Below are 51,001 nucleotides of genomic sequence, written 5' to 3' on the forward strand. Positions count from 1 at the left end.
AAAAGGCAAAAGAAAGTGCGGTAGGAAAATAAAGTGTTTTATACCGCTCTTTTTTGTCTTATTTATTTCTTTTTAAAAGATAATTAAACAGCGGATATTGGTATATAATATTCATTATTTATCAAGATTAATTATCAAATATGAAAAATTTAAAGTACTTCGCACAAAAATATGTAGATTGGGTTATTAGGCTCGGGCGCATTAGATTTTCTTTGCTTGGAGTCTGTATTTTGGCTGTCTTTGCTTTATTTATGCAGATAGTTGTTAGCTTAATTTTTATTGGCACAATTTATTGGCAAGATGTGGCTCGTTCTATTATTTTTGGCTTATTTTCTGCCCCATTTGTACTGTATTTTTTTACTTTACTGGTTGAGAAATTAGAAAAGTCACGTCTTGATTTAGCTAAGTTAGTCGATAATTTACGCAATGAAGTGTCAGATCGTATTCTTGCAGAAAGAAAATTATCTGTTGCTTTGAATGAAATTGAAAAAACTAGTCGAGATAAGACCGCACTTATGGCAACGATTAGCCATGAATTGCGAACACCTTTAAATGGCATTATCGGTTTAAGTCGTATTTTACTTGATGATCAGCTAACAGAACAGCAACGTAATTATCTTAAAACTATTAATGTGAGTGCGATTTCTCTTGGGCATATCTTTAGTGACATTATCGATCTTGAAAAAATTGATGCTCATCGTATAGAACTACATTATCAAGAAACTGATTTTCATAGTTTTTTAAATGATATTACCAATTTTGCGACATTAATGGCTGAACAGCGTAAATTAAAATTTGAATTAGAATGTGATAAAGATTTACCTGATTGGTTGATGTTAGATAGTGCGAGATTGAGCCAAATATTATGGAATTTAATTAATAATGCAGTGAAATTTACTCCTACTGGGAAGTTAAAACTAAAAGTTTCTCGTTTGACAGAGGACGCATTTTCCTTTGCTTTATCTGATACAGGGGTTGGCATTGCAGAACAAGAGCTAGATAAAATTTTTACGATGTACTATCAAGTTCAGGAAACAGATTATAAGCCAGCTGGTAGTGGTATCGGCTTAGCCGTGTCAAAAACGATAGCAGGCTTAATGGGCGGCGATCTAACTGTGGAGAGTCAATTACATCAAGGATCAACTTTTACACTGACCTTGCAAGCTAAAGCTGTAGAAAAACCTATAGAAAGCCAATCTAATGTGCCAAACACTTTAAATATTCTATTAGTTGAAGATATTGAAGTGAATATTATTGTTGCTAAATCAGTCTTGGAAAAATTAGGTTACAACGTTGATGTCGCAATGACGGGTAAAGAAGGGATTCAGAAGTTTGAACAAAATTATTATGATCTTGTACTCTTGGATATTCAATTACCCGATATGTCAGGTTTTGATATTTCCCAATATTTTCGCAAAAAATATGAGCAAGGTGTGTATGATTTTCTTCCTCCTTTAATTGCATTAACCGCTAATGTAATGCAGAGTAAAATTGAATATCAAAAGCAAGGTATGGATGATGTTTTACGTAAACCTTTATCTTTAGAAGCATTAGTAAATTGTTTATCTGATTATTTTGGCGATGAGTTAAATACTACTGTGCTCAAAAAATCTTATTCTAGCGATGTTTCAACTTTTTCTGATGTGCTTAATCTTGAAATGCTAACTGAGCTGCATGAGATTTTAGGCAAAGAGTTTATTATTAAAAACTTGTCATTATTTAAGCAGACTATGCCTGGTTATATGATTGAATTATCAGAAAGTTATGCAAAATATAAGCTAGATAACATAGCAAAAGATGATCTTCTTTCTAATGCACATAAAATAAAAGGTGCATTAGCATCTGTGGGATTAATTCGTTTGCAGCATCTTGCAGCTTTAGCTCAAGATCCTAATACAGAGAATTGGGAAGTATATATTGATGAATGGATCAATACATTGATTACTGATTGGTTAGTTGATACCCAAAAATTAGAGGATTGGCTGGATGAGCTGCAATTTATTGAGGAATAATTGTTGCAAAACAAGGAGTACAACTTTAAACTTGAGCCTTTGTCAACGATATAGTCGCAACTAAAAGAATTATGACCATTTTAAATGAAAAAGTAGCACAAACTGTAAATAATGATGAGTTATCACTAGGTGAATATTTTCGTGTGACTCGAGAAAAATTACAGTTATCTTTAGATGATGTATCTAAGCAGCTTAATTTAAGGCCTGCGATTTTACAGCTTTTAGAAAATAATGAACTGACACACAAAAGTATTCCAGCAACTTTCATGAAAGGTTATGTGCGTAGTTATGCGAAATTTCTGCGTATTCCAGAAGAAATATGGACAGTTGCTATTACATCCTTAGAAGAAAATACTCAACATGATTTAGGGAAAAATGCGCGTTCAACAAAAGCCGTGAACCAATATTCTTCTCATGGGCGTTGGATTGGTTATGTCACTATATTGGTATTGTTGATTGCAGCAGGAATGACGGCTTTATGGTGGTGGGAAAATTACCAAAAATCAACTCAAGAACGAGATACTTTCGTACAAAATTATGTAGAAAATACGCCAACTAATGTAGTTGATACTCAAGCGGAAACAGCTGTTGAAAATACACTGGTTGCTCCAGTAGACAATTCCCCTATAACTTCTTCCAGTGAAAGTAATTTCGTTGAAACTCAGCAAAATATAGTGAATGAAGAAGCTGTGGTTGAAAAAACAACTACACCATCTGCCGTGGTAAAAGAACAAAGTGCGGTGCAAAATTCACAAGATATAGTAGTGACAAAAAATGCAGAAACTGAGAGCTTGGCTACAAATTCAGAAGCAGTGGTTGCTGGTGATTTACAAATAGAAATTATTGGACCAAATTGCTGGATTAGTGTGAAAGATGCTAAACGTAAAGTACTTGCACAAAAAGAATATAAACAAGGTGAGATTTTAACCTTTAATGAAGGAGCTCCTTATTCTTTAATTATTGGTGCACCAAGCAACGTTAAAATTACTTATAAAGGTGAACATTATCCGTTAAAAGTCGACGGACGTGTAGCGAAATTCAAATTACAATAAATTATTATGTCATCATTTAAACCAACTATTAACCGTCGTCAATCGACTAAAATCTATGTAGGAAATGTACCAGTGGGTGGTGATGCACCTATTGCGGTACAATCTATGACCAACACCAGAACCACCGATGTTGAAGCAACAGTTGCACAGATTAAAGCCTTAGAGCGTGTCGGTGCTGATATTGTGCGTGTTTCTGTACCTACGATGGATGCAGCTGAAGCATTCAAATTAATCAAACAACAGGTCAAGGTTCCTTTAGTGGCGGATATTCATTTTGACTATCGCATAGCCCTTAAAGTCGCGGAATATGGCGTAGATTGTTTGCGTATTAACCCAGGTAATATTGGGCGTGAAGATCGTATTCGTGCAGTTGTGGATTGTGCAAGGGATAAAAATATTCCTATTCGTATCGGGGTAAATGCAGGATCCTTAGAAAAAGACCTCCAAGAAAAATATGGCGAACCGACACCAGAAGCTTTGCTTGAAAGTGCATTACGTCATGTGGAAATTTTAGACCGTTTGAACTTTGATCAATTCAAAGTCAGTGTAAAAGCCTCAGATGTATTTCTTGCCGTAGAAAGCTATCGTTTATTGGCAAAAGCAATTAAGCAACCTTTGCATTTAGGTATTACTGAAGCGGGCGGTGCTCGTGCTGGTGCGGTCAAAAGTGCGGTTGGTTTAGGGATGCTTTTGGCTGAAGGTATTGGCGATACGTTGCGTGTTTCTTTAGCCGCTGATCCTGTTGAAGAAATCAAAGTCGGTTTTGATATTTTAAAATCCCTGCGTATCCGTTCTCGTGGCATTAATTTTATTGCTTGCCCAACTTGTTCTCGCCAAGAGTTTGATGTAATTGGTACAGTCAACGCCCTTGAACAACGTTTAGAAGATATTATTACGCCAATGGATGTCTCTATTATCGGCTGTGTGGTAAATGGCCCTGGTGAAGCATTAGTTTCTGATTTGGGCGTAACAGGTGGTAATAAAAAGAGCGGTTACTATTTGGACGGCGAACGTCAAAAAGAACGCTTTGACAATGATGATTTAATTAATCAATTAGAAGCAAAAATTCGTGCGAAAGTCGCACAACAAGATCCAAAAAATAGAATTATCTAAAGGAAAAATATTGTGGCAAAAACAATTCAAGCAATTCGTGGTATGAATGATTGTTCTCCGACTGAAAGTCCATTATGGCAGTGGGTCGAAGAAAAAGTGCGGTCAGTTTTACAAACTTATGGATATTCCGAAGTGCGTATGCCTATTGTCGAAAGCACGCCTTTATTTGCTCGTGCCATTGGTGAAGTAACAGATGTTGTTTCAAAAGAAATGTACACATTCTGGGATAATGATGAGCAATTAACCTTACGTCCAGAAGGTACAGCAGGCTGTGTGCGTGCAGCCATTGAGCATGGTTGGATTTATAATAATGAGCAACGTTTGTGGTACATGGGACCGATGTTCCGCCATGAACGCCCGCAAAAAGGACGTTATCGCCAATTCCATCAAGCTGGTGTAGAGGTTTTTGGGATTGCGAACCCAGAAATTGATGCAGAATTAATTTTATTGACTGCACGTTTATGGAAACAACTTGGGATTTTTGAGCATGTGACCTTACAGCTTAATTCCATTGGCTCTCTCGAGGCACGTCAAAATTATCGTTCGGCTTTAGTTGAGTTTTTACAACAACATATTGATTTATTAAGTGATGAAGAAAAAGAACGTTTGGTTAAAAACCCATTGCGTATTTTGGATACTAAAAATCAAGCGTTACAAGAAGTGCTAAATGATGCACCGAAATTATTAGATTACTTAGATCAAGAAAGCCGTGAACATTTTAGCCAACTTTGTGATTTATTGGATGCCGCTGGTATTCAATATGAAGTGAACCCCAAATTAGTGCGTGGTTTGGATTATTACAACAAAACCGTATTTGAATGGGTAACTTCTGCTTTAGGTGCACAAGGCACAGTTTGTGGCGGTGGGCGTTATGATGGTTTAGTGGAACAGCTTGGCGGGCATGCGGCTTGTGGTGTGGGTTTTGCCATGGGCTTAGAGCGTTTAGTGCTACTTGTACAAGAAGTGAATAAGCAAATTGCTTTACCAAGTGCGGTGGATATTTATGTGGTTTATTCAGGTGAAGGAACCACATTGCCAGCCTTCCAATTAGCTGAAAAACTTCGCACAGAATTACCGCACTTACGCACAATGACTCACTGCAGTGGAGGCAACTTCAAAAAGCAATTTAAACGTGCGGATAAGGTTGGTGCAAAATTTGCGTTAGTAATTGGCGAGATGGAAGCACAAACTCAACAAGTCGTAGTAAAAGATTTATTAGGCGGAGCTGAGCAACAGAGTTTAGCATTAACAGATGTCGTAGCTTATTTAAAACAAGCAACTCAATAAGGATACTAAAATGGCTTATACAATTGAAGAAGAACAAGAACTGAATGAATTAAAGGCTTGGTGGCAAGAGAACTATAAATCTATTATTGTCATTGCGATCTTAACTTTTTCAGGGGTATTTGGTTGGCGTTATTGGCAAGATTATCAAGTAACTAAAAGCCAGACACTTTCGGCACAATATGATCAACTGATTGATAATGCAAGTAATCCAAATGTTTACAGCGCACAGTTAAATCAATTTGTACAAGAAAATGGCAAAACAAGTTATGCAGTATTAGCTTTATTAGATAAAGCAAAAGTTGAAGTTGGTCAACAAAACTTTACTGATGCAGAATCTACATTAAAACAAGCGCTTTCTAATGCAAATGATGATATTTTAATGTCAATCAGTGCAATTCGTTTAGCCACTGTTCAATACCAGTTACAAAAATTTGATGATGCGTTAGCTAGCCTCAATCAAGTAAAAGGTAAAACTTGGGATGTGCGTAAGCTATTGTTAGCTGGTGATATTCAGCTAGCAAAAGGTAATAAAGAAGCGGCCAAAAGTAATTTTGAGCAAGCATTAAAAACAACCAATTCTTTTGAGCAATCATTAATCCAAATTAGATTAAATAATTTGTAACTGTTTAATTATTAAGGCCTTGATATATCAAGGCTTTTTTTATGGGGAATTCTTATGCCTATTCAGCACTTATTGAAAACACAAGCTTATATTAATGGTGAGTTTATTTCTGCAAAAAATCACCGCACTTTTCCTGTAATAAATCCAGCTAACCAACAAGTCATTTGTGAAGTAACTTGTTGTGGAGAAGAAGAAGCTGAGTTAGCTATTAAAAGTGCTAAACAGGCACAGCATGAATGGAAAAAATATGCGGCAAAAGAGCGGTCAAAATTTTTGCAAAAATGGTTTGAGTTGATTATGCAAAATCAAGAAAACCTAGCCTACTTATTAAGCATGGAACAAGGTAAGCCCTTGAATGAAAGTCGAGGCGAGATTGCTTATGGAGCGAGTTTTATCGAATGGTTTGCAGAAGAGGCTAAGCGTGCTTACGGGGAAATTATCCCACAAGATAGATCTGATCATCGCTTGCTCGTGATTAAACAGCCCGTAGGTGTCGTTGCCGCGATAACGCCTTGGAATTTTCCCAATGTGATGATTACACGTAAAGCCGCACCTGCACTTGCTGCTGGTTGTTCGATCATTATTAAGCCAGCACCAGAAACCCCTTTGTCTGCTTTAGCATTGGCTGAATTAGCTGATCAAGCTGGCATACCGAAAGGTGTTTTTAATGTGCTACCAACAGCACTGGCAGAAGAAGTTGGTAGTGTTTTAACTCGTAGTGCTGATGTACGTAAACTCACTTTCACTGGCTCCACTAAAGTGGGCAAAATTTTAATGGCGCAATGTGCTGATACAGTGAAAAAATTGAGCCTAGAACTAGGCGGAAATGCGCCTTCTTTGATTTTTAATGATGCTGATTTAGAGAAAACTGTTGATGCGGTTATTGCCTCAAAATTCCGCAATTCAGGGCAGACTTGCATCTGTACCAACAGAATTTATGTACAATCAGGCATTTATCGTGCTTTTGCCGATAAACTCAAAGAAAAAGTGCGGTCATTTATTGTGGGTGATTTTCAACAACAAGGGGTAAATATTGGCCCATTAATTAATGAAAATGCAGTACAAAAAATTCAACGACATATTGGAGATGCTGTAAATAAAGGGGCAATTTTAGCACTGGGTGGGCAGCGTCACGCTCTAGGTAGCACATTCTTTGAGCCAACCATTTTAGAAAATGTGTCACAAGATATGTTGGTATGCCATGAAGAAACCTTTGCGCCTCTTGCCGCATTAATCCCTTTTGATACAGAAGAGCAAGCAATTAGTATGGCAAATGATAGTGAGTTTGGTCTAGCAGCCTATCTTTATACTCAAGATTTTAGTCGTATTTGGCGGGTTTCAGAGGAGTTGGAAACTGGTCTAGTTGGTATCAATGAGGGAATTATTTCCAATGAAGTTTCTCCTTTTGGTGGCATTAAACAATCTGGCTTAGGTAGAGAAGGCTCTCGTCATGGATTAGAAGAGTTTTTAGAAATGAAGTATTTGTGTATGGGAGTTTGATACTTTTATAACATCGAATATGACAGATCTGATCTGTTAGGAGATTGTATTCAAGTAGAATGAGCAAATTTTTAACGAAAAGGATAACTTATGAAAAAAATCGCTTTAATTTTTACTTTATCTATGGGGTTATTTTCTCATTCTACATTTGCTCATAATCTTCAACTGAATTCAGCCTTACCAGCGGTATCTGTAGCCAATGATGGCGAATTAGTATTGTCAAATAATGAAATTAAATATCAGCCTTGGAGCGCCGCCCAATTAAAAGGAAAGGTTAGAATTGTTAATCATTTTGCTGGTAGAACAGAAGCTAAAGAAAAGAATCTGGCTTTAATTGAAGCTATTAAATCGGCTAAATTTGATACTAATAAATACCAAACTACTACTATTGTAAATGCAGATGATGCTGTTATTGCAACGGGAATGTTTGTTAAAAGTAGTGCAGAAAAAGGTAAGAAAGCTAATGCACATAGCCAAGTTGTTTTAGATCAGAAAAGTGCAGTTAAAAATGCTTGGCAATTAAAAGAAAAAGACAATGCGGTTATTGTGTTGGACAAAAATGGTAAGGTGCAGTGGGTTTCAGAAGGAAAACTTTCTTCACAATCTATTCAAGAAATACTTGCATTAGTTAGACAATTAATTTCCAAATAAAATAAACCCCGCTTAATTGCGGGGTTATTTTTAGCTAAATTTTATAAGATTAAAGTTGGTCAGCATTTTGTTTTAAATATTTTGCAACACCTTCAGGGCTACCAGTCATGCCTTCTTTGCCTTTTTCCCATTGTGCTGGGCAAACTTCACCATGAGTTTCATGGAATTGTAATGCATCAACCATACGTAACATTTCATCGATATTACGACCTAGCGGAAGGTCATTTACGACTTGATGACGAACAATACCTTCTTTATCAATTAAGAATGATGCACGTAATGCAACACCATCTGGGTGCTCGATACCATAGTCTTTCGCAATATCATGTTTTATATCAGCTACTAAGGCATATTGCACTTGACCAATACCACCGTTTTCAACTGGTGTATTACGCCATGCATTGTGTGTAAATTCAGAGTCGATTGAAATACCAACAACTTCAACACCACGATCTTGGAATTCTTTATAGCGGTGATCAAATGCAATTAATTCTGAAGGACATACAAAAGTAAAATCTAAAGGATAGAAGAAAATAACAGCAGTTTTTCCTGCGATATGTTGTTTTAAATTAAATTTTTCAACAATTTCACCATTGCCTAAAACAGCAGCAGCGGTAAAATCTGGTGCTTGACGGGTAACTAATACCATAGTAGAAATCTCCTATAAAAGTTATTAAGAATTTTGCCTCCCAAAGCAAAATTTCTCCCATATTCTATGAAAACAGACAGTACTTTTATATTAGGTTTTGGCTATTGAACCAATCATTATAATCTTTAATTTATTTAAATATGGATATTCCTATGAGCAATGAAATTTCTTTCACTACGTCAACAATTCATACTGGACGTAATAAACGAGTGTGTAAAAATGCAGTAAATCCTGTTATTCAGCGTGCATCTTCATTAGTATTTGATACTTTAGCCGATAAGAAAGAGGCTACGATCAATCGTGCTAAAGGAGGATTATTTTATGGACGCCGTGGAACCTTGACGCATTTTGCATTACAAGAATTAATGTGCGAACTTGAAGGTGGAGAGGGATGTTATTTTTATCCTTGTGGTGCAGCGGCAGTAAGTAATGCGATTTTATCCTTTGTTAAAACAGGTGATCATGTCTTAATAACAGGTGCAGCTTATGAGCCAACACAGGAATTATGTAATACGCTTTTAAAAAAAATGGGGATTGCAACCACATTTTATGCTCCTCTAATAACTGGAGAAAAGATTGCTGATTTGGTTCAGCCTAACACCACAGTTTTATTCTTAGAGGCGCCGAGTTCGCTCACAATGGAAGTGCCTGATATTCCAGCAATTGTGCAAGCTGTCCGTAAAGTAAACCCAGAAATAGTAATAATGATTGATAATACTTGGAGTGCTGGCGTGTTCTTTAAGGCTCTCGATTTTGGTATTGATATTTCCATCCAAGCTGGAACTAAATACTTAGTGGGGCATTCGGATACAATGATTGGTACCGCAGTTGCTAATGCTCGTTGTTGGGAGCAATTGCGTGAAAACTCTTACTTAATGGGACAAATGGTTGATGCGGATACGGCTTATATGACAGCTCGTGGTATTCGTACTTTATTAGTTCGTTTAAAACAGCATCAAGAAAGTAGTATTAAAGTCGCTAAATGGTTATTGGAGCAACCAGAAGTAAAAACTGTTTATCATCCAGCCTTGCCAAGTTGTCCAGGACATCAATATTTTCAACGAGATTTTACTGGTTCCAGTGGACTATTTTCTTTTGAGTTAAACAAAAAACTTTCTCAGCAAGAATTAGAAAACTTTATGGATCATTTTAAGATTTTTACCATGGCATATTCTTGGGGCGGATTTGAATCCTTGATCTTACATAATCAACCAGAAGAAATTGCTAGAATTAGACCTAATATTGAACGTAAATTAACAGGTACATTAATTCGTGTGCATATTGGGTTAGAAGATGTTAATGATCTTATTGCTGATCTTAAAGCTGGATTTGAACGTTTAAAATAATAAAATAAGGCAAATAAGCACCGCACTTATTTGCCTTTTTATTTCTTCTAGGTCAATGTTTATTTTGAGCCTAAAATATCTAAACTTTCCCAAATATCATCAATTCGTTTAACCACATTTGGATCTTTTTTAATTGGCGTTCCCCATTCACGTTGGGTTTCGCCAGCCCATTTATTGGTTGCATCTATTCCCATTTTTGAGCCAAGACCAGCTACTGGAGATGCAAAATCAAGATAATCAATCGGTGTATTTTCTACAATCGTACAGTCTCGAGCAGGATCGCTACGAGTTGTAATCGCCCAAATTACATCTTTCCAATCACGTGCATTGACATCATCATCACAAACAATCACAAATTTTGTGTACATAAATTGACGTAAGAATGACCATACTCCCATCATGACCCTTTTCGCATGACCTGCATATTGTTTTTTCATCGTTACAACCGCAAGACGATAAGAGCAGCCTTCAGGGGGAAGATAAAAATCTACGATCTCTGGGAATTGTTTTTGCAAGATAGGAATAAATACTTCATTGAGTGCTTCCCCTAAAACCGCTGGTTCATCAGGTGGGCGACCCGTATAAGTAGAATGGTAAATAGGATCTTTACGCATTGTTATATGAGTAACAGTAAATACAGGGAAGTATTCTTGCTCATTATAATAGCCAGTATGATCCCCGTAAGGTCCTTCAAGTGCGGTCTCTTTTGGATCAATATACCCCTCCAAAATAATCTCTGCACTTGCAGGAACTTCAAGATCGTTACTAATGGAGTTTACTACTTCCGTTTTGTTGCCTCGCAATAATCCAGCAAAGGCATATTCAGATAAGGTATCAGGCACTGGCGTTACAGCGCCTAAAATAGTGGCTGGATCAGCACCTAAAGCAACTGACACAGGAAATGGTTGATCTGGATATGTTTCTTTCCAATCTTGAAAATCTAAAGCGCCGCCACGATGAGATAACCAACGCATAATCAATTTATTTTTGCCAATTAATTGCTGGCGATAAATACCTAAATTTTGCCGTTTTTTGTTTGGACCTTTGGTAATAGTCAGTCCCCATGTTACTAGAGGTGCAATATCACCTTTCCAACAATGCATAATAGGTAATTTGTATAAATCAACATCATCGCCCGAAAGTACGATTTGTTGACATTCAGCCTTCCCTAATACCTTTGTTGGCATATTTAGCACTTGTTTAAATCGTGGCAGGCTTGACCATAGGTCTTTGAAACTCTTTGGGGGTTCAGGCTCTTTAAGAAAAGCCAATAGTTTTCCTACATCACGTAATGCACTAACTTCTTCCTGTCCCATACCGAGAGCAACACGTTTTGGTGTGCCAAATAAATTGCACAGTACAGGAATGTCATAGCCTTTTGGATTTTCAAATAGCAAGGCTGGACCGCCAGCGCGTAAAGTGCGGTCAGAAATTTCAGTCATTTCTAAATAAGGATCGATTTCTTGCGTGATCCTTTTGAGTTCGCCTTGTTTTTCTAACAGTTCGAGGAAATCCCGTAGATTTTTATATTTCATATTTTATTTAAAGGGTTGTCAAAAATATCAGCATTGTTATAGAGAATGTTATGTAATGCAAGCCTTTTTGCGATCTTTGCTGAGATTGGGTAAAATGCGGAAAATTTTTTTGATGAGATCTGAATTTATATGACGAAGAAAAAAGCAAAAGTTGCATCTAATACCATTGCCTTAAATAAACGAGCAAGACATGATTATTTTATAGAAGATGAAATTGAAGCTGGTCTTTCTTTGCAAGGCTGGGAAGTGAAATCAATGCGTGCTGGTAAGGCAAGTATTGGCGATAGTTATATTATTTTTAAAGATGGTGAAGCATATTTATTTGGCGCCACTATTCAGCCACTCAACGTGGCTTCCACTCATATTGTTTGTGATCCCACAAGAACACGTAAACTGTTATTAAAGCAGAAAGAATTAGCCTCATTGTTTGGTAAGGCAAACCGAGACGGTTTTACTATTGTCGCACTTTCATTGTATTGGAAAGGACCTTGGGCAAAAGTCAAAATTGGCTTAGCAAAAGGGAAAAAATTACATGATAAGCGTGAAGATATTAAAGATCGTGAGTGGAAAGTAGCAAAAGAACGCATTATGAAAAATGCCCAAAGAGGATAAAAAAGTGCGGTCAATTTTGACCGCTCTTTTTAAAGCTTTTCCAAATAATTTAATAACAAAGGAAGTTCCTTTTTAATTTTTTTTTCTAAATCTACTTCAGAGCTTTCACGTTGTAAATCTAAGCGCATACGTTCATTTTTCTTTAATGTTCGGCGTGCTTCATGAGTTGGCATATCCATGACGACTTCATAGAGTTGATACATAGAGGCATAATTTTTTAAGGAGTGTCCTAGTGGTTCGAGTAACATTTTTAGGCGAATCACCCCTTCAGATAAATTACATTCACCACTTTGCATCGCTTTGGCAATAATTTCACAGCTTTCTTTTAGACGCTTAGTGCGAGCAAGTTTGGCTTGTGAAAACGCCTTTTTCTGTTTTTGCAAGGCAAGCAATAAATAGATTGCATAGCCAAGCATGGCGTTAATAATCAGTAGCGCTAAGATAATTAAAATTGTTGTCCACATAATTGTTATTTAAATTGGTTAATATCAATGTTTTCAAAAGTGCGGTATAAATCATCTTCACTTTCGTCTTCATCTTCAATGCCAAGCTCATCCATTAATTCCGCAATACGATCTAGACATTGATCCACAAAGGCTTGATCTTCTTTGTTTAAGGTTTTACCTGCATCAAGCTGATCTAATAATTGATTTAAACATTCATTATTTTCAAGTTGCTCAAGCTCTAGCATTGGATCAATTGTTTTTGCTTTTTCTTCTAAAACAACTTTAGGAATAAACATCCCTTTTTCTGGTTTATTGACGAACTCAACAATTAGAGGTACTTTTTTACGACTGCCAATTCGAGGATCTTTTTTCTCATTGAGTGTTACTGCTTTATTGGTATCTACCGCACTATGACGCGAGCCTGCACTTAATCCTTTATGTTTTTTCTTTCTTTTTTCTTCACGCGCTTTCGCATCCAGTTCATAGCGTGTTAGTTTCTTGCCTAGACGTGATGGTAGATTATCAGGGCGTTTATCTGCTTTACGGATAGGCATAATATCGGTTATTCGACGTGTTTTTTTTGTACGAGCCATTGTATTTATCTCTTTGTTATAACGGTGGTGGATTGTAACATTGCCAAGTGAAATTCACTAACAAAAAAGCGGTCAATACGACCGCACTTGCTGGAATAATTCAATAGACTTAAGCTATTAGTATTCCCATTCATCAGGATTTATTCCTAAATCCCTCATTATCTGTTTTGCACTTTCAGGGATCTCATCATGACGTTCTTTTAATAAATCTTCATCGGTCGGTAAGGGTTGACCTGTGAATGCGTGCAAGAACGCCTCGCATAATAGCTCACTGTTTGTCGCATGACGTAAATTACGGAGCTGGCGGCGAGTGCGCTCATTGGTTAAGATTTCTAATACTTTAATTGGAATAGAAACGGTAATTTTTTTGACTTGTTCGCTCTTTTTACCATGTTCTGCGTAAGGGCTAATATATTTTCCGTCCCAATCTGCCATTTTATTGATCCTTAATAACCTTAATAAGATTAAGCATTCTAATAAAAAATGGGTGAAATAACAATCTAGACTTCTAGATAGCTAAGAATTAATTTTGCTAGATATAAAAAAGAAGAGCCTAATGGCCCTTCTTAAATGTTAGTGAGAACGGTGGGGGAATTACATCATTCCGCCCATTCCACCCATGCCGCCCATACCAGCGCCTAGGTCAGCTTTTTCATCTTTTGGTAGATCAGTTACCATACATTCTGTAGTAATCATTAAGCCAGCAATAGATGCAGCAAATTGTAGTGCAGAACGAGTTACTTTAGTTGGATCTAAAATACCCATTGTGATCATATCGCCATATTGTTCAGTGCCAGCGTTGTAACCGAAGTTTCCTTCGCCATTTTTCACCGCACTTGCTACAACTGAAGCTTCTTCCCCTGCGTTAGTTACGATTTGACGCAGTGGGGCTTCCATTGCACGTAAAGCAAGTTTGATACCTACATTTTGGTCTTCATTATCGCCTTTTAAGGTTGTGGCAACTTTAGTCGCTGCACGAATTAATGCAACACCACCACCAGCAACAATACCTTCTTCAACTGCTGCACGAGTTGCATGTAATGCATCATCAACACGATCTTTTTTCTCTTTCATTTCAACTTCAGTCGCAGCACCGACTTTAATGACTGCTACACCGCCAGCTAATTTTGCAACGCGCTCTTGTAGTTTTTCTTTGTCATAATCTGAAGTTGCTTCTTCAATTTGTTGACGGATTTGAGCAACACGACCTTTAATTTGCGCTTCATTACCGATACCATCAATAATGGTTGTGTTATCTTTGTTAATGACAACTCGTTTTGCTTGTCCTAAATCTTCAAGCGTCGCTTTCTCAAGTTCCATACCAATTTCTTCAGAAATCACAGTACCTGCAGTTAAGATTGCAATATCTTGTAGCATTGCTTTACGGCGATCGCCAAAGCCTGGCGCTTTCACTGCAGCTACTTTTACGATACCACGCATCGTATTCACTACTAAGGTTGCAAGCGCTTCACCTTCAACATCTTCTGCAATAATTAATAATGGTTTACCTGCTTTTGCCACACCTTCTAATACTGGTAATAATTCACGAATATTAGAGATTTTTTTATCAACAAGAAGAATGAATGGATTATCTAATTCAACAGTAGCGGCTTCTGGTTTGTTGATGAAATATGGCGATAAATAACCACGGTCAAACTGCATACCTTCCACTACATCTAATTCATCAGAAAGACCTGAGCCATCTTCTACGGTAATAACGCCTTCTTTACCCACTTTTTCCATTGCTTGTGCAATAAGTTTTCCAACCGTTTCATCAGAGTTAGCTGAAATGGTACCAACTTGTTCAATTTCTTTTGAAGTTTCGCAAGGTTTAGAAAGCACTTTTAGCTCTTCAACTACCGCACTTACAGCTTTATCAATACCACGTTTTAAATCCATTGGATTCATACCAGCAGCCACAGCTTTTAAACCTTCGTTTACGATAGCTTGCGCTAATACAGTTGCTGTTGTTGTACCATCACCCGCCGCATCATTGGCTTTAGATGCTACTTCTTTTACCATTTGTGCCCCCATGTTTTCGAATTTATCTTCTAATTCGATTTCACGAGCTACAGAAACACCATCTTTAGTAATAGTTGGTGAACCAAAAGCTTTGTCTAAAATGACATTGCGACCTTTAGGCCCTAAGGTTACTTTTACTGCGTCTGCTAATACGTTAACGCCCTTTAACATTTTTACACGAGCATCATTACCGAATTTTACGTCTTTTGCTGCCATTTTCTTTATTCCTATCTTAATTATTGTGAGGCAAATAATTTGCCATAAAATTTAAATTTCCTTGGGCGAAAGATGTTTCGCCCCTACAAATAAAACTTTTTATTCTACGATTGCCAAAATATCATTTTCAGAGATGATTAATACTTCTTCGCCGTCAATTTTTTCTGATTTTACGCCATATCCATCATTGAAAATTACTGTATCACCCACTTTAACATCTAATGGTTGAACAGTACCGTTTTCTAAAATACGACCTTTACCAACGGCTAATACTTTAGCACGAGTGGATTTTGTTGCTGCTGAGCCAGTTAGCACAATACCACCAGCAGATAGCGTTTCTACTTCTTCACGTTTAATAATGACACGATCATGTAATGGACGAATATTCATGGTTTGATTTCCTTATTAATAAAAAATTAAAGCGGTCACTATATGGGGGAGATTTTTATGCTTTCAAGGGGATTTTTTATTTAATTTACCCCTAAAAAAACTAATGAATTTTATAAAAAATATGTCGATGAAGGGAATGATAAAAAGTGATCTGGATCACATTTTTAAGCTATTATCTACCCTATAATGATTAAGATTTTTTAATCCATTTAAAGTTAAAAAGGAAATAATTATGACAACAAGAAAAGAAGTTGATTTACTTGGTGAACGTGATGTGCCAGCAGATGCTTATTGGGGTATTCATACATTAAGAGCGGTAGAGAATTTTAACATTTCTAATGTGACTATTTCTGATGTGCCAGAATTTGTTCGTGGTATGGTTATGGTAAAAAAAGCGACCGCACTTGCAAATGGAGAATTAGGCGCAATTCCAGATCAAATTGCACAAGCCATTGTGAAAGCATGTGATGCAATTTTAGTTGATGGTAAATGTATGGACCAATTCCCGTCAGATGTGTATCAAGGTGGTGCGGGTACTTCTGTGAATATGAACACCAATGAAGTGGTGGCTAATTTAGCATTAGAAATTTTAGGTCATAAAAAAGGTGAATATAACATTTTAGACCCAATGGATCATGTTAATGCCAGCCAATCTACAAACGATGCTTATCCAACAGGCTTCCGTATCGCTGTTTACAACAGCATTATGAAATTAGTGACAAAAGTGCTTTATTTACAACAAGGATTTGAAAATAAAGCAAAAGAGTTCGCTAATATCTTAAAAATGGGACGTACTCAATTACAAGATGCAGTTCCTATGACTGTGGGACAAGAGTTTAAGGCGTTTTCTGTATTACTAGACGAAGAAGTACGCAATTTAACTCGTACAGCTGAATTATTATTAGAAGTAAACTTAGGGGCAACTGCTATTGGTACTGGGTTAAATACACCACAAGGCTATTCAGAATTAGTAGTTAAACGTTTATCTGAGGTCTCTGGCTTACCTTGTACAGTGGCTCCAAACCTAATTGAAGCAACTTCAGACTGTGGTGCTTATGTAATGGTTCATGGTGCATTAAAACGTACAGCAGTGAAATTATCTAAAGTATGTAATGACTTACGTTTACTTTCATCAGGTCCTCGTGCTGGTTTAAATGAAATCAACTTGCCAGAGTTACAAGCTGGTTCTTCCATCATGCCAGCAAAAGTAAACCCTGTTGTACCAGAGGTTGTTAACCAAGTTTGTTTCAAAGTGATTGGTAACGATACAACTGTAACTTTTGCTGCTGAAGCGGGGCAATTACAATTAAACGTAATGGAACCAGTAATTGGTCAAGCAATGTTTGAAAGTATTGATATTTTAACTAATGCTTGTGTGAATTTACGCGATAAATGTGTTGATGGAATCACTGTAAACAAAGAAATTTGTGAAAACTATGTATTTAACTCTATCGGTATCGTGACTTACTTAAACCCATTTATTGGTCACCACAATGGTGATATCGTGGGCAAAACTTGTGCTCAAACAGGCCGTGGGGTGCGTGAAGTTGTATTAGAAATGGAATTATTAACAGAAGAAGAATTAGATAATATTCTTTCTGTGGAAAATTTAATGAACCCTACTTACAAAGCTAAATTACATAAATAAAATAATTATTTAGTTCCCAGATAGGCATATAGCAAATATATGCCTATTTTTATATTTATCTCTATGTCCCCACATGTTGTGAAAAATCTGTAAAGAATGTGTTTCTTGTCACATTTTTTGCCTGTTTTTTTGTCTATAATGGATTAAATTTTTGTCCAAGTTGAAATGAAAAATAGTTAATGTAAGGAAAAATTATGGATGCACAATTACGTCAAGCCGCTTTAGATTTTCATGAATTCCCAAAACCTGGAAAAATTGAAGTTACTCCAACCAAATCGTTAGGTACACAGCGTGATTTAGCTTTGGCTTATTCTCCTGGGGTAGCGGTACCTTGTTTAGAAATCCAAGCAGATCCAGCTGCTGCTTATCGCTATACTTCTCGTGGCAATTTAGTGGCCGTTATTTCAAACGGAACTGCCGTCTTAGGTTTAGGTAACATCGGTGCGCTAGCGGGTAAACCCGTAATGGAAGGTAAAGGCGTTTTATTTAAGAAATTTGCTGGAGTTGATGTATTTGATATCGAGATTGATGAGCGTGATCCAGATAAATTAGTGGAAATTATTGCTGCTTTAGAACCAACTTTTGGTGGTATTAATCTCGAAGATATTAAAGCGCCTGAATGTTTCTATATTGAACAAAAGCTGCGTGAGCGTATGAAAATCCCTGTTTTTCATGATGATCAACATGGTACGGCTATTATCTCTACAGCAGCAGTAATTAATGGGTTACGCATTATTAATAAAAAGCTTGAAGAAGTTCGATTAGTTGCTTCAGGGGCTGGTGCTGCATCTATTGCTTGTTTAAATTTATTAGTTTCCTTGGGTATGAAACGTGAAAATATCACTGTCTGTGACTCTAAAGGGGTTATCTATAAAGGACGTGATGAAAAAATGGATACAACTAAAAAGTTATATGCCATTGATGATAATGGGCAACGCTCTTTAGCGGATGCGATTCCTAATGCAGATATTTTCCTTGGTTGTTCTGCAGCAGGTGCACTTACACAGGAAATGGTCAAAACCATGGGACCTAACCCATTAATTTTAGCCTTGGCAAATCCTGAGCCTGAGATTTTGCCTCCATTGGCAAAAGCTGTTCGCCCTGATGCAATTGTGTGTACTGGACGTTCCGATTATCCAAACCAAGTAAATAATGTGTTGTGTTTCCCATTTATTTTCCGTGGAGCATTGGATGTCAGCGCAACTACTATTAACGAAGAAATGAAACTTGCAGCAGTTTATGCCATTGCTGATTTAGCCTTAGCGGAGCAAAGTGAAGTAGTGAATTCTGCCTATGGCGAAAGTGGCGTTTCTTTTGGACCTGACTATATTATTCCAAAACCATTTGATCCGAGATTGATTGTAAAAATAGCACCAGCTGTGGCAAAAGCTGCAATGGATAGTGGTGTTGCAACACGTCCAATTGATGATTTTGATGCTTATATTGAGAAATTAACCCAGTTTGTTTATAAGACAAACTTGTTTATGAAACCTGTGTTTGCACAGGCAAAAGAAGATAAAAAACGTGTCATCTTAACAGATGGTGAGGAAAAGCGTGTGTTACATGCAGTTCAAGAAATTGCCACCTTAGGAATTGCACAACCTATTTTGCTAGGGCGTACTCAAATTATTGAGGATAGCATTAAGAAATTAGGCTTACAGGTACAAGTAGGACGTGATTTTGAGATTATTGATATTGAGAATAATCCATACTATGAAGAATGTTGTGATGCTTATTACAACAAATTGAAACGCCAAGGTATGACGCCTAATGGAGCTAAACGCAAAATGCTTCATAATCCGACCGCACTTGGTACAGTTTTGTTGGACTTAGGTAAAGCAGATGCAATGATTTGTGGTTTAGTCGGTCCTTTTGCAGCACATTTAGATGCCATTAAAGAAATTATTGGTGTGAAAGAAGGTGAAATTCCAGCAACAGTAAATGGTCTAGTTTTACCGACTGGTAATTTGTTTATCGCTGATACTTTCGTGAATGCAAATCCAACTGCGGAAGAGCTCGCAGAAATTACCATTATGTCTGCAGAAGAAGTTCGCCGTTTTGGTATCGTGCCACAAGTTGCTCTGGTTTCTCATTCTAATTATGGCTCTATTAATGATCCAAGTGCGGTAAAAATGCGTAGAGTTTTAGAGCTTGTGCGAGCAAAAGCACCTGATTTGATAATTGATGGTGAAATGCATTGTGATATAGCTTTATCTGAGAATTTACGCAAAGAAATTATGCCTGATAGTCCAATTAAAGGTGCGGCAAACCTGTTAATTATGCCAAATATGGAAACAGCTCGTATTAGCTTGAATTTATTACAAGGTACAGCTACTCCTATTACTATTGGTCCAATTCTAATGGGGGTTGAAAAACCAGCACATATTCTGACATCTGCATCATCAGTGCGTAGAATTATTAATATGGTGGCGGTTGCAGCAGTAAAAGCCAAGCATAATTAACACTGTTTTGATCTTAATAGCCCCATTATTTAATGGGGCTTTTTTGCTAAAAAATGAAACTTTTAATGATCTTAATCAATTTTTTTGCTAAAAAATGAAACTTTTAATGATCTTAATCAATTTTTTTGCTAAAATTCGCCGTCTTTATCACTAACCATCGTTTTTTATACAAGGAAACTATTATGGCTTATACTTTACCTGAATTGGGTTATTCTTATGATGCTTTAGAACCGCACTTTGATGCACAAACAATGGAAATCCACCATAGTAAACACCATCAGACCTATGTGAATAATTCGAACGCATTATTGGAGAATTTACCAGAATTTGCCAACCTTTGTCCGGGTCAATTAATTTCTAAATTGGCTGATATGCCTGCTGATAAACGCACCGCACTTCGTAATAATGTAGGTGGGCATGCAAACCATAGCCTATTTTGGAAAGGCTTAAAAAAAGGAACTACTTTACAAGGTGCATTAAAAGATGCTATTGAACGTGATTTTGGTTCAATAGAAAACTTTCAGACTGAGTTTGAAAAAGTTGCAACAACTCGTTTTGGTTCAGGTTGGGCTTGGCTTGTATTAAATCAAGGTAAATTAGAAGTGGTTTCTACAGCTAACCAAGACAGTCCATTAATGGGCAAAGAAATTGCAGGTTGCGAGGGTTTCCCTATTTTGACTTTAGATGTTTGGGAGCATGCTTACTATTTAAAATTCCAAAATCGTCGTCCTGATTATATTAAAGAATTTTGGAATGTTGTGAACTGGGATGTTGCAGCTGAGCGTTTTGAGAAAAAAGTTTCTGATTGCAGTTGTGCAAAATAATTTGTGAGTGAATGATATTTTATAAATTAGAGAACAAAAATACCGAGCTTTATGCTCGGTATTTTTTATCTATTTTATTTTGAATTAAAGGAATTTTTCTTTTAATTCTTTTGCTACTGCAATTTGTTTTTCTGTTGCTTTTGCAGTCATTGGCTCACGGCAGTAACCTGCATCAACACCTTGAAGTTTAAGAATTTCTTTGATAGTTAAATATAAACCATTCGCTAAAATACCTTCAATTAGGTCGTTGGTAACATGTTGAATTTCAAGTGCTTCAGCAATTTTTCCTGCTTTCGCTAATTCAAAGATTTGTCTTGCACGTACGCCGTTTACGTTGAACGTACTACCAATTGCGCCGTCTACGCCTAAAGATGCAGCTGGTAACATCATTTCATCAAATCCTGCCCAAACTAGGTGGTTTGGATATGCTTTTTTCAAACGTTCTAATAAGTAGAAGTCGCCAGCAGTGAATTTAACCCCTAATACTTTTGGATTTGCATAAAGTTCGCCAAATTGTTCAACGCCCATGTTAACACCTGTTAAGAATGGGATTGAGTAAACGATCATATTGTTGCCAGTTTCAGCGATGATTGTTTCGTAGTAATGTTTGATTTCAGCAAAGCTAAATTTGTAGTAGAAAGGTGTTACTGCAGATAAGCTATCGTAGCCTAATTCTGTCGCATATTTACCTAATTCAACTGCTTCATGCAAGTTCACACTACCAACTTGAGCGATTAATGCAATGTCATCTTTCGCTTCATCTTTTGCAATACGGAAAATTTCTTTTTTCTCTGCAGTTGAAAGCATAAAGTTTTCGCCAGTACTACCACCGACATATAAACCATCTACTTTCATTTTATCAATGTTATGACGAATAATTTCACGTAAACCTTTCTCGTTTACTGAGCCATCTTCGTTAAAAGACACTAATAAAGCACTAAAAATACCTTTTAAGTTTTTCATTTGTTTCTCCTGAAATAAAGGGATTAAATTTTTATTTAATGCGTTGTTCTAAAATCACATTAACAGTTTTTTGTTTAGTTTGTACCGCACTTTCTTCCTCAGCTTGAACAATCAAGGTGTAAATTAAGTCCAATACAAAAAGTTGGGCAATTTTGGTCCCGATAGAGTCGCCTTGTAATTGGCCTTGTCGGTTACCATTGGTTAACACATAATCGGAAACCATAGTAATAGGTGAACGTAAATTATGTGTAAGAGCGACAGTTACAGCGCCATTCTTCTTAGCAATATTCAATGCTTGAATCGTTTCTTTTGAATAGCCTGAATGGCTTATTCCAATAACGATATCACCAGGTTTCATTAATGCAGCTTGCATATACATAAAATGATTATTGCTTGTGGCATCAACTTGTAATCCAATTCGCATTAATTTATTTTTAGCATCTTCGGCAGTTAAGCCTGATGAGCCAACACCAAATAGGAATATTCGTTTTGATGTGCGAATTAATTCAACTACTTTTTCTAGTTGAGTGAAATCTAGCAAATTAATGGTTTCTGAAATTACATTATGAATTGCATTTTGTAATTTTTCTGCAATTTGACTTGTTCCATCAAATTTGGATATATCCGTTTCTAATAAGGAATTAGGTTGTTTATCTCTTGTTGCTAACTCGATCGAAAGTTGTAATTTGAAATCAGTAAAGCCTTTGAAACCTAAAGTGCGACAAAAACGAATAAATGTTGCTTCACCAACATCAAATTGCTGTGCAATCTCCGCCAAAGAATTTTGGCTTAATAATTCTGGAGAAGACAAGATTGTTGTCGCAATTCGTTTCTCTGTTTTTGTTAGGCTATCATATAAAGCACCAATGGTATCAAGTATATTACCGCTTGTTGCTACCATAAGAGCTCCTCCTATTCGTGTTGTTCGTGTTGTTTATTTTTCTTAGTCAATTAATGATACTGGCACTTTTACCACTAATTTCTTCAAATTCACCACTTGGCCATTGACGTTGCAGCAAGGTTTGTGTGGTTCATATGGGAAAAACACAACAAACATTTTTGGGCGTAATGTCACCGCACTTTTGTTTGGAATATCGTTAATTAATTGATAATCATCTTTCTCATCATATGGTGTGTAATCTGCTAAATTAGGATATTCAACACTATATTCGATAGTTTCTGCACCGGAAATTAATACTTGAATATCAATGTATTGGCGATGTAATTCTGCCTTTTTATCTTCTGATGCTGCCGTTGTTGGCTCCATCACATTCATATAAATTTGATCCGTCAAATCATGTCGCCCATTGGCTAAACTCTCTAAATCTAAAGTATTAAGATGATTACAAATATCCACCATGACTTGTGGTAAGTTACGTTTAAAATCATCTCTTGTTAAATCTCCAAAAATCATTTTTTATTCCTCTTCTTATGAATTGTGTTGCATTTGCATCCAATAAGCAGCACCAATTAAGCCAGCATCTGCACCATATTTCGCAGGCTCTAGCTTACATTGATAAAACTTCGGCATGTCATTTAAATATTGTTGTACTAAAGGCAAGTATCCTTCTGCTAATCCAACGCTACCGCCTAAAACTACTTTTTGTACATCAAAGCCAATGACCATATCTGCGATTAAATTGGCAATTGCCTTAGCAGAAGAATGAATAAGTGCGGTTGCTTTTTCGTCATTTTTGCGGAATAGCTCAAATACTTCTTTAGGGCTACAAGGTTTTTCCCATCTGCTTGCTTCTCGTTCAATAGCACGTCCTGCAGCAATAGCTTCGACACAACCTTGGCGACCACAGCCACAGAGCGGCCCATTTGGATCAGCTAAAGTATGTCCGATATGACCAACGATGCCATTTGGTCCAGTTGATAGTTTTCCATCCAGAATAATTCCACCACCAACGCCAGTTGATACGGTAATAAAAACGAAATTTTGTACCGCACTTTTATCTTGATCTTGATATTCAGCACAAACGGCTGCTTGAACATCGTTGAGTAAGCCAATTGGCTTGTCTGTATGGCGAGCAATGCTTTCTTGCAGTGGGAAATCAGCTAATCCACCAAGGTTTTTCGGATTAAGTGCGGTTAAAATTCCGTTATTGATGATACCTGTTGAAGCCACTGCAACAGTATCAAATTGTCCCGCATAACTTTGCATAATTTGTGCAATAGCTTGGTGTAAAGCTGTTACAGGATCTTCTTGGGGTGTACTAATTTGTTGGCGATTGGATACTTTTCCATTTTCAATAATTGCAGCAGCGATTTTTGTACCGCCAATATCAAGAGCTAAACAACGCATAGTTTTTTCCTTCAGCTCGTTAGAATTTTGCTGATTTAACTGATGTAGCAAACCAGCTAACAATATGTTCTAAGCGAGTTAATGCTGAACCAACTGTTACGCAATCTGCACCAATTTCAATGGCGGTTTTGGCTAGTTCAGGGGTGTTGTAACGACCTTCAGCCATAACATAGCAACCAGCCGCTTTTAAATCTTTTACTAATTGGTAATCTGGCTCGTCAGGAATTTCGCCACCGGTATAACCCGACATTGTACTCCCAACAATATCAAAACCAAGTTGTTGACAATACAGACCTTCTTCTAAGTTTGAGCAATCTGCCATAGCCAAGCAGCCCATTTCTTTAATTTTTTTAAGGGCGCTTTCGATTTCAACCGGACGAGCTCTATTTGTTCCATCAACAGCGATAATATCAGCACCAGCCTGAGCTAAATCTTCTATATCTTGTAAGAATGGGGTAATGCGAACTGGGCTATCTGGTAAATCACGTTTTACAATACCTATAATAGGTGCATTTACTGCAGCACGAGCCGCTTTTAGATTTTCAATACCTTCGATACGGATTCCAGCGGCGCCACCAACAATAGATGCAGCTGCCATCGCTGCTACAATTTCAGGCTTATCCATAGGACCGTCATCGACTGGTTGGCAAGAGGCGATTAATCCATATCTAATTTTTTCTAATATGTCTTTATTTGCTAATTTTGACATGTGAACTCCAATGTACAATTAATTAAAGAAGTTATTTTTCGTGCGTAAGAATACGCCCATAAAAAGAAAAAACAAGAGAAATAATTTAAAAGTGAGATCTAGATCATAAAATGAAGTAAAACTTCATAAATAAATTGAAAAAGAATATTTTGATCGCTATTCTACTCACAATAGGTTTTTCTTCTCACTTTTTAAGCTATGGTAGATATGAGTAGAAAATTCTCTAGAATATGAAATATTGCTTCATAAATAGCAGGAGTATCTATGAAAATTATTAATAAATTAGAAGAGTGGATTGGGGGAGTCACGTTCCTCATTATATTTGCTATTCTTCTTGCCCAAATTATTTCTCGTCAAGTATTTCACTCCCCATTAATTTGGAGTGAAGAATTGGCAAAAATTCTTTTTACTTATGTTGGTATGCTTGGTATTTCCATGGCTATACGTTCTCAACAACATGTGTATATTGATTTTGTGACTAACTTTATGTCAGAAAGAATGAGAAGATTCGCAAATACTTTAGCGCAAATTCTTATTTTTATCTGTATTGTACTATTTATGCATCTGGGCTATAAAGCTTGGGACTCCGAATTTTTCCCTCTAGAAGCATTAAAAGTAGCTCTTGGTGTTGATGAGTTAACGAGAAAATGGCTGTATGCTAGCTTACCTTTGATTTCTTGCTTAATGCTATTTCGTTTTTTACAAGCTCAGGCTGAGAATTTCAAAAATAAATTAAGCTATTTACCAGCAACGTTCTTTATTGTGAGTTTCGTGATTATTGCAGCTATTTTATTTATTCAACCTGACTTATTTAAAGCATTAAGAATTTATAACTATGTCAAGTTTGACTCAAGTACAACAGTATCGATTGTTCTACTTGTATGGCTATTTATTATGTTTATGGGGACTCCTGTGGGGTGGGCATTATTTATTGCAACTATTTTATATTTTGCAATGACCAGATGGAATACAGTGAATTCTGCCTCAAATAAATTGGTCGATAGTTTAGACAGCTTTACATTACTGTCTGTGCCATTCTTTATTCTAACTGGTATTTTGATGAATACTGGTGGTATTACTGAACGTATTTTCGATTTTGCAAAAGCATTATTGGGTCATTATACTGGTGGTATGGGACATGTGAATATTGGTGCGAGTCTAATTTTCTCTGGAATGTCTGGATCGGCATTAGCAGATGCGGGTGGATTAGGTCAGCTAGAGATTAAAGCAATGCGTGATGCTGGTTATGATGATGATATTTGTGGTGGTATCACTGCTGCATCTTGCATTATTGGACCTCTTGTCCCACCAAGTATTGCAATGATCATCTATGGTGTAATAGCTAATGAATCTATCGCAAAATTATTCATTGCGGGCTTTGTTCCTGGGGTATTAGTCACTATAGCATTAATGATAATGAACTACCTCGTTTCTAAAAAACGTGGATACCCAAGAACACCTAAGGCAAGTCTACAAGAGCGTTGTACTGCATTTAAGAAAGCTATTTGGGCAATTTTGACTCCAGTTCTTATTATAGGTGGTATTTTCTCTGGTTTATTTACTCCAACAGAAGCTGCGGTTATCGCTGCTGCATACTCAATTATTATTGGAATGTTTGTTTATAAAGAATTAACTTTAAAAATGCTATTCCAAAGTTGTGTTGAAGCTATGGCAATTACAGGTGTTACAGCATTAATGGTAATGTGTGTGACTTTCTTTGGGGATATGATTGCTCGAGAGCAAGTGGCAATGCGTATAGCTGAATTATTTATCACTGTTGCGGATAGTCAAATTACAGTATTAATAATGATGAACTTGCTATTATTGTTCTTAGGTATGTTTATCGATGCATTAGCGCTACAATTCTTGGTATTACCAATGCTAATTCCAATTGCAATGCATTTTGGTATTGATTTAGTTTTCTTTGGTGTTATGACAACATTAAATATGATGATTGGTATTTTAACACCACCAATGGGAATGGCATTATTTGTGGTTGCTCGAGTTGGTAATATGTCAGTAAGTACTGTGACAAAAGGAGTATTACCATTCTTAATCCCAATTTTTGCAACTTTAGTTTTGATAACAGTTTTCCCACAAATAATTACTTTTATACCTAATCTATTAATGCCATAGCATTGATAGTGAGAAAAGGGCAGAAATTTGAATATTTCTGCCCTTAGTTTTTTATAAAGCAAAATATTCTAAATGTGAAATTGGAGTATTCTTTCAAACTTGAAGGAATGCGAACATATTGAAAAACAAGCAGTTATGCCTGTGTCATGATTTTTGCTTAAATTTCTATTTTTTTCTAGTTTTGTGACACACTTCTCAGAAATGAAATAATACTTCATTTATTATATGTCTCGAATAGGATGCTATATATGTTGCGTCTTATTATAAAAATCCCTCTAAGTCATCTCTAAATTGTTTAAGGAGAATTACAATGAAATTAAATAAAATTGCATTAGCAACATTATGCTTAGGTATGTCTGCATCTGTTTTTGCTGCGGATTATGATCTTAAATTCGGTATGGTAGCTGGAACCAGTTCCAATGAATATAAAGCTGTTGAGTTCTTTGCAAAAGAAGTAAAAGAAAAATCTAATGGTAAAATTGAGATTTCTATTTATCCTAGCGCTCAATTAGGTGATGACCGTGTAATGTTAAAACAACTTAAAGATGGTGCATTAGACTTTACTTTAGGTGAATCAGCTCGTTTCCAAATTTTCTATCCAGAAGCTGAAGTATTTGCGTTACCTTATATGATTCCTAATTTTGATATCGCGAAAAAAGCAGTATTAGAAACTGAATTTGGTAAAAATTTATTCAAAAAAATTAACAAAGAATTAGGTGTTAGCGTATTATCTGTTGCTTATAACGGTACTCGTCAAACAACATCAAACAAAGCAATTAATTCAATTGAAGATATGAAAGGTTTGAAATTACGTGTACCTAATGCTGCAACAAACTTAGCATTTGCTAAATATGTAGGTGCATCACCAACACCAATGGCGTTCTCAGAAGTTTATCTTGCATTGCAAACAAATTCTGTTGATGGTCAAGAAAACCCATTACCAACTATTCAAGCGCAAAAATTCTATGAAGTTCAAAAATATTTAGCTTTAACAAATCATATTTTGAACGACCAATTATACTTAGTAAGCAATGAAACTTTTGCTGAACTTCCAAAAGACTTACAAAAAGTTGTACAAGATGCTTCAGCTAAAGCTGCTGAATATCATACAAAATTATTCGTAGACGGTGAAAAAGAGTTAGTGGATTTCTTTAAATCTAAAGGTGTAACAGTAACTATGCCTGATGCGAAACCATTTAAAGCAGCGTTAAAACCATACTATGATGAATACCTACAAAAAAATGGTGAAGTTGGTAAACAAGCTATTACAGAAATTGAAGCTCTAACTAAATAATTTATCTGTGCTCTTACGATTAGTTGTAAGAGCACATCCATTTTTTATTCGTTTATGCTGTATACAAACGATTCATTATTTTAATCTAACGACAGAGGTCGAATATGAAAAAATCACTTTTAGTATTACCTGTTGCACTTGCTGTTCTTACTGCTTGTTCTGCTAATACAGCTCCTGTTGCTAGCGCTCCTGCAGCAACACCAGCTCCAGCAGTGGCAGTATCAAAAGGTGTTTATCCAGATTTACCAGTAGGTATTAAAAATGGTGCTGGTGCATTAGTCGGTGATACAGTTTATGTAGGTTTAGGTACTGCAGGCGATAAATTCTATTCATTGAACTTAAAAGAAAAAGGTGCTCAATGGCAAGAGTTACCAGCATTCCCAGGTGGTGCTCGTAATCAACCCGTATCGGCAGCTATTGACGGTAAACTTTATGTATTTGGTGGAATGCAAAATACTGATGTAGCTGCCAACCAAATCATCAATGATGTGCATGTTTATAACCCTGCTAATAACACTTGGACAAAATTAGAGACTCGATCACCACGCTCAGCTTCTGTTGGTGCAAGTGCGGTAGCAAAAGACGGTAAAATTTATTTTGTTGGTGGCGTGAACCATGTGATTTGGAATGGCTTATTCCAAGATGTGAAAGCCGCTGCTGGAACTAAAGAAGGCGATGAGAAAAAAGCAGCTGAAGCACCAATTTATGATGCATATTTCAACCTTCGTCATCAAGATTTCTTCTTCAATTCAGATATCTTAAGTTATGAGCCAGCAACCAATGTTTGGCATAATGAAGGGCACTTCCCATATTCTGGTCGTGCTGGTGCAGCCATCGCAGTGAAAGGCAACAAATTATTAGTGGTCAATGGCGAAGTGAAAGCGGGTGTTCGTACAGACACAACAGAATTAGGTACATTTGGCAAAAATGGAATTACTTGGAAACAATTAGGCAAATTACCTGCACCAAAAGGCTATGTTCAGCAAGAAGGTATTGCTGGTGGTATGGGTGGTTATACCAATGGCCATTATATTGTAACAGGTGGAGCAAACTTCCCTGGTGTCCGTGCAAGCTATGACAAAGGTGTTAATGATCACCGTAAAGCAGGTGCGAAGAAAACTTTCCATAATGCGGTTTATACCTTGAATGAGAAAAATGGCTCTTGGAAAATCGTTGGAGAGTATCCAATTAATATCGCCTATGGTGTAGCACTTCCATATAACAACAAAGTGTTGATGGTTGGTGGTGAAACTGACGGTGGTAAAGCCTTAACAGAAGTGAAATTAATGAGTTTTGATGGCAAAAAAGTTGTTGTTGAATAATTAAATTATCAATAACCAAGCCCCTGTTTATTTTCAGGGGCTTTTTCTTTGGAGAGTAAAATGCAATTGTCAAAAAGAGAGCAATACATTCAAGAAAAAGGAATGTTGACAGATCAACAAATGTATCAACGCTATTTAGCAAAACAAGAGGAGTTTGATAAGCAAGCAGATATATCATTAATCGGGCATTCATTATTTGATATGTGGTCTGATTTACCCACTTATTCAGGTTTGCTGAAAAATAAAACTATGGCTAATCTTGGTGTCAGTGGAATAAGTACTTATCAATATTTAGATATTTTAGTGCGTAAAGAGCGGATCAAATATCTAGGGAAAACCGTTTTTATTTTTCTTGGTGTGAATGATATTGTGAAAGAAATTGATTATTCGCCAAAGCAACTTATGAATTGGCTTATTGAGATTTTCCAATATTTGCAAACAATATCGCCGACGTCTGATTACTATTTACTAGGTGTAACACCTTTAACAGAGAAGCAGAGTATTTCTAATACTCAAATCAGAAAACTTAATAATTACCTCAAAGAGAATTGCCCAATAGGTTTACATTTTATTGAAACTTATGATGCTTTTGCTGATGAAAAACAAAATTTACATACGGAACTACATACAGATGGACTTCATTTTTCTGCAAAAGGTTATGAAGTGTTATCCAACTTGCTGGAGCGGTTTATTCCTAGTGAATAAAAAATATGTATTTAATTTGTGCAAATTTATGTCAATAAAACATTACCAATCAATATAAAACTCCTGTACAATAGCCCCGCTTTATTTTTCCTATTGGCGTGCGGCTAACAAAAATAATTTTTATAGACAATCTTGTGGATAAAGTGCGGTGCTTTTTTAAGATTATTTTTGCTAGTCGCAAATTGGAAAATAGAGCAATAAGATTAACTTATCAATTTATAAGGACAATATTGTGAATCCAATTGTTAAACAATTTAAATACGGTCAACATACCGTTACATTAGAAACTGGTGCGATTGCTCGTCAGGCTACTGCTGCAGTTATGGCTAGCATGGACGATACAACAGTTTTTGTTACTGTTGTGGCTAAAAAAGATGTCAAAGAAGGTCAGGACTTTTTCCCTCTAACAGTGAATTATCAAGAGCGTACTTATGCTGCTGGTCGTATTCCTGGTGGCTTTTTTAAACGTGAAGGTCGTCCATCTGAAGGCGAAACTTTAATTGCACGTTTAATTGACCGTCCAATTCGCCCTCTTTTCCCAGAAGGCTTTTTCAATGAAATCCAAGTGGTTGCAACTGTTGTTTCTGTGAATCCACAAATTAGCCCTGACTTAGTAGCGATGATTGGTGCATCCGCAGCTCTTTCATTATCAGGTGTGCCATTTAATGGTCCAATCGGTGCAGCTCGTGTTGGTTTTATCAATGATCAATTTGTATTAAACCCAACAATGAATGAGCAAAAACAAAGCCGCTTGGATCTTGTGGTGGCTGGTACTGACAAAGCAGTATTAATGGTTGAGTCAGAAGCAGATATTTTAACTGAAGAGCAAATGTTAGCAGCAGTTGTTTTTGGTCATCAACAACAACAAGTTGTTATTGAAGCGATTAAAGAGTTTGCCGCTGAAGCGGGTAAACCTCGTTGGGATTGGGTTGCTCCAGAGCCAAATACAGCATTGATTGAAAAAGTGAAAGAGATTGCAGAAAGTCGTCTAGGCGATGCTTATCGTATCACTGAAAAACAATCTCGTTATGAGCAAATTGATGCAATTAAAGCTGATGTTATTGCGCAGATTACAGCAGAAGATGTAGAAGTCAGCGAAGGAAAAATTATTGATATTTTCACCGCACTTGAAAGTCAAATTGTGCGTGGACGCATTTTAAAAGGCGAACCTCGTATTGACGGTCGTACAGTGGATACCGTGCGTGCTTTAGATATTTGCACAGGTGTGTTACCTCGTACTCATGGTTCTGCGATTTTTACTCGTGGCGAAACACAAGCATTAGCAGTAGCAACGCTAGGTACTGAACGTGATGCTCAAATTATTGATGAATTGACTGGTGAACGTTCAGATCATTTCTTATTCCACTACAATTTCCCTCCATACTCAGTGTGTGAAACCGGTATGATTGGTTCTCCTAAACGCCGTGAAATTGGACATGGTCGCCTTGCTAAACGTGGTGTTGCAGCAGTAATGCCTAGCTTGGCTGAATTCCCATATGTAGTACGTGTTGTATCTGAAATTACTGAATCCAATGGTTCTTCTTCAATGGCATCTGTATGTGGCGCTTCTCTTGCCTTAATGGATGCAGGTGTGCCAATTAAAGCTGCTGTGGCTGGTATTGCAATGGGACTTGTGAAAGAAGAAGATAACTTTGTAGTGCTTTCTGATATTTTAGGTGATGAAGATCATTTGGGTGACATGGACTTTAAAGTTGCTGGTACCCGTGAAGGTGTGACCGCACTTCAAATGGACATCAAAATTGAAGGTATCACTGCAGAAATTATGCAAATTGCCTTGAACCAAGCGAAAAGCGCACGTATGCATATTTTAGGTGTTATGGAGCAAGCTATTCCTGCGCCAAGAGAAGATATTTCTGACTTTGCTCCACGTATTTATACAATGAAAATTGATCCGAAGAAAATCAAAGATGTGATTGGTAAAGGTGGCGCAACAATTCGCTCTTTAACGGAAGAAACTGGCACATCTATTGATATTGATGATGATGGTACAGTGAAAATTGCTGCTGTGGACAAAAATGCAGTGAAAGAGGTAATGGCGCGTATCGAAGACATTACGGCTGAAGTGGAAGCAGGTGCAGTTTATAAAGGTAAGGTAACTCGTCTCGCTGACTTTGGTGCTTTCGTTGCTTTAGTGGGCAACAAAGAGGGACTTGTACATATTTCTCAAATTGCTGAAGAGCGTGTTGAGAAAGTAAGTGATTATCTTGCTGTTGGTCAAGAAGTCATGGTTAAAGTGGTAGAAATTGATCGTCAAGGTCGTATCCGTTTAACGATGAAAGAGCTAGCAAAAGAGCAAGCTCAAAATGAAGAAACTCTTTCACAATCAGAAGAGATTTCTCCAGTTCAAGAGTAAATTTAATTGAAATAAATTTGGGGGCAAATTATATTTGCCCCTGTAAATTTTATTATTTCTGACGATTTTTTCTTATAGTGGTGTAGCAGAATGAAGTATTTTGCGATGCCGTCTAAAATATTACTATAATGACTTTCAGTAATATAATTTTTTAAATGCGCTATTTATTAAAGCTAAGATATTTAACAAATGTCTCTTTTTCTTCGTTGTTATTTGAACAACAATGAGATTTTAATAGAAGCCATTTATCCAGCAAAACAAAACTCAATATAAACAAGCAAATCGGGTTTTATACCAAAGCTTGTGTTTTTGATTAGGTGCGTAGTTTCCTTGAGTATCGTTTTGCCGAGCTTGCTACTCGATTAGCAAGTCATAATCCAGAGAGAACTCAAGCTGGATTACCTGTTGTGAAACGAACTTTACAACTATTAGTTAACCTGAAAGCATATTGAGCTTTCCTTTTTACATTCGAGTATTTTTAATGACTGAAACAACAATAACTTTTAATGAATTAGGTTTACCTGAATTCATTCTTAATGCTGTGTCCGAAATGGGCTTTTCAATTCCTTCTCCAATTCAACAAGCTTGTATTCCCCATTTATTAAATGGGCATGATGTGCTTGGTATGGCACAAACTGGGAGTGGAAAAACCGCAGCATTTTCTCTGCCGCTCTTAGCACAAATTGATACAAACAAAAAATATCCACAAATGCTAGTTATGGCACCAACCCGTGAGCTAGCCATTCAAGTCGCTGATGCTTGTGAACAATTTGTCAAATTTTCTAAAGGTATGCGCATTGTTACTTTGTATGGTGGACAACGCTACGACATCCAATTACGTGCATTAAAACAAGGTGCACAAGTTGTAGTGGGAACACCTGGGCGTATTTTGGATCATATTCGCCGTGGCACATTAGATTTATCTAATTTGCAGTCTATTGTATTAGATGAAGCGGATGAAATGTTACGTATGGGCTTTATTGATGACGTTGAAACTGTCATGGCTGAACTTCCAGAGGAACATCAGACCGCACTTTTCTCTGCAACAATGCCAGAGCCAATCAGACGTATTACGAAGCGTTTTATGCGTAATCCGAAAGAGGTCAAAATTCAATCAACACAGCGTACTGCGCCAGATATTGCACAAAGTTGCTGGTATGTTCATGGTTTCCGTAAAAATGATGCTTTATTGCGTTTCTTAGAAGTTGAAGATTTTGATGCTGCGATCATTTTTACTCGTACTAAAACAGGCACATTAGATGTGACAGAACTACTGGAAAAACATGGTTTCCGTGCAGCTGCATTAAATGGAGATATGACACAACAATTGCGTGAACAAACGTTAGATCGTCTGCGTAATGGTAGCTTGGATATTCTCGTTGCTACAGATGTGGCAGCTCGTGGTTTAGATGTGGAGCGTATTAGTTTAGTTGTGAATTATGATATTCCACTTGATGCCGAGAGCTATGTTCACCGTATTGGTCGTACAGGTCGTGCAGGTCGTGCAATTTTATTTGTTGAGCCAAAAGAGCGCCGTTTATTAGGTAATATTGAACGCTTGATGAAAAAGCCGATTGAAGAAGTTGAAATACCTAATCATCTTGCGTTGCAAGAATGCCGCCGTAAGAAATTTGTGGCTAAAATCACTAAACAATTAGAGCATCATGATTTAGAACAATATCGTAGTTTATTAGAAGATCTCTTTACTGCTGATCAAGATCAAGAAGATATTGCGGCTGCAATGTTGATGTTATTACAAGGTAAACAAAAACTTATTCTTCCTGAAGATCCTGTTATAGAAAAACGTTCACGCCGTAATGAGCGAAGTGAGCGTGGCGATCGCAGAGGGAGAGAAAATCCACGTTCTGCAGAGCGCCGTGGTTATGGTAATCCACAGCCAATGGATCTATATCGTATTGAAGTCGGAAGAGGCGATGGGGTGGAAGTCCGCCACATTGTTGGAGCAATTGCCAATGAGGGTGATATTCAAAGCCGTTATATCGGACATATTAAACTCTATGACGATTATTCAACAATTGAATTGCCACAAGGTATGCCAAAAGAGTTGCTACAAGTTTTTGCTAAAACTCGTGTAATGAATAAGCAAATGCGCATGTCTTTTGTAAGTGCGGTCAATTCTGGTGGAGAATTTAAAGGTCGCCAAGGAGAAAAACGAAAAGGGCGCAATGAGCGTGAATTTCGTGGTGAACGTAAATTTAACGAAAAAAATAACCGCTCTTTTTCGGAAGGTCGTAAAGAGCGTAGAGAAAGACGTCGATAGATCAAAATCAGGGGCTTTTGGCCCCTATTTTTAAGCCCTAAAAATTTGTATCAACAGTTCTTAAGTAGCTGTTAGTAATATGCTAGAGTATAGATGATGTTGTATAAGTGGATATTAGCCTTAAAAAAACCGAGTAATCAACTCTGGCTAACGCCAACTTACTGGACAGTGATTACCAGTCTTTTTGTGTTTTCACTGCGTTTAGGGGAGGAAACACTCCCACATAATATTTTGCCCAATATAACCAAAGATGTTCTGGGTAGTTTATTGAATGTAGTTGCATCTAGTATGTTAGCGGTAATTACCTTTTCTCTGTCTATTATGGTGGGGCATTTTCTGCAGCCGCAAATAGTGCAACGCCAAGAGCATTGGATTTGGTCATGGATGATAAAAGTTCGAGAACGGCTATCAGTAGTTTTATTTGCGCTTTTATTTATGCAGTCATAGCCAAAACAGTACTCGGTTTGGATTTCTATGAGCAGAATGGACGTTTTATTCTCTTTGTGAGTAGCATTATTGTCTTAATTTATTTGATTGTAACGCTTATACGTTGGATTTATACCCTCTCTTTACTTGGGCGTTTGAGTATTAGATAAAATTGCACAGGCAGCAGCGCAGTCTCTAGAACAATATCGTGAATCTCCATCTCTTCATACTGGATTATCTTTCGAGCCAACTTCAGATATGGCCAGCGTAGAGGCAAAGTGCTGTGGTTACTTAACTCATATTGATTTTCAAACCTTGCAAAGATTAGCAGAGGAAAATCAAGCAAATATTCATATTAATTTGCGACTGGGTGAACTGATTTCACCTGATGCTGTTTTATGCTTTGTTGATGGAAATATAAAAGATGATTGCCTGATTAGAGATTGTTTTGTTTTTTCATCGGCTAGAACCTTTGAACAAGATCCAACTTGGGGATTCATTGTTTTAGGCGAGGCGGCACAAAGAGCATTATCTCCAGCAGTCAATGATCTCGGTACTGCCATTAACGTGATGTCGAGAATGATGTCATTATTATTAACAGATACAAAATCGTTGGAAAATGAAGTGAAATATGATCGCCTTTCGATTTGTACTTTTGATTCCGCCGAATTAATCCAAGAGGCATTTACACCAATTGCGCGTGATGGTGCTGGTATTATTGAAGTGAACTTAGTCATGCAAAAAATATTAGCGAGTATTTGGCGAAATGTGAGAGAAAAGGATATTTCTGATGCAGCGCAAAAAATGGCACTACAAGCCATGGAAAGATCAAAACAAGAATTGTCTTTTGAGCAGGATATTGAGTTACTAGTTAACAAACATCATACCCTATTTGATTCTTCTGATTCTTTGAGCTAAGAATACAACTTACAGCTGATTAGTGATTGCAGCATTCTAGAAGAATAGATAGCAAAAATAAACCCATCTCTATTTCTTTGTTGAGATGGGTTTTTTGTTTAGCAAGAAATATTAACGGCTACGGAAAATAATACGACCTTTACTTAAATCATAAGGAGTCATTTCAACGGTTACCTTATCTCCAGTTAAAATACGGATATAGTTTTTACGCATTTTTCCTGAAATATGTGCAGTTACCACATGACCGTTTTCTAATTCAACACGAAACATAGTATTCGGCAAGGTTTCTAAAATTGTTCCTTGCATTTCAATGCAATCTTCTTTAGCCATTTATTCCTCTAAATATGAATGAAAATATAAAACTTTGGGATTATACTCTTTAATTCTGAATACTAAAAGGATTTATTCTATTAATAGTAGTTTATTTCTATTTACTTGATTTTGAAGCAAATTTGTATGATAGAAATTGCATTTATTAGTTAAAAAGTCTAGAATGTGACAAAACTTATATTATCTCATGTATAAAATTGGTTAAACGATGACAAAAATTGCAATCATCCCTGCCCGAGCTGGATCTAAAGGGATCAAAGATAAGAATCTTCAATTAGTTGGTGGTATTTCATTAGTTGGTAGAACCATTCTAGCTGCGCAAGAATCAGAGATGTTTGATGAAATTATTGTGACCTCTGATGGAGAAAGTATTCTCAATGAAGCAAAGAAATATGGTGCTAAGGCTTTTTTACGACCTGTTGAGTTAGCAAAAAGCAATACTAGATCCATAGATGCTATTTTACATTGTTTAAATGAGTTAAATATTGTTAAAGGAATAGTAGCTCTTTTGCAACCAACAAGCCCTTTAAGAACAGGTATTGATATTCGTAATGCGATGGAAATTTTTTTAGGGGGACATTGTAATTCTGTCATCTCTGCTTGTGAATGTGAACATCATCCTTATAAGTCTTTTATTATGCAAAATAATGAGATTATTCCACAAAGGGAAATAAGTGATTTTGAAGCTCCTCGTCAGCAATTACCTAAAGCATATAGAGCAAATGGTGCCATTTATATTAATGATATTGAAAAATTATTAGAAAATAAATATTTCTTTATTCCTCCAATTAAATTCTATTTAATGCCAACTTATCGTTCAATTGATATAGATACAACATTAGATTTACAAATTGCAAAAAATTTGATTGGTAACGGTATATAAAATTTATATATAACTAATATTATTATTTAATAAATATTTTTCTCTTCTATATATTATTTTTTTATTGAATATATATAATTTATCATTTAGAGGTTGAGTGTAATGATTTGATTATAAAGGTTTTTTCTAAGTTATCGATAAAAATATAATTTATTATGCTTAAAGTATTAGGATGCGTTTAAATAGGTGAAAATTATTTTTTTATTTTATAACAAAGAGAACTTGATATTTTGATAGTAATTTAATTGATTTAAAATAATTATATAGATATATGGTTATTAAAGATAGTGTTATCTATTTAATAGGGGAACTATTATCCAAGTTAGTCCCTTTTTTACTGTTGCCTTATTTATCTCATAAATTAGGGAGTGAGGGATACGGGTTGTTATCCTATTATCAAACTTATCTTGCATTATTTGTAATAATTATTGGGTTAAGCCAAGAGGGAGCAGTAGCTAGATACTTTTATTTTTATGGTAAAAGAGCCTTAAATAATATAGTTAATACAGGATATATATATACAAGCTTTATTGGAGGAGTGATCATTGTAATATGTTATATTCTTAACTCAGAAATTCTAATATATGTGGCTGTGTCAGCTATTTTTCAATCATTTATTAATGTTCAATTAGTGATTAGGCAATGTTATAGAAATGCGATTAGTTATGTTGCTATACAGTTATCTTTAGCATTGTCTTTAGGTGTGTTTACAGTATTATTTTTAGAGTTTTCAGATTCTTTTCTTGTTAAGAAATATATTTTAGCTCTTGTTTCAAGTTATATTTTAGTTTGGATTATTTCTTATATTATATATTCTAAACAGATTTTAAAAAGAAAATATATTTGTTCAAGGTATAAGCTATATTTTAAATATTTATTAACATTTGGATTCCCTTTGATTTTTCATCAGACTAGCCTGTTTTTGAAAGGGCAGTTAGATAGGTTATTTATCTATCATCAATTTAATGAGTTTGATTTAGGGTTATATTCAATGGGGTTTCAAATATCTTTTGTTTTTTCTGTATTAGTACATTCTTTAAGTAAAGCAACACTTCCTTATTTTTATGAAGGTTTAAAAATAAAAAATATTAATATAAAAAGAATTCAGAAGTGGGTAATAATCTCTCTATTATTTATTCCTCTGCCGTCATTTATTGTTTATTTTATTCCTAAGGAGTTTTTTTCTTGGTTGTTAGGTCCAGATTTTTATAATGTAAAGTATTATATATCTCTATTTTTAATTACAAACAGCTTGTCTGTACCTTATTTATTGTTGGTAAATTATCTGTTTTATTATGCTCAGAATAAATTAATATCATGTACATCTATTTTTTCTACTATTATTTATATCTTAGTGTTGGTAATTGTTTTGCAATTAAATGATATTGAATATATTCCATACTCTGGTATTGCTGGTGCTATAGCGAATATTTTATTGTTGTATTTTATTACTGCAAGATTAGGTATGGAAAAATGAATTTAATTATATGTTGCACTCCTTTTCAAGCTAGAATAGCGAAAGAAATAATAAAGCTAAAATCTGAAGATTCATTCATTCATTCAATTAATGATATCTCCAATAAATAATAAAAAATACAGACACTATTATTCATTGCTGGAGCAGGTTTGTGATGATTCTTTATTTTTATATCGTAATCAGAAACTATTCTCTTGGTTTTCTTCTTATGTAAAAATAAGAGTTTTTTTAAGGAATAAAACTATAAAGAATATATATATATCAAATATTAATGATGAGCTTATTCATATGATTGTTGATTTGTTTAATGATGCTTCTGTATATACTTTTGATGATGGAACAGCAAATATTTTGAAAACTAGCTCATTCTATTATAGAGATGTAAGATTTATATCTTATATGTTAAGGAGGATATTGGGTATAAAAACAACTATGCATACGATAAGAAATAAGAGTAAGTTACATTATACTATATATCCTAATATAAGTAATATTATTGATAGAACTTTTCCTATAAAGTTGTTTAATGAAATAGAAGTAAAGAAAAAAAGTATACTTATTGATAGAAAGGCCCTAAGGATTTTCTTAGGGCAACCATTTTATTGCTCAGATAAGAAAAATCTAGATTTGATTTCTAAATTAGTAAAAGATTTGAATATTGATTTCTATGTTCCTCATCCTAGAGAAAATTATTTTATAAAGGATATTAAATATATTGATTCGGAATTGATATTTGAGGATATTTTTGAACGCTATTTTTTAGGACAGCAATGTATTATATATACATTTTTTAGTAGTGCTATACTTAGTTTATTAGAAGTAAAGAATGTTAGTTTGGTTTCAATTAAACCTATAGATGTACATGAAACAATTATAGAAAGTAAAGCTTTGTCTGAATGTTATGGTCTATTCAAAAAATTAGGTGTGGATATAGTGAAAGCCTATTAGTTATATATTTTTTATAATGCTATCATCCTATCGTTTTATGGGGATGATATTTTGTATATGTTTGTGATTTTTATTTTATACATATTTTATTTTATAGATGACTCTCTATGAGGGTACTTCTCTAGAGTTATTTTTAAGGAATTATTATGTCATTATCTGTATTATTATCTATTTATAATAAGGAAAATATCACTTGTTTTAATAAGTCTATGGTAAGTATTTGGGATTCTCAACTATTTAAGCCAGATGAAATTATCTTAGTACAAGATGGGCCATTAACAGCCGAGCTTTATGAAAGTATTGAACAATGGAAATATAGATTATCCACCATACTGGTGGTTGTAGAACTAAAAAAAAATGTTGGTTTAGCTAGGGCTCTAAATGAGGGAATAAAGTATTGTAAGGGGGATTATATTGCTAGGATGGATACGGATGATATATCAATGCCAGAGCGTTTCCAAAAACAACTTGAATTTTTAGAAAATAATTCTGATATAGATGTCGTAGGAACTTGGATTTCTGAAATTGGTGAAGATGATCAACTAATTAAAGAAGAGATTCAATATCCTCTTGATCATGATGAGCTTTTTAAATTTTTTTCTAAAAGAGATCCTATAGCTCATCCGACAGCCATGTTTCGGAAAACTTTTTTTAAGAAAGCGGGGATATATAGCTCTGAAGTTCATTTAGCTGAGGATACGTTATTATGGTATTCAGCATTCATGAATAAATGCAAGTTTGCTAATATCCCTTACATTGGACTACAGTTTAGAAGGACTTCAAATTTTATTTGCGGCGTGCTAATTGGGAAAAATCTTGGGGATTGCTACGATTTCGTTTATATAAAATTAATCGATCATTAGGTTATGGGATTAAATCAGATTTCTATGCTATTGCTTATTTTATTATGTCAATTTCTCCATCTTTTATTAAGAGGTTTTTATACAATACATTTAGATAAATGTTATTAATACAAGGAAATAATTATGTCTAATTTTTTACCTTTTGCATTACCAGATATTGGTGAAGAAGAAATAAATGAAGTTGTTGATGCTCTACGTTCTGGGTGGGTTACTACGGGGCCTAAAACTAAGCAATTTGAATCTGACTTTAAAGATTATTTAGGTGGTAATGTTGAAGCATTAGCGGTTAATTCTGCTACTTCAGGTTTACATTTAGCTTTAGAAGCTGTCGGCGTGAAAGCAGGAGATGAAGTTTTAGTTCCAACATTGACATTTACTGCGACAGCAGAAGTTGTTCGTTATTTAGGTGCTCACCCAGTATTTGTTGATTGTGATCCTAATACCTTGAATATTGATATCAATAAAATTGAGGAAAAAATTACGGATAAAACTAAAGCCGTTGTTCCTGTCCATTTCGCAGGATTAGCATGCGATATGGATAGAATTATTGCTCTTGCTAAGAAATATAATTTGAAAGTTGTTGAAGATGCAGCGCATGCATTTCCTACCTTGTACAAAGGAAAGCTGATAGGAACTTTAGATAGTGATGCAACAGTCTTTAGTTTTTATGCTAATAAGACAATGACAACTGGTGAGGGTGGAATGGTTGTGTCTAGGGATAAAACCCTGATAGACAGAATGAAAGTAATGCGTTTACATGGTATTAGTAGAGATGCCTTTGAGAGATATCAATCGAAAACCCCAGCTTGGTATTATGAGGTGATTGAACCTGGTTTTAAATATAATTTACCAGATATTTGTGCGGCATTAGGATTACAGCAACTGAAAAAAATTGATAGGTTTTATCAAAAGCGTTTAGAAATGGCTAATAAATATGAAGAAGTACTTTCTAGTTTACCTATTATTTTGCCTCCAAAAGCACTAGGAAATAATACTCATGCTTGGCATATTTATCCTATTCGTTTAAAAGCTGATTGTGGCATTAGTCGAGATGAATTTATTATAAAAATGTCTGAGAAAGGGATTGGTTGTTCTGTTCATTTTATACCATTACATAAACAGCCGATATGGCGTGATAGTTATCACTTAAAACCAGAGGATTTTCCTATTGCAGAGCAGGTTTATCAGAATATTTTGTCTATTCCACTGTTTACTAAGATGACTGATGAAGATCAGAACCGAGTTATCAATGCAATGAAAGAAATTTTTGCAGAATTATAGGTATAGCTTATGCTAAAGCGTCCGTTTGATATAATAATGTCGTTAATAGGGTTAATTGCCCTATTACCTCTTTTTATCATTGTTGCAATTTGGATAAAATTAGATTCTAAAGGTAAGATTTTTTTTAGGCAAATTCGTGTTGGTTTAAATGGTGAATTATTTCGAATTCATAAATTTAGAACAATGGTTGTAAACTCTGAACAAAAAGGCGGGCTTACTATTGGTAACGATATGCGAGTTACTAAGGCAGGTAAATTTCTCCGAAAATATAAACTTGATGAGTTACCTCAATTAATTGATGTACTTATTGGGAAAATGTCTTTGGTGGGACCTCGACCTGAAATTCCAGAGTTTATGAAGTTGTATGAGGAGAATATTAGAAACCAAATTTTATCAGTTAAGCCAGGAATAACAGATAAAGCATCAATCGAAATGGTCGATGAGAATGAAATTCTTGGAAAATATGATGATCCTAGGCAAGCATATATTGATATTATAATGCCTATAAAAGCTAAATATTATGTTGAATATGCAAAGAGCCATTCAACTATTACAGATATAAAAATTATTTTTATGACAATAATGAAGATTATTCATAGATAGAGAAATTATGGTTAATTATTTATTAGGTTTAAAACGCTCGACCAAACTGATAATTAGTCTGATGGTTGACATTGTTTTGATTAGTTGCTCCTACTTTATAGCCTTGGGAATTAGATATGATAGCAGTTTTAGCCTTTATTCTGACATGCACTGGCTAAATATTAGCATAGTCACTATTATTACTCTTATTGTATTTATTAAACTTGGCTTATATAGAGCAGTTTTAAGGTTTGTCACAATTAAAATTGTTAATACTGTATTAATTGGTGCATTGCTTTCAACTGTAATGATGTTATTAGGTGCATATACTATACAGCTTAATATTCCAAGAACAGTTCCCTTGTTATATTTTATATTTCTATCTATTCTAATCATTGGTACTCGTTTGTTGTTTAGATCTTTAATTAATATAGGAAGGAAAGGTAAAAAATCCGTTATTATTTATGGTGCAGGTGATTCAGGAAGGCAACTTTTAACCGCTCTAAATCAAATGAATAGTTATTTTGTTGCGGCATTTGTTGATGATAATAGAAAACTTCATAAACTAACTTTACATGGTATTAGAGTATATTCACCTAATGACTTGGATAGATTATTAGAAAGATATGATGTACAACAAATTTTACTTGCTATACCAAGTGCTCCTCTTTATCGCCGAAAAGAAATAATTAACAATATTATTCAATTGAAATGCGAAGTTCTTAGTGTGCCTGGAATTGAAGATATTGTAACTGGCAAAGCTAAATTAACTACTTTAAATAAAGTTTCTATTGATGATTTGTTAGGCAGGGAGGCTGTTAAACCTATTCCAGAATTATTATCTGCAAATATTGAGAGTAAAGCTGTCTTAGTTACAGGAGCTGGTGGTTCGATAGGGTCAGAGCTTTGTAGGCAAATTATATGTTTAAGACCAAATAAATTAGTATTATTTGAATTAAATGAGTTTAGTTTATATTCTATTGAGTCTGAGTTAAGAAATCTGGCTCTTTCGGAGAATTTAGAGATAGAATTATATCCAGTAATTGGAACAATACAAAATAGGGAATATTTACTTAAAGTAATTAGGTCATTCAATATTGATACAATCTATCACGCAGCTGCTTATAAGCATGTTCCTCTAGTTGAATATAATGTTATTGAAGGTGTTAGGAATAACATCTTTGGCACCTTAAGCTGTGCTTTAGCAGCAATAGAAGCTAATGTAGAAACATTCGTGCTCATATCAACAGATAAAGCAGTGCGACCTACCAATACGATGGGAACAACGAAACGGGTAGCAGAGTTAATTTTACAAGCATTAGCTGTAAAACAATCAGGAACTAGATTTTGTATGGTTCGTTTTGGGAATGTTTTAGACTCATCCGGTTCTGTCGTTCCATTATTTAGAAAACAGATAGAGAAAGGAGGGCCAATTACATTGACTCATCGAGATATCACTCGATATTTTATGACTATTCCTGAGGCATCTCAGCTTGTAATTCAGGCAGAAGCAATGGGAAAAGGTGGCGATATTTTTGTTTTAGACATGGGTGAGTCAATAAAAATTATTGATTTAGCGAGAAGAATGATTCAATTAAGTGGTCTTACTGAAAAATCACCAAGTAATCTTCATGGTGATATTGAAATTAAAATTACAGGATTACGCCCAGGGGAAAAGCTTTATGAAGAATTATTGATAGGTGATAATGTCGAAAAAACGACGCACCCAAGAATTATGACTGCCAAAGAGGTTATGCTGGATTGGAATATCCTAGACTCAAAATTAAGACAGTTAGAAGAGGCTTGCAATGAATATAATTTAGATGTAATTAGAAAATTATTAATAGAATTGCCGGTTAGTTTTCATCCTGTTGATGAAATTTGTGATTTAATTTGGAAAGAAAGTCAGAAGCTTAATAAAATTTAATAAAAGTAGTTGTAATGCTTGACTCCAATATAATGAAAAAATGGCTACTAGCGATTAGTAGCCATTTTTTTCGTTACACCCCATTTCACACTGTTTCTTGCCGTTTTAATTGTTTACACATACTATAAAATAGCATTATCAAGAATGTGTAGAAACTTATCCCTGATGTATGAGCAAGGAACGTTTGTGTAAGAAAGAAAAATAAATGAGAAATTATATGAACAAAGCCTAAGATTGAAATGCATTTTATTTCAGTATTTTGATTGTTAAGCTCTTTAATGAACAACCTTAAAGGAATATAAATTATTAATAGTAGTCCAATAAAGCCAATTATTCCTCTTTTAACCAAATTCTCCAGGTATTGATTGTGTAAACTATTAAATCTTGCTGTATATATACTCATGTCTCCTGTTGATACTCTTTTATTTTGAAATTCTTCGTAACCAAGTTTTCCCCAACCTAATATGGGTTTTTCATTTATTGCTACTAATGCATTAGTCCACATATCTAACCTAGCGCCAATTGAGGATACTTTATCTTTTTCGTTAAGATATCTAGTGATATCAGATTTTGCCTCATAATATCGCGATATTACGCCTGTATTAGAATTCATTCCTATAGCTAACATTGAGCTAATAATGATTAAGAATATTACAAATGATATTTTTTTGTTAAGAGATTTACGATAGAAGAAGATTATTAGTGCCAAAATAAAAGGCAATCCAACCCAACCGCCACGGGCTCCTGTTAAGGCGCTAGCTAGCATACCAAGTAAACTACAAGCAAGATAAAGAACGGCCAGTTTATGGTTCTTTTTGTCAAGAAAGTAGAAGGTTATAGCAAATGAAAATGTTGCTATAGCGATTGCCATATCGCCAGCTTGGATAATCATTTGTCCAGGGAATGGCTTTTCCAGACCTAAATAAAATTTTTGGTAGCTGGCTAATATACCTAAAAAGGCTGAACCAATAGGGATGGCGTGAAAAATCAGCTTAATATTTAATGGGAAATGTCTAAACAGTAATAACAATGTGAGAAATAATAGCACTCGACCTGGGTTATCTATTTCTTTAAAACCACCTTTATGAATAATGGCTGACAATGCGAACGTCATAAAATAAGTAAAAAACGCCATGATGAACAGCTTATCATCATAGTCTGGTTTGGACTTAGATTTACGCTTGAATAGCAGAATGAGCAGATAGATAAGACCGATAGCGCCTAATGTTATTGTTGCATAGCTATAACCTTTCTTGAATGTAAGAACTGTAAGAAAAAATGATACAACTAGTGTATTTATTAAATAATAAACATATTTATTGAGTTTGTTTTGTGGTGTGAGTTGCATTTTTTATAACTCCGAAGAATAAAGAGTGTTATTACACTTAATATTTTAACAAAATATTAAGTGTATGGGATGTTTTAATGCATTTTCAGAGAAAATGCTTACCTATTAATTAGTATTTAATCTATTTTGATAAAAAACCTTAAGTAAAAACCAAACAAAAAGTTAACAAAAGTGTGATTATTGTCATATTTTTATAACATTGCATTTATCTTTTCTTTGAATTTTGTTTACAATCTAGCCCGCATTTAGCATTGTAAACTATTTATTTTTATTGGAGTAAGTTATGGCTCTCTTTTTGAGTATTTTTCCTATCGTTTTACTGATTTATTTGATGGTAAAACGCAACGCATTACCTTCTTCTCTTGCATTACCTTGGATTGCAGCTGTTGTTTTGATTATTCAGCTCGTTTTCTTTGGTACTGATATTAAGATTGTAAGTGCAAATATTGCATCCGCACTTGTAGCTGTTCAAACACCTATTACGGTTATTTTAGGTGCAATTTTATTTAATCGTTTTTCTGAGGTTTCTGGCGCAACTGATACGCTACGTAAATGGCTTGGAACGATTAACCCAAATCCAGTTGCACAATTAATGATTATTGGTTGGGCATTTGCGTTCATGATTGAAGGGGCTAGTGGTTTTGGTACGCCAGCTGCTATTGCGGCACCAATTCTTGTTGGTCTTGGTTTCCCAGCGATTAAAGTAGCTGTTTTAGCCTTGATCATGAACTCTGTTCCTGTATCTTTCGGTGCAGTAGGTACACCAACTTGGTTTGGTTTTGGTCCACTCAATTTAGGCGAAAGCCAGATTTTAGAAATTGGTTCAATGACGGCATTAATTCATGCTTTCGCAGCCTTAGTAATTCCTGTAATTGCGTTAAGTTTTATTGTAAACGTTAAGGACATTCGCCGAAATATTGTTTATATTTATTTAAGCATATTTGCTTGTGTTATTCCTTACATTCTATTAGCGCAAGTGAACTATGAGTTCCCATCTTTAGTAGGTGGTGCGATTGGGTTATTTATCTCAGTTTTACTGGCTAATAAAGGTGTTGGATTAGCTAAAGTTGAAAATAATATTGAAACGACAGTTAGCCTTGGTGAAGTAGTTAAAGCATTATTTCCTACCGCACTTTTAATTGGCATTTTAATCATTACCCGTATTCAACAGTTACCTTTCAAAGCTATGATGAATGATGCAACTACTTGGTTTGCAGTTCAATTAGGATCTTTAGGACGTTTTGAAATCAGTCATGGTTTAATCTTCAGCTTAAAAGAAATTTTTGGTACATCAATTAACTCAAGCTACAAATTATTATACGTTCCTGCATTTATTCCATTTGTTGTAACGGTATTAATTGCTATTCCAGTATTTAAAGTATCTGCAGCGAAAACAAAAGATATTTTTGTCATGAGCTTTAAACAAACTAAAAATCCATTCTTTGCTCTTGTGGGTGCATTAATCATGGTTAATTTAATGCTCGTTGGTGGAGATGGCTCAATGGTTAAAATTATTGGTAAAAGTTTCGCGCAGGCGACTGGTGAGTATTGGACAGTCTTTGCGGCTTACTTAGGTGCGGTTGGTGCATTCTTCTCTGGCTCTAATACGGTATCTAACTTAACATTTGGTAGCGTTCAGTTATCAACCGCAGAACTGACAGGCTTATCTACTTCACTCATCTTGGCGTTACAATCAGCAGGTGGTGCAATGGGTAACATGGTATGTATCAATAATATTGTTGCAGTAAATTCTGTGTTGAACATTCAAAATCAAGAGGGTGCGATTATTAAGAAAACTGCTCTTCCAATGATATTGTATGGAATAATCGCCGCTTTAGTTGCATTATTTGTGATTCCGATTTTTTTCTAAATAATGCTTACTTTCGTTTTTTTAAAATTAAGATGTTGGAGTTCTTTTATGAACGTAAATTTTTATGTCACTTGTATTGCCGATGTTGTTAAAGCTGGCGTGGTAAAAAATACCGTGTTGTTACTAGAAAAACTAGGATGCAACATTATTTTCCTTGAAAAACAAGGATGCTGTGGTCAGCCCGCCATGAATAGCGGTTATACAAAACAAGCATTAGAAGGTATGAAAAAATTGGTTGCAACTTTTGAAGTAAATGACTACCCAATAGTTGCACCTGCAGGCTCTTGTGTTTATGCCATCAAGACCTACCCAGAACATTTTTCTCGTTTTGGAGAGACGGAGTGGGCGGAAAGAGCACAAAAAGTAGCAGCTCGTTTTCATGATCTCACAGATTTTATTGTTAATAAGTTAAAAGTCACTAATGTTGGTGCAAAATTAACAGGCAAAGCCGTTTATCATCCATCTTGTAGCTTATCTCGTAAATTAGGCATTGTGAATGAGCCTTTAACTCTACTACAAAACGTCAAAGGGTTAGAGCTTTTACCAATCACTAACCAGCAAACTTGTTGTGGTTTCGGTGGTACATTCTCTGTAAAAATGGCAGAAATTTCTGGTGAAATGGTTACAGAAAAGGTGGAACATATTGCAGAAGTTGAACCCGATTATTTAATTGGTGCAGATATAAGTTGCTTATTAAACATCGGTGGACGTTTAAGTCGTGAGGGTAAAAATATCAAGGTTATGCATATTGCCGAAGTTTTAATGCAGGAGGATAAATAAGATGTCACTAAAAACCAGTAATCTTGCATTTAAAAAACGTGTAGATAACCAAATTCATAACGAAATGATGCGTAAGGCAGTCGTTAAAGCCCAAGAAACTATTGGCGCTAACCGTCAAAAAATGGTAGATGAACTTGGTCATTGGGAAGAATGGCGTGATTTGGCTAAACAAATTCGTAATCATGTATTAGCTAATTTAGACGCTTATTTATATCAATTAAGTGAGAAAGTTCAACAAAACGGTGGTAAAGTCTATTTTGCTGAAACAGCGGAAGAAGCAACGCAATATATTCGCCAAGTTGCTTTAGAAAAAAATGCCAAGACAATTGTTAAATCAAAATCGATGGTAACGGAAGAAATTGGTTTGAATGAAGTGCTGGAAAAAGAAGGCATGAAAGTTGTTGAAACTGATTTAGGCGAATATTTATTGCAAATTGTTGGCGACAAACCATCTCATATTGTTGTACCTGCTATTCATAAAGATCGTCATAAAATTCGCCAAGAGTTACATGATGCTTTAGGTTATGAGGGTACAGAGCAACCTGAAGAAATGAATACTTTTGTGCGTAAAACATTGCGTAAAGATTTCCTTGAGGCTGATATTGGTATTTCTGGTTGTAACTTTGCCGTAGCAGAAACTGGCTCAGTTTGTTTGGTAACTAATGAAGGTAATTTACGCTTAGCGACGACTGTCCCTAAAACGCATATTGCGGTAATGGGAATGGAACGTTTAGCACCAACATTCCAAGAAGTTGATGTGTTAATTACTATGCTTGCGCGTAGTGCAGTAGGTGCAAAATTAACTGCTTATAATACATGGTTAACAGGCCCTCGCCTTGAAGGTGAAACGGATGGTCCAGAAGATTTCCACTTAGTTATTGTTGATAACGGGCGTTCATCTATTTTAGAACGTGAATTTAAAGAAGTTTTACGTTGTATCCGTTGCGGTGCTTGCTTAAATACTTGTCCTGCATATCGTCAAATTGGTGGTCATGGTTATGGCTCTATTTATCCAGGTCCAATTGGTTCGGTTATTTCTCCTTTATTGGGTGGTTATGAAGAATTTAAAGAATTGCCTTACGCCTGTTCGCTTTGTACCGCTTGTAACTCTGTTTGCCCAGTTAAAATTCCATTAGCGCAATTAATTTCAAAACATCGTGAGCATATTGCTCAAGCGGGTATGACACCAATGTTAGAGCGCTTGTCAATTTTTGGTTTTACTTTAGCAAATTCAAATCCTACTTTATGGAAAGCAGGCGTTAAAATTGGTGCTAAAGTTGCAGCGAAAGTGATTAAAAACGGTAAAGCACCTATTGAAGTCGGTGCATTGGCTGAATGGACCAAAGCGCGTGATTTACCAACACCTGATGGAGAGAGTTTCCGTCAATGGTTCCAAAATAGAGGTAAGAACTAATGGATTTACAAAATCGTGATAACTTTTTAAATAAATTGGCAGCTAAAATGGGACGACCTCGTCAATTAGTTCCTGAGCCAATGCCTGAATTAGTTAATGATTATCCAATGACACGCTTAACTGAATTAAGCCAAACGGACTTAGTTGATGAGTTTATTCGTTTTGCTAAAGTGATGATGGCAGATGTTGTTGAAACAAATGAAGCAGAATTAAACCGCACTTTATTGGACGTTTGTGAAAAATATGGTGGTGGTAGCATCATTTTAAATAACGATAAAAGATTAGTCGATTTAGGTGTGTTGCAAGCTATCAAAGAACAATATGAAAGCTATGTTTGGGATTTAACTCAAACGGAAGAGAATTTCGCACAAGCAGAAAAGGCTAATATTGGTATTGTATACGGAGAGTATGGTCTAGCAGAGTCAGGCGGAATTGTGTTATTTTCCGATAAGGATTTTGGACGCTCTGTGAGCTTGTTACCAGAAAAATCAATTGTTGTGTTGCGTAAAAGTACAGTTTTACCGCGAGTAGCACAATTAGCTAAGATCTTACATGAAAAAGCACAACAAGGAGAAAGAATGCCTTCTTGTGTGAATATCATCTCTGGGCCAAGTGCGACAGCTGATATTGAATTAATTAAAGTTGTTGGTGTACATGGACCTGTGCATAAAATTTATGTTGTAATTGATGACTTATAATTAAGTTATAAATTATCGAAAAAAGAACCGCTCTTTAAAGTGCGGTTCTCAGACCACTGACAAACCCACCTTTTCAAAGTCATTTGATAAACGTGGGTTTATTTTTTAGTTTCTCACTTTTCTCTTCGTTTTTCCTTTATTTTCCCTTCAGATAACCTTGCAAGCGGTCATTTTCCCTAATTTT

The 51,001-nt window shown here is 35.5% G+C and carries 45 protein-coding genes and 1 pseudogene; 32 read left to right on the top strand and 14 right to left on the bottom strand.

Annotated elements, in window-relative coordinates:
* The first annotated feature begins 140 nt into the window (after positions 1–140).
* The 7 genes from B0186_RS09015 (at position 141) to B0186_RS09045 (ending at position 8,237) form a co-directional block, all read left to right on the top strand.
* Positions 141–2,012: an ATP-binding protein gene (locus B0186_RS09015; RefSeq protein ID WP_078219058.1), complete on the top strand. Its 1,872-nt coding sequence runs from the start codon at positions 141–143 to the stop codon at positions 2,010–2,012.
* A 71-nt stretch (positions 2,013–2,083) separates the two neighbouring features.
* Positions 2,084–3,064: a RodZ domain-containing protein gene (locus B0186_RS09020; protein ID WP_078219059.1), complete on the top strand. Its 981-nt coding sequence runs from the start codon at positions 2,084–2,086 to the stop codon at positions 3,062–3,064.
* Positions 3,065–3,070: 6 nt separating this feature from the next.
* Positions 3,071–4,177 carry a flavodoxin-dependent (E)-4-hydroxy-3-methylbut-2-enyl-diphosphate synthase gene (ispG, locus tag B0186_RS09025; RefSeq protein WP_078219060.1) on the top strand — a complete coding sequence of 369 codons (1,107 nt, stop codon included), beginning with the start codon at positions 3,071–3,073 and terminating at the stop codon, positions 4,175–4,177.
* Between the two features lie 12 nt (positions 4,178–4,189).
* Entirely contained in the window at positions 4,190–5,464 is a 1,275-nt protein-coding gene (gene hisS / locus B0186_RS09030; RefSeq protein WP_078219061.1) for a histidine--tRNA ligase, read from the top strand.
* 10 nt (positions 5,465–5,474) lie between these two features.
* Positions 5,475–6,086 (top strand): YfgM family protein, encoded by a 612-nt coding sequence (locus B0186_RS09035; protein WP_078219062.1) that lies wholly within the window; start codon positions 5,475–5,477, stop codon positions 6,084–6,086.
* A gap of 54 nt (positions 6,087–6,140) precedes the next feature.
* Positions 6,141–7,586, top strand: coding sequence for an NAD-dependent succinate-semialdehyde dehydrogenase (locus tag B0186_RS09040; protein WP_078219063.1), 1,446 nt, complete (start codon positions 6,141–6,143; stop codon positions 7,584–7,586).
* Positions 7,587–7,676: 90 nt separating this feature from the next.
* Entirely contained in the window at positions 7,677–8,237 is a 561-nt protein-coding gene (locus B0186_RS09045; protein WP_078219064.1) for a YtfJ family protein, read from the top strand.
* A 49-nt stretch (positions 8,238–8,286) separates the two neighbouring features.
* Here B0186_RS09045 and B0186_RS09050 read toward each other — a convergent pair whose 3' ends face one another.
* The gene (locus B0186_RS09050; RefSeq protein WP_078219065.1) at positions 8,287–8,886 is read right to left on the bottom strand and encodes a peroxiredoxin C; all 600 of its coding nucleotides are present in this window, start codon (positions 8,884–8,886) and stop codon (positions 8,287–8,289) included.
* A 152-nt stretch (positions 8,887–9,038) separates the two neighbouring features.
* Here B0186_RS09050 and metC point away from each other — a divergent pair, with 152 nt between their 5' ends.
* Positions 9,039–10,232: a cystathionine beta-lyase gene (metC, locus tag B0186_RS09055; protein WP_078219066.1), complete on the top strand. Its 1,194-nt coding sequence runs from the start codon at positions 9,039–9,041 to the stop codon at positions 10,230–10,232.
* A gap of 59 nt (positions 10,233–10,291) precedes the next feature.
* On the opposite strand, the gene ubiD is transcribed toward metC, so the two are convergent.
* Positions 10,292–11,767 carry a 4-hydroxy-3-polyprenylbenzoate decarboxylase gene (ubiD, locus tag B0186_RS09060; protein WP_078219067.1) on the bottom strand — a complete coding sequence of 492 codons (1,476 nt, stop codon included), beginning with the start codon at positions 11,765–11,767 and terminating at the stop codon, positions 10,292–10,294.
* A 129-nt stretch (positions 11,768–11,896) separates the two neighbouring features.
* Between ubiD and smpB the strand changes: the two genes are divergently transcribed.
* Entirely contained in the window at positions 11,897–12,379 is a 483-nt protein-coding gene (smpB, locus tag B0186_RS09065; protein ID WP_078219068.1) for an SsrA-binding protein SmpB, read from the top strand.
* 29 nt (positions 12,380–12,408) lie between these two features.
* Here the strand turns inward: smpB and B0186_RS09070 are convergent, their stop codons facing one another.
* The 5 genes from B0186_RS09070 to B0186_RS09090 form a co-directional block, all read right to left on the bottom strand.
* Positions 12,409–12,843: a DUF2489 domain-containing protein gene (locus tag B0186_RS09070; protein ID WP_078219069.1), complete on the bottom strand. Its 435-nt coding sequence runs from the start codon at positions 12,841–12,843 to the stop codon at positions 12,409–12,411.
* Positions 12,844–12,848: 5 nt separating this feature from the next.
* Positions 12,849–13,418, bottom strand: a complete 570-nt coding sequence (yihI, locus tag B0186_RS09075) for a Der GTPase-activating protein YihI (RefSeq protein ID WP_078219070.1) — start codon at positions 13,416–13,418, stop codon at positions 12,849–12,851.
* A gap of 117 nt (positions 13,419–13,535) precedes the next feature.
* Positions 13,536–13,853, bottom strand: a complete 318-nt coding sequence (metJ, locus tag B0186_RS09080; RefSeq protein WP_078219071.1) for a met regulon transcriptional regulator MetJ — start codon at positions 13,851–13,853, stop codon at positions 13,536–13,538.
* A 159-nt stretch (positions 13,854–14,012) separates the two neighbouring features.
* Positions 14,013–15,656, bottom strand: coding sequence for a chaperonin GroEL (groL, locus tag B0186_RS09085; protein WP_078219072.1), 1,644 nt, complete (start codon positions 15,654–15,656; stop codon positions 14,013–14,015).
* Between the two features lie 99 nt (positions 15,657–15,755).
* Complete coding sequence (locus B0186_RS09090; protein ID WP_005696765.1) at positions 15,756–16,046, bottom strand: co-chaperone GroES; 291 nt, start codon at positions 16,044–16,046, stop codon at positions 15,756–15,758.
* Between the two features lie 232 nt (positions 16,047–16,278).
* On the opposite strand from B0186_RS09090, the gene aspA reads away from it, so the two are divergent.
* The 3 genes from aspA to sodA all read left to right on the top strand — a co-directional run bounded on the left by aspA (position 16,279) and on the right by sodA (position 20,980).
* Positions 16,279–17,694: an aspartate ammonia-lyase gene (gene aspA, locus B0186_RS09095; RefSeq protein WP_078219073.1), complete on the top strand. Its 1,416-nt coding sequence runs from the start codon at positions 16,279–16,281 to the stop codon at positions 17,692–17,694.
* A gap of 194 nt (positions 17,695–17,888) precedes the next feature.
* The gene (locus B0186_RS09100; RefSeq protein WP_078219074.1) at positions 17,889–20,156 is read left to right on the top strand and encodes an NADP-dependent malic enzyme; all 2,268 of its coding nucleotides are present in this window, start codon (positions 17,889–17,891) and stop codon (positions 20,154–20,156) included.
* A 182-nt stretch (positions 20,157–20,338) separates the two neighbouring features.
* Complete coding sequence (gene sodA, locus B0186_RS09105) at positions 20,339–20,980, top strand: superoxide dismutase [Mn] (protein ID WP_078219075.1); 642 nt, start codon at positions 20,339–20,341, stop codon at positions 20,978–20,980.
* 84 nt (positions 20,981–21,064) lie between these two features.
* Here the strand turns inward: sodA and nanA are convergent, their stop codons facing one another.
* From nanA to B0186_RS09130, 5 genes are read right to left on the bottom strand one after another with little or no spacing between them, the layout of a single operon-like run.
* Positions 21,065–21,943 (bottom strand): N-acetylneuraminate lyase, encoded by an 879-nt coding sequence (gene nanA, locus B0186_RS09110; RefSeq protein ID WP_078219076.1) that lies wholly within the window; start codon positions 21,941–21,943, stop codon positions 21,065–21,067.
* 31 nt (positions 21,944–21,974) lie between these two features.
* A complete protein-coding gene (locus B0186_RS09115; protein ID WP_078219077.1) occupies positions 21,975–22,844 on the bottom strand; it encodes a MurR/RpiR family transcriptional regulator in 870 nt (289 codons plus the stop codon).
* A 42-nt stretch (positions 22,845–22,886) separates the two neighbouring features.
* Complete coding sequence (gene nanQ / locus B0186_RS09120; RefSeq protein ID WP_078219078.1) at positions 22,887–23,357, bottom strand: N-acetylneuraminate anomerase; 471 nt, start codon at positions 23,355–23,357, stop codon at positions 22,887–22,889.
* A 15-nt stretch (positions 23,358–23,372) separates the two neighbouring features.
* Positions 23,373–24,251, bottom strand: coding sequence for an N-acetylmannosamine kinase (locus B0186_RS09125; protein WP_078219079.1), 879 nt, complete (start codon positions 24,249–24,251; stop codon positions 23,373–23,375).
* A 19-nt stretch (positions 24,252–24,270) separates the two neighbouring features.
* Positions 24,271–24,960 carry an N-acetylmannosamine-6-phosphate 2-epimerase gene (locus B0186_RS09130; protein ID WP_078219080.1) on the bottom strand — a complete coding sequence of 230 codons (690 nt, stop codon included), beginning with the start codon at positions 24,958–24,960 and terminating at the stop codon, positions 24,271–24,273.
* A 264-nt stretch (positions 24,961–25,224) separates the two neighbouring features.
* Here B0186_RS09130 and B0186_RS09135 point away from each other — a divergent pair, with 264 nt between their 5' ends.
* The 9 genes and pseudogenes from B0186_RS09135 to B0186_RS12170 all read left to right on the top strand — a co-directional run bounded on the left by B0186_RS09135 (position 25,225) and on the right by B0186_RS12170 (position 36,416).
* Positions 25,225–27,096, top strand: a complete 1,872-nt coding sequence (locus B0186_RS09135) for a TRAP transporter large permease subunit (protein WP_078219081.1) — start codon at positions 25,225–25,227, stop codon at positions 27,094–27,096.
* Positions 27,097–27,406: 310 nt separating this feature from the next.
* Positions 27,407–28,390 carry a sialic acid TRAP transporter substrate-binding protein SiaP gene (locus B0186_RS09140; RefSeq protein WP_078219082.1) on the top strand — a complete coding sequence of 328 codons (984 nt, stop codon included), beginning with the start codon at positions 27,407–27,409 and terminating at the stop codon, positions 28,388–28,390.
* Between the two features lie 104 nt (positions 28,391–28,494).
* Positions 28,495–29,712 carry an N-acetylneuraminate epimerase gene (locus tag B0186_RS09145; protein ID WP_078219083.1) on the top strand — a complete coding sequence of 406 codons (1,218 nt, stop codon included), beginning with the start codon at positions 28,495–28,497 and terminating at the stop codon, positions 29,710–29,712.
* 102 nt (positions 29,713–29,814) lie between these two features.
* A complete protein-coding gene (locus B0186_RS09150; RefSeq protein WP_078219097.1) occupies positions 29,815–30,417 on the top strand; it encodes an SGNH/GDSL hydrolase family protein in 603 nt (200 codons plus the stop codon).
* A 232-nt stretch (positions 30,418–30,649) separates the two neighbouring features.
* Positions 30,650–32,791 (top strand): polyribonucleotide nucleotidyltransferase, encoded by a 2,142-nt coding sequence (gene pnp, locus B0186_RS09155; protein WP_078219084.1) that lies wholly within the window; start codon positions 30,650–30,652, stop codon positions 32,789–32,791.
* 317 nt (positions 32,792–33,108) lie between these two features.
* Entirely contained in the window at positions 33,109–33,243 is a 135-nt protein-coding gene (locus B0186_RS12155) for a hypothetical protein (protein ID WP_268875293.1), read from the top strand.
* Between the two features lie 29 nt (positions 33,244–33,272).
* On the top strand, positions 33,273–35,072 hold the full coding sequence (locus B0186_RS09160; protein ID WP_078219085.1) for a DEAD/DEAH box helicase: 1,800 nt from the start codon (positions 33,273–33,275) through the stop codon (positions 35,070–35,072).
* A gap of 93 nt (positions 35,073–35,165) precedes the next feature.
* On the top strand, positions 35,166–35,519 hold the full coding sequence (locus tag B0186_RS12160) for a DUF2254 family protein (RefSeq protein WP_268875294.1): 354 nt from the start codon (positions 35,166–35,168) through the stop codon (positions 35,517–35,519).
* Positions 35,453–36,416 (top strand): annotated as a pseudogene (locus B0186_RS12170) (DUF2254 domain-containing protein). Before B0186_RS12160 ends, B0186_RS12170 begins: the two are co-directional and overlap by 67 nt.
* Before the next feature lie 111 nt (positions 36,417–36,527).
* Here B0186_RS12170 and infA read toward each other — a convergent pair.
* Positions 36,528–36,746 carry a translation initiation factor IF-1 gene (gene infA, locus B0186_RS09170; RefSeq protein WP_005627617.1) on the bottom strand — a complete coding sequence of 73 codons (219 nt, stop codon included), beginning with the start codon at positions 36,744–36,746 and terminating at the stop codon, positions 36,528–36,530.
* Positions 36,747–36,954: 208 nt separating this feature from the next.
* Here infA and B0186_RS09175 point away from each other — a divergent pair, with 208 nt between their 5' ends.
* From B0186_RS09175 to B0186_RS09205, 7 genes are all read left to right on the top strand, one after another.
* Complete coding sequence (locus B0186_RS09175) at positions 36,955–37,629, top strand: acylneuraminate cytidylyltransferase family protein (protein WP_078219086.1); 675 nt, start codon at positions 36,955–36,957, stop codon at positions 37,627–37,629.
* Between the two features lie 271 nt (positions 37,630–37,900).
* Positions 37,901–39,106, top strand: coding sequence for an oligosaccharide flippase family protein (locus tag B0186_RS09180; protein WP_078219087.1), 1,206 nt, complete (start codon positions 37,901–37,903; stop codon positions 39,104–39,106).
* 81 nt (positions 39,107–39,187) lie between these two features.
* Positions 39,188–40,054, top strand: coding sequence for a glycosyltransferase family 52 (locus B0186_RS09185; RefSeq protein WP_268875297.1), 867 nt, complete (start codon positions 39,188–39,190; stop codon positions 40,052–40,054).
* 146 nt (positions 40,055–40,200) lie between these two features.
* Positions 40,201–40,917 carry a glycosyltransferase gene (locus tag B0186_RS09190; protein WP_235817216.1) on the top strand — a complete coding sequence of 239 codons (717 nt, stop codon included), beginning with the start codon at positions 40,201–40,203 and terminating at the stop codon, positions 40,915–40,917.
* A gap of 123 nt (positions 40,918–41,040) precedes the next feature.
* Entirely contained in the window at positions 41,041–42,198 is a 1,158-nt protein-coding gene (locus B0186_RS09195; RefSeq protein WP_078219089.1) for a DegT/DnrJ/EryC1/StrS family aminotransferase, read from the top strand.
* 9 nt (positions 42,199–42,207) lie between these two features.
* Positions 42,208–42,801, top strand: a complete 594-nt coding sequence (locus tag B0186_RS09200; RefSeq protein ID WP_078219090.1) for a sugar transferase — start codon at positions 42,208–42,210, stop codon at positions 42,799–42,801.
* Between the two features lie 7 nt (positions 42,802–42,808).
* Positions 42,809–44,707 carry a polysaccharide biosynthesis protein gene (locus tag B0186_RS09205; RefSeq protein ID WP_078219091.1) on the top strand — a complete coding sequence of 633 codons (1,899 nt, stop codon included), beginning with the start codon at positions 42,809–42,811 and terminating at the stop codon, positions 44,705–44,707.
* An 85-nt stretch (positions 44,708–44,792) separates the two neighbouring features.
* Here the strand turns inward: B0186_RS09205 and B0186_RS09210 are convergent, their stop codons facing one another.
* Positions 44,793–46,055 (bottom strand): O-antigen ligase family protein, encoded by a 1,263-nt coding sequence (locus B0186_RS09210; RefSeq protein ID WP_078219092.1) that lies wholly within the window; start codon positions 46,053–46,055, stop codon positions 44,793–44,795.
* A 283-nt stretch (positions 46,056–46,338) separates the two neighbouring features.
* On the opposite strand from B0186_RS09210, the gene B0186_RS09215 reads away from it, so the two are divergent.
* The 4 genes from B0186_RS09215 to B0186_RS09230 are packed head-to-tail and all read left to right on the top strand — an operon-like array spanning position 46,339 to position 50,817.
* Positions 46,339–47,925, top strand: coding sequence for an L-lactate permease (locus tag B0186_RS09215; RefSeq protein ID WP_078219093.1), 1,587 nt, complete (start codon positions 46,339–46,341; stop codon positions 47,923–47,925).
* 48 nt (positions 47,926–47,973) lie between these two features.
* Entirely contained in the window at positions 47,974–48,705 is a 732-nt protein-coding gene (locus tag B0186_RS09220; protein ID WP_078219094.1) for a (Fe-S)-binding protein, read from the top strand.
* Position 48,706: 1 nt separating this feature from the next.
* Positions 48,707–50,119, top strand: a complete 1,413-nt coding sequence (locus B0186_RS09225) for a LutB/LldF family L-lactate oxidation iron-sulfur protein (protein WP_078219095.1) — start codon at positions 48,707–48,709, stop codon at positions 50,117–50,119.
* Positions 50,119–50,817, top strand: coding sequence for a LutC/YkgG family protein (locus tag B0186_RS09230; RefSeq protein WP_078219096.1), 699 nt, complete (start codon positions 50,119–50,121; stop codon positions 50,815–50,817). The genes B0186_RS09225 and B0186_RS09230 overlap by 1 nt, the downstream gene beginning before the upstream one ends.
* Positions 50,818–51,001 lie beyond the last annotated feature (184 nt).

Source organism: Canicola haemoglobinophilus, assembly GCF_002015075.1.
GTDB lineage: Bacteria > Pseudomonadota > Gammaproteobacteria > Enterobacterales > Pasteurellaceae > Canicola > Canicola haemoglobinophilus.

Excerpts from the sequence above, each read along its gene's own strand:
- B0186_RS09015 (WP_078219058.1), top strand. The coding sequence starts at position 141 with ATGAAAAATTTAAAGTACTTCGCACAAAAATATGTAGATTGGGTTATT.
- B0186_RS09020 (WP_078219059.1), top strand. The coding sequence starts at position 2,084 with ATGACCATTTTAAATGAAAAAGTAGCACAAACTGTAAATAATGATGAG.
- ispG (WP_078219060.1), top strand. The coding sequence starts at position 3,071 with ATGTCATCATTTAAACCAACTATTAACCGTCGTCAATCGACTAAAATC.
- B0186_RS09035 (WP_078219062.1), top strand. The coding sequence starts at position 5,475 with ATGGCTTATACAATTGAAGAAGAACAAGAACTGAATGAATTAAAGGCT.
- B0186_RS09040 (WP_078219063.1), top strand. The coding sequence starts at position 6,141 with ATGCCTATTCAGCACTTATTGAAAACACAAGCTTATATTAATGGTGAG.
- B0186_RS09045 (WP_078219064.1), top strand. The coding sequence starts at position 7,677 with ATGAAAAAAATCGCTTTAATTTTTACTTTATCTATGGGGTTATTTTCT.
- B0186_RS09050 (WP_078219065.1), bottom strand. The coding sequence starts at position 8,886 with ATGGTATTAGTTACCCGTCAAGCACCAGATTTTACCGCTGCTGCTGTT.
- metC (WP_078219066.1), top strand. The coding sequence starts at position 9,039 with ATGAGCAATGAAATTTCTTTCACTACGTCAACAATTCATACTGGACGT.
- ubiD (WP_078219067.1), bottom strand. The coding sequence starts at position 11,767 with ATGAAATATAAAAATCTACGGGATTTCCTCGAACTGTTAGAAAAACAA.
- smpB (WP_078219068.1), top strand. The coding sequence starts at position 11,897 with ATGACGAAGAAAAAAGCAAAAGTTGCATCTAATACCATTGCCTTAAAT.
- B0186_RS09070 (WP_078219069.1), bottom strand. The coding sequence starts at position 12,843 with ATGTGGACAACAATTTTAATTATCTTAGCGCTACTGATTATTAACGCC.
- yihI (WP_078219070.1), bottom strand. The coding sequence starts at position 13,418 with ATGGCTCGTACAAAAAAAACACGTCGAATAACCGATATTATGCCTATC.
- metJ (WP_078219071.1), bottom strand. The coding sequence starts at position 13,853 with ATGGCAGATTGGGACGGAAAATATATTAGCCCTTACGCAGAACATGGT.
- groL (WP_078219072.1), bottom strand. The coding sequence starts at position 15,656 with ATGGCAGCAAAAGACGTAAAATTCGGTAATGATGCTCGTGTAAAAATG.
- B0186_RS09090 (WP_005696765.1), bottom strand. The coding sequence starts at position 16,046 with ATGAATATTCGTCCATTACATGATCGTGTCATTATTAAACGTGAAGAA.
- aspA (WP_078219073.1), top strand. The coding sequence starts at position 16,279 with ATGACAACAAGAAAAGAAGTTGATTTACTTGGTGAACGTGATGTGCCA.
- B0186_RS09100 (WP_078219074.1), top strand. The coding sequence starts at position 17,889 with ATGGATGCACAATTACGTCAAGCCGCTTTAGATTTTCATGAATTCCCA.
- sodA (WP_078219075.1), top strand. The coding sequence starts at position 20,339 with ATGGCTTATACTTTACCTGAATTGGGTTATTCTTATGATGCTTTAGAA.
- nanA (WP_078219076.1), bottom strand. The coding sequence starts at position 21,943 with ATGAAAAACTTAAAAGGTATTTTTAGTGCTTTATTAGTGTCTTTTAAC.
- B0186_RS09115 (WP_078219077.1), bottom strand. The coding sequence starts at position 22,844 with ATGGTAGCAACAAGCGGTAATATACTTGATACCATTGGTGCTTTATAT.
- nanQ (WP_078219078.1), bottom strand. The coding sequence starts at position 23,357 with ATGATTTTTGGAGATTTAACAAGAGATGATTTTAAACGTAACTTACCA.
- B0186_RS09125 (WP_078219079.1), bottom strand. The coding sequence starts at position 24,251 with ATGCGTTGTTTAGCTCTTGATATTGGCGGTACAAAAATCGCTGCTGCA.
- B0186_RS09130 (WP_078219080.1), bottom strand. The coding sequence starts at position 24,960 with ATGTCAAAATTAGCAAATAAAGACATATTAGAAAAAATTAGATATGGA.
- B0186_RS09135 (WP_078219081.1), top strand. The coding sequence starts at position 25,225 with ATGAAAATTATTAATAAATTAGAAGAGTGGATTGGGGGAGTCACGTTC.
- B0186_RS09140 (WP_078219082.1), top strand. The coding sequence starts at position 27,407 with ATGAAATTAAATAAAATTGCATTAGCAACATTATGCTTAGGTATGTCT.
- B0186_RS09145 (WP_078219083.1), top strand. The coding sequence starts at position 28,495 with ATGAAAAAATCACTTTTAGTATTACCTGTTGCACTTGCTGTTCTTACT.
- B0186_RS09150 (WP_078219097.1), top strand. The coding sequence starts at position 29,815 with ATGTTGACAGATCAACAAATGTATCAACGCTATTTAGCAAAACAAGAG.
- B0186_RS09160 (WP_078219085.1), top strand. The coding sequence starts at position 33,273 with ATGACTGAAACAACAATAACTTTTAATGAATTAGGTTTACCTGAATTC.
- B0186_RS12160 (WP_268875294.1), top strand. The coding sequence starts at position 35,166 with ATGATGTTGTATAAGTGGATATTAGCCTTAAAAAAACCGAGTAATCAA.
- infA (WP_005627617.1), bottom strand. The coding sequence starts at position 36,746 with ATGGCTAAAGAAGATTGCATTGAAATGCAAGGAACAATTTTAGAAACC.
- B0186_RS09175 (WP_078219086.1), top strand. The coding sequence starts at position 36,955 with ATGACAAAAATTGCAATCATCCCTGCCCGAGCTGGATCTAAAGGGATC.
- B0186_RS09180 (WP_078219087.1), top strand. The coding sequence starts at position 37,901 with ATGGTTATTAAAGATAGTGTTATCTATTTAATAGGGGAACTATTATCC.
- B0186_RS09190 (WP_235817216.1), top strand. The coding sequence starts at position 40,201 with ATGTCATTATCTGTATTATTATCTATTTATAATAAGGAAAATATCACT.
- B0186_RS09195 (WP_078219089.1), top strand. The coding sequence starts at position 41,041 with ATGTCTAATTTTTTACCTTTTGCATTACCAGATATTGGTGAAGAAGAA.
- B0186_RS09200 (WP_078219090.1), top strand. The coding sequence starts at position 42,208 with ATGCTAAAGCGTCCGTTTGATATAATAATGTCGTTAATAGGGTTAATT.
- B0186_RS09205 (WP_078219091.1), top strand. The coding sequence starts at position 42,809 with ATGGTTAATTATTTATTAGGTTTAAAACGCTCGACCAAACTGATAATT.
- B0186_RS09210 (WP_078219092.1), bottom strand. The coding sequence starts at position 46,055 with ATGCAACTCACACCACAAAACAAACTCAATAAATATGTTTATTATTTA.
- B0186_RS09215 (WP_078219093.1), top strand. The coding sequence starts at position 46,339 with ATGGCTCTCTTTTTGAGTATTTTTCCTATCGTTTTACTGATTTATTTG.
- B0186_RS09220 (WP_078219094.1), top strand. The coding sequence starts at position 47,974 with ATGAACGTAAATTTTTATGTCACTTGTATTGCCGATGTTGTTAAAGCT.
- B0186_RS09225 (WP_078219095.1), top strand. The coding sequence starts at position 48,707 with ATGTCACTAAAAACCAGTAATCTTGCATTTAAAAAACGTGTAGATAAC.
- B0186_RS09230 (WP_078219096.1), top strand. The coding sequence starts at position 50,119 with ATGGATTTACAAAATCGTGATAACTTTTTAAATAAATTGGCAGCTAAA.